Genomic DNA, 57671 nt, shown 5'->3' with positions numbered 1-57671 from the left:
TCCAACAATAATCGAAAACAAAAGATTTGACATCATAAGCGCTCGCTATAAGAGACAGGAATATATCGAGTGAAACAGTTGTTAGGTGGCAAGCTAAGCCTAAGAAAATACAACGCTCAAATCGGTGAGACTTGTATCATGATCAAATATTTGAACAAGCTTACAGGGATTTGTATGTGTGATATACAACGTATCTTTTTAAAATTAATCAATTTCAAACAATTTGATTTTATTCAAATTAAAAAACAAAGCCAAAGCAAGCGGAAATAAAATGGAAAGAAATATATCATTAGACATTTTAAAATTAATTATGGCATGCATGATCGTTGGTCTTCACGCTAATTTCTTAGAGGATGTTACGGTACTAGGAAAAACTCTTACTGTTCAAGGATTATTTAGAGTCGCCGTTCCATCTTTTTTGATAATTAATGGTTATTATTTCTTTCAAGCATTATCAGAATGTCGGTTTAACTTATGGTTAAAAAAGGTTTTTATGCTGTATTTAGTTTGGATGTTGGTGTATTCCTTTTACTGGTTTTCTTTGCCAGATTACTCTTTAAAATCCATTGCTATTCTTGGTGCTAAGATGATTATGGGTTATCATCATTTATGGTACTTATCAGGTATGATTGGCGCAGCCATTATATTATTTTTATTACATAAATTATCATCACCTATGCTTCTGGTTTTTTCTTTTTTATCTTTCTCAACCGGTGTCGTGATACAGTATTTAGGTAACTATAATATATTCGAAGGAAGCTTTTTAGATAAATTTTTCAACCTAATTTGGTCTCATCGAAATGCTTTGTTCTTTTCATTCCCATTTATGTGCCTAGGCTTTTTGTTTAATAAACATTCTATTGTTAGCCGAATTAGTTTAAAGTGGGCTATATTTGGTTTAAGTATTGGCTTATTTCTATTACTCGCTGAATCTTACACTAACTATCTTAACATGAACGAATATGATGGTTTTGATAATTATTTCTCACTAATATTGGTTTGTCCGATGATCTTTGTTTTCATTTCTAAGATAGAAGTAAAAGGCAGAACAAAAGAAATAGCACTTTATTCATCTGCAATTTATTTTATACATTCTCTAATTTTGTCATTATTAAAAGGATTAACTTTGTTAGGAGAAACAAATTTAACATTGCTTACCATTTTCGCATCAATAATAGCTTCCTACTTTATTATAGAATTAAACAAAAAGATAAAAATTCTATTATAAGCCCAAAAATCGGAGAAGAACTCGCTCTTGTAGCTCATAGCATATTCAGGTGTCAACACCGATAGATCGAAGAAAAAATTACCGAAAGCCAATATTGCCTCCGGAGGTACCAAATACAAGAGTCCCAATATCATTGGGCAAAGGTGGAATATCAGCGCTTCACGCATACCTTCGGCTTGGGGGAATTATGAGGAAAGCCTCTATATACACAGAAAAAATACTAGGTTCTGAGACCACGAGCACAATAACTATAGACCATGTATGGTTGGAGCAAGAGTTCCTATAACACTGCTATTGGTATTTTGGGTATTGCCTACTTTATACAACGCATTTTTGACAATCAGAACCAGAAACCATCGAACGATGAAAGGCATTGCTCTTCGATGTTTCATGGCAATATTCGTTATATTACTTCATATTAGCGTTGATTTAAACTTTCAACCAACGGAAAATCTTGCTACGTTTTCCATGATTTTATGCTTCGCCTAAGCCAACCCTATTTTGCTAGCAGTCGGTCAACAGGCTCCCCAGAAAGTAAAAGTAATTGTTTCATATCATCAGGAAGATAAACTAGTGTTCAATCGTATTCTTATTGTTTGTACAGGCAATATCTGTCGCTCTCCTATCGCAGAGGCGTTACTGAAGTCAGCATTACCTAACCATGTCATCGAATCTGCCGGCATCCATGTTCTAAACAATAAATTGAGTGGCGCGAGTGCTCATCAATATTCTCAAGAGGTGTGTATTGAGCATGGTTTTAACCTATCACACCACTCCGCCAGACAGCTCAACTCCAATTTATGTGATCAATTTGACTTGATCTTAGTAATGTCACATGAACAAATTGAAGAGGTTGCAAGCATATCTCCCCGATCACGGGGTAAAACGATGTTATTTGGGCACTGGATTGGTCAAGGAGAGATTCAAGATCCGTTGAATCGTTCAAAATCAACATTTGACGCACTTTTTCTAACACTACAAAGTGCAACAAATTCTTGGAAACGAAGGCTTTTGTCACAATAATTTTATTTAATATTCTTTGGTAAAACGTAAAAAGCTAATCTACGGTTAATTCTGACATATTAAAACATGGATTATTTATGACTATTAAAAAGACAGCATTACTCGCATGTCTCACGTTACTTTACCCACAAATTACTTTTGCAAATTTTTCGATTATAGACTTTGGTGCGATTCCTAATGATGATATAGATGATAGTGCAGCATTCAATCATGCGCTCCAAACGCTTTCTGAAAATGAAACTCTCTATATACCTCCGGGTAACTACACGCTTTGCGATACCGTCTATATCATAGAAAAAAAAGGTATCTCTCTATTAGGTTCTAAAACAGCAAAGTTAAGTAAATGCCCAGGGTTTGATGGGGAATACTTGATGTATATAAAAAACTCCTCTGGATTGAGCATTTCCGGGATAAACTTTCAAGGGCTCGTGAATGGCGGAGATACGCCAAATTGGGGAAAGCAAGGCTTATATCTCGCAAGCATCACCAATAGTATTATCATTAATAATACCTTTGTGAATTTCGGCGATGCTGCACTCAGGGTAACGACACGTGCGAATAGTGATGCTATTGAATCTAGCAATATCACTGTAGTAGGCAACACATTCTCAAACTGTGCTCAAGTCACGACGACTCAGGCAACGAAAAACTCAAATGTAGCAGGTGCACACAACATCACTTTTAAATCAAATGAATTTGATAATTGCACGTTGAAGCTATCAGCTCGCAAGAAAACCACCGGAGCGGTCGTCTCGAGAAATTCGTTTAAAGACATCAGTGGAACAGCATTAGAAGCCAGTTACTACAGCAATATTTCTATTTCAAACAATAAGTTCGATAATATCCAAGGTTTTTTGATCAACATTTATCCAAATTCACGAGCACAAGAACAAGTGAAATGGAGCAACATATTAATTGATAATAATAATTTTAACAGCGCTACATTGGGTATTAGGTTACAAAGCTTTTCTGATTCTGAAACACCTAGTGAGGCAATTCAAAATATCACGGTCAGTAACAACCGGTTCGATAAAGTAACCTGTGAAGGAACGAACAATGCCAACTACAAAAAACTCATAAGAACCTACAGCAAACATCCGTCATTATCATTTGAAAATGTACGCATAAGCAACAATACCATGACCCCAGATCAAGGGTGTGATTATTTAAAAATTGATCACAGAGACAAAAACGTTGTGATTGACTAAAATTGAACAAACAAAAAGGCCCTAATCAGGGCCTTTTATATAAAAAACGGTCTATATAAAAACAACGCTACAAGGCGCCTTTAAATACATTCAACTCAAAATCAACTCGCTCACCTGAGCCTGTTTCAATAAATTGAGGTGTAATAACATATTCGCCATCTGGGTAAGCGGCATCAATTGTAAAGCCACGAACAATCATCTCTGTTTCATTCGGCTCAATTGTTTTAGTTACACGTGAATACACTGGAATATCAAAACCATTAGAAGCAACTGCGTTTACCCAAAACTCAACTTCAACAGGCTGAGAAGTGGTATTTTCAATATCCATCGAGATCAACGCGTAACCACCGCCAGGACCAAAATGATCAGCACTTAACAATTTTGACTGTATTGACAATCCACTTGTCTTCTTACCTCCATCAGAGTCGATACCTTTAGTAAACTGTGCAGACTGCTGGAATTTTTGACCGGTGTCAGTATTCACCCCTTCAACACTCACAACGTACACACCATCGCTCATGTAGTCACGCATCCAAATACCACGTTTGAAGTTTAAACTCGCTCCCTCTTCTACTTTGTCAGCATCAACCTCAAAATCAGAACTATTGGTGCTTACTACTGCTTTCGCAGGAAATGATAACCCTTGCGGCCCATCCACAGAAACCCAGTATTTAATATTCGCATCAGTCTCGCCAACATTTTTCATACCGACTTCAGCAACGAGGTAATCGCCTTCAGACGGGACTTCTTCTTTATTCAAGTTTAAAGATATATCTAACGCAAAGAACTGAGCTACATCTACATTATCCGCTGCATTTGCAGTAAAAGATGATGTGGAAAGTATAACCGTAGCAAGAAAAGACTTATAAGACAGATCCATTTGTAACTCCTAGTTTCATCCAAATAATATTTATGATAAACGCACTAATGGACTAACTTACTAGTAAAATTTAATGACAATAACATGCCAATGACTGAACCAGACATTTAGAACGACTTCTAGCGCACTTAGCAATTAATACTACATTAATTAAAATCTAATCCTTAAATCAAATGAGGGTAAATTTAAGACAATCTCGATTATAAGATAAATTCTCGAACATAAAATTAGTTACAATATAGTCAATTAAAGCTTAAGTTATTTATACCCATCAAAAACCGTAGTTTAATTTTATATATTCAATTTCAAGGCCATTAGCAGATAAAAATTCATGGTTATATAATGTCAATACATGTTTTTATTTATCGACTCATTTTTCAAAAAAGAGAATTATTACACGCTTCTTGTGATAATGTATTTCACTGTTTATCCGAGGGAGCTGCAAACAAACACTTCCAACGCTGTTGTAATGTTAAGTTTGGACGAGTCACTTCCTTGAGCATATCTCTCCATTCTGAGAATGTAACAGTGATAGGATTAAAACTATTTACAGGCTTTGATATCCCGTAACGAACGGTTTCAACTTCTAGCTCAAACGTACCAAACAACTTATCCCAAATAATCAATATTCCCGCATAATTCTTGTCTATATATTGCTTATTGAGGCCATGATGAACACGGTGATGCGACGGAGTATTGAAGACCCATTCAAATGGACCCAATGTTCGTATCGACTGAGTATGCACAAAAAACTGCAATCCGAGGTTTAAAAGTACAACAAACACCACCCACTTGGGTTCAAAACCAATAATTACTAACGGTAACCAAAATAGCCACATTCCAGCCAGTGGGTACATTAAGCTCTGCCTGAACGCAGTACTAAAATTCATCCGTTCAGAACTATGATGAACGACATGTGCCGCCCACATCCAGCGTATGCGATGACTTGCTCGGTGAAACCAATAATAAAAGAAATCTTGCAGTATCATTAAAATTAAAAATGTTGATATCGTCATATCAATATCGAACAGCCGCCAGTTAAACCACCAAAGGTATAACTGTGAAATAAATAGCCCTGCGATAATATCCGATGCCTGATGTAATGCAGCAAGAACAAAATTACATGCAACCTCTGGCCAATCGTATTGCGCGTTTGGGGGCAATCGTCCTCGCCTTTGCCTCATAAAGTACTCTGCTAACATACAGAAGATAAACACTGGAGCTAACAACATCAGGAGTAACTCCGGTGTTTGAAAAACGCGTTCCCATTCCATAACTTCAATTACCATTTCGCATAGTGATCTTCTGTTAGACCAACCACGCGATCCAAATGATGTTTCTTGCCATGGTCATCGATGATATAGCCAGAAAAGTGACCAATGTATTGTCTAAAGTTGCTCTTTAAGAACCATAGATTCTTTTTCTCCGATCTCTGATTTAAAGGGCTAAAAGTCAACTTCACTCGTAGATCTTGAGATTTAATCTGCCAACTAGCATTGGGCGCTTGCCGGGAAAATTTAAACGCGACAGGAGGTAATAAGTGCCTTTCTCCATCCACCCAAAATACATTCTCACAGAACCCTGTCTCGTTGACTCCTGCCGCAAGGTTCAAGCCTATCTTTCGTTCATTACTTATATGATTGATACTTGCCCAACGCCAGCTTGTTTCTCGCCTCATATAACCGGCTGAAAAATCGTATCCTCCAGTCGCTAGACTGATGTTTTGCGGAACCCCATTAACGAACAACTCCCCTTTTATCCCAAGTGCATTATGTTTTTGGGTATATGTCCATCCTGAATATCCAGTCGGTGTACACAACATTAAAGGCAGACTATTTTTAGAGGGCATTAACTGAATGTCGGCCTCAAGTAATTCTGTTGAAACTTTTATACGCCAATGGCTTTCATGAACTGAAAACTGAACAGTATGATTGGCAAGTTGTGCCAAACTTGACCAACTTGATGGTTGTGTTGAGTACCCGATATTTAGCGGCCTCAACCATTGTTGCTGCATCAGCTCATTGCGTTTAATATCAAATACGTAGCAAAAACCAGAAGCCAGATAGCGAATGTCAGCAATCGCAACACCAATGACATAGTCAGGCGTAGTAACAGAAACAAATTGGAACTGCTTATAGGCGAAGTGTTTACGCCATTTTGAAACTGGCCTATCCATTTCATTAGTGTAATGAAATGCGTCTAGTTGAAGCCCTTTCGGTATCGCGTTCAAATGCCCAAACTCAGGCAGGCCATCATTTTGAATAAATGAGTTGTCAAAACAATTTGATTCTTTTACTTCCATGTTGAAGTGCTCTTTGACCAAATCTAACTAATTTTCACTTTAACATTATATTAACAATACAAGTTTGCGCTGAAGCACAACAAGTTACTTTATAGAATTAGTCACAGAAGAGTTTTGTGAACTAGATCGTTAAATTGATTCATCAATTCACAATCTTTAGAGTGATGTTTCAAATCCTTTGCGCTAGAAAACGGTGTTCTAAGTTAATCAATCAAAATTTTGGTCTCGATTTCCGTCTTAACGGAATTTGCGATAAAACAATGTTCATGAGCGAGATGATGCATTTTCTCTAACCGTTTCTTACTGGGCTGCTTGTCGTCAGAAAAACGTACTTTTGGATGGAGAATAACTTTAGAAATCCAACTTTTCTTATCTTGCCTCTCACTTAACAATCCCTCCGCTCTATCTGTGTATGACTCCACGACAAAACGTTGTTTGGCAGCAATAGAAAGAAACGTCAACATATGGCAACTAGATAACGCAGCAACGTAGGCTTCCTCTGGGTCAACATTCTCCGATACAGAAAGAGGAATTGGCACAACGGAAGGCGATGGTGACGCTGGAACTATTAATCCGCCATCAAACTCCCATGTGTGTGCACGGCTATATTGATTGTCAGTAAATAATTCGAATTCCATTCTTTGCCAACGTATAGACGCTGTGTGTTTACTCATACCCTTTCCGTTTTTTGTGTAATGCAAGAAGCCAGACAAAAAGAACCTTAAATCAGCCTGTTGCGATGAATAAAATGCAACATCATTCATCACCAATAGTTGTCGAAAGGACAAACAAAGTCAATTGGCTAACGTAGTGAAAAGCTATACTATTCCGCTCCTTTTTTAATCAAATCTCTAGAGAATAGAACAACCAGTGTTACGTCTCCCATATTTCTTGATATTGTTTTTTTTCCTATCTTTCAACGCCTTAAGTAGCGAATTTCTGACAGTCGAAGAAAAACAGTATCTCGAATCGCAAAAAACAATAAAAGTGGGCGTACTCGATGGGAACTGGCTCCCCTATTGGGGAGATATCGAATCTAAAAAGGGAATAAATATTGAATACGCAGAAACCATGCTCGACGAGATTGGTGTACAAGCGGAATACGTCCCTTTCAAAAATCTTGATGCGTTATTTTCAGCATTAGAAGTTGGCGACATTGACCTATCAGTGGGCTTTGTTGCGACTAAAAACCGAGCAAAACGCTTCCTCTATTCGAAACCCATCTTCCAGACACTACGTCTTTTTTGGCTAAGGGATGAAAACTTAGCATCAAAACCTTTGGGTGATCTAAAATGGGTCTGCGTAAGAAACTCCAGCACCTGTGAACAAATCGAGTCGTTGGGCTTTAAGCACATTCACACCGTTAATAGCACACCAATGTTGGCAGAGTCGCTCAAATCAGGAGCAACCGATGCAGCTATCGTCGGGCTTTCGTCAATTAACTCCTATGGATTTAAAACGGCAAATGGGGAGTTAAACGGTAAAGTGCTGTACGACAAAAACCTAAAACCAGGTAACGTCACTATTTTTACGCCTAAACATGCTCCAGAGTTAATGAATATCATTAACAAATACATCGAATATTCAAAAGTCTCTAAGAGTAGCCGTGAGAACATCGAAGTTAATATCAACGTACTGCACAATGAATTAATGATTAAGCTTTTGGAAGAGCATCGCGGACGTAAAAATATTCGCTACACCATCAGCGACAATTCATACCCTATGTCTTACCTCGATCCTCAAACGGGAGAGCTAAAAGGCTATGTACATGATTTAATGAAGCTTCTTGAACAAAAAAGTCTGCTTACGTTTGAATACATTGATGCGCAAGGTAAAGACGTGGACGTAATGCTTAAAGAAGGCTTTGTCGATCTCTTGCCTGCTAGAAATATTGCAGCAACAGACCATAGTCATTTCAGAGTCTCCCGTCCTCTCAGCCATTTAAAATTTGGATACATAGAATCACTGAACGATAACGCAAAAAACCGAGTTGCGATACTGGATCGATCAGGTAACTTCTATGCGCATTTTCTGGCGAATGAAAATTACAGCTCAGCTCCCGTTTACCGTGAATTTGATGCTTTAATGGATGCATTTAAACGTGGTGAAATATCGCATGCGTTTGTCAATGAAGCCTTGATCGACAATTTATTTTACCAAGGGCAAGGGAGTGAATTTAAACCAACTAGTGCTCCTCAAGATATCGACTTGAGAATCCCTCTCGGTATGGAAGTTAGAAAAGACTCCGATCTATTGCTTAAGTTAATCAACACTGTGCTTAGTATCACTACAGAAGCAGAACTTGAGCAATTAAGAGCACAACATGACAAAGTCAACGTACAGTATGGTATAGAAAAAGGTACCGTGATTATTTGGGCTCTGGGGGGGACCTGTATTCTACTCATTGCACTTATTATCTATATTCTGCGTACATCCCATCTTACGCGGACGATTAGACGTAAAGAATACGAGACTCAACTTCGCCAGAAACAAAACCGCTGGTTGACTTCTGTCCTAGATCAGATTCCAAACATGATCTTGATCTCTGACGCTGAAAATAAACAAGTGCTTGCAAACAAGCCTTTTCTCAACCTTTTATCGCGCTGTAACAAAGATACAAGCATCTCTGAAGCAGAACGGGCTCACATTCTAAGCTTGATTCGAAATGACAAACACAGTGATGTGATGGAAACATCGTCCGTTTGCCAGTTGGGCGACCAACATTTTCAAGTCAGAAAGCAAACCTTACTTAACCCAATTGAAAGCGCACAATATAATTTAACCGTTTTCGACGACATCACGGAAATAAAGACTCAACAAGAAGCACTGAATGAATCTAACCACAAAGCTATTCAAGCTATTGAGGCCAGAAACCACTTCTTAGCCGTGGTCAGTCATGAATTAAGAACACCAATTGCCGCGATTCTCGGATTGATGGAATTATTGGAACCTGAACTTGAAAGGGATCAAAACAGAGAGTTATTGCGTAACGCAATGTTGTCGGCTGAACGCTTAAAATTGCATGTGAACGACATTCTCGATTTCTCTAAAATCGAAGCAAACCAGATTCAACTCGATGTACAATCAGGCAATATATATCAAGAATTAGCACCTATTTTACGCAGTTTTGAGAAGATTGCTGAGCAACGAGGGCTTCAGTTTATCGCTAATTGGCAGCCTACGCCTTATGCATTTGTTGAGTTAGATTGGCTGCGTATCAACCAAGTGATGAACAACTTAATCAGTAATGCCGTGAAGTTTACTGAAAACGGGCAAATCACTGTCGACATTCACGTTCGCCAACATGAGTTGCAGCTAGCGGTCACAGATAGCGGCTGCGGTATGACTGAACAGCAGCTCGAATCGCTATTTTTACCTTTTGTACAAGGTGACAAAAGTGTTAGTCGCAGATTTGGTGGCACTGGCTTAGGCATGTCTATTGTCAAAAGTTTGGTAGAAATCATGTCGGGTACGATCGAAGTTCAAAGTCAGTTAGGAAAAGGATCAAGTGTTAACGTCCGTATTCCTCTTGTTAGTCAGTTACTTGAACTAACAGGCCTTGGGCCTATCTCTACACCAGACAAGCAGATACAGCGTTGGTTAAATGCATGGCAAGTGACCTCTGACGAATGTGAACTAAAAGATCATATTATTGCTTCAGAACTCCATTACTCAAACACGTATCCGGATTACATCTATCAGCAGTTAGAAATTAACGCTGCGATGCATGATTTGATCGAGGATAATATTGAGCTTAACAAAAGCAGCCTAGTAATGGTTGTTGATGATGATGCAATTAACCGCCTACTCTTTATGAGGCAATTTGAAAAAATCGGCGTGCGTTGCACTGTTTTCAATAGTGCTCAACAAGCGATGAACTGGCTAGAACAAACATACAAAAGTGATCAAGCTCTACCCGTTAGTCTTATCATTTCAGATTGTCATATGCCAGAATTGAGTGGTTACCAATTTGCTCAACAATTAAGTAAAGATGCTCGTTTCTCTACAATTCCGATTGTGGGTTGCACCGCCGAAAATTCCAAGAACGTCATCGAAAAAGCGAAGACATCCGGCATGGAGCAAATTTTATTTAAACCCTATACACTCGAAGGATTACGAGAATTATGCGAACAGTACCTGTCAGTAGAATTGCAGGCAGTTAGCGATGGGGATTGGCTCAGTGCATATACCGATGACGAAAAACGAGAAATGGCTGTCGTCGTTTGTGAATCATTGAATGCAGACATAGCGTTGATCGAATCGAATGAAGAAAGCTTGAAATCAATAGCACATCGAATCAAAGGCTCTGCTGCTGTACTAAATTTAGTGTCATTAAAAAAGAAAGCACTACAATGTGAAAAATTATTCAACACACCGCAAGAGCAACAAGCGAAAGATGCTCTACTGATAGAATTAAGAACAATCGTCGCCAATACATCTGTATGGCTACAAGTGAGTGAGAACGGTTAAATGAATATCCTGATTGTTGAAGATGATCGTTTACAAGCCGCAAATCTAAAGATTTTACTGAGTCGTCATATTAAAGGCACGATTTCCACTATACACAGTGGTTCACAAGTCGCACAGGCATGCAAAGAGAATGAGATTGATCTCATGTTTTGCGATATTAATCTACCTGGAATCAATGGCGTAGATTTACTCTCGACGCTACCAGAAGAAAACCGCCCTAAAGGAGTGGTCGTTCTAAGCGCTATGAATCAAGATGTTGTCGACATCACTTACAGTATGTGTCTATCGGCGGGCTACTATTTTGCTAGGGGATTAGCAAAACCCATCTCTAGTGAGCAACTTCAGCAAGTCTTGACCGATTTTGACAAACAAACGAAACAAACCAAAACCGGCTACATCAATGAACCTTTAAGTAAAGGCGACATAGAACGCGCATTTACTAACGGGTGGTTCGTTAACCATTATCAACCTCAATATAAAGTAAGTACCAATGAACTCATTGGCGTTGAGGCACTGGTTCGCTGTCAGCACCCTGATAGAGGTTTACTCAGCCCAGCATCATTTTTAAGCGTGCTAAACCAAGAAAATCAACAAGATAGATTGTTCTGGGTTGTTTTAGAAAATGCACTAAAAGACATGACATTACTAAAAGGTGATTTGCAGCTTTCAATCAATATGAATCAAAAATCGCTGAAAGTGCCAATGAGTGAACGCTTCTTCGAACTGTGTAAAGCGTACCAATTTGCACCAGAATATATTACGTTAGAGCTCACGGAAGACGAGGTGTATGACTCCGGCGTCACATCGTTAGCAAACCTTGCAAATCTCCGTCTAAAAGGCGTTGGTTTAGCGATCGATGATTTTGGTACTGGTTATTCATCTTTGAGCCAACTAGCCGTATTGCCTTTTACGGAGCTAAAGATCGATCAGCAATTTATTGGTAATGCCTTGTTAAACTTCAAGAGTCAACAACTTACCATTTCAAGTTTACAATTGGCCAAGTCACTCGGTCTTCGTTCTGTGGCTGAGGGTGTGGAAGATGAAGATACGTTAGCCTACTTACGTCAGATTGGCGTTGATTTGTACCAAGGCTATGTTGCTTCTAAACCTGTTCCAATCGAAGAACTCAAAGCATTACTACAATAACGCTCGCTCGTCCCTAGACGAAACATTACGGAATTTACTACAGCAAATCATGACCACAAAATCATTATCTGAATACAATGTTTTGATTGTTGATGACGCTCCAATAGTCGTTCTAACATTGCGTAACATGCTGACTAAGCTAGGCTTTTCAGACAAACGCATTTATACAGCGCGTCTCGCAAAGTTGGCCATTCCAATCGCACACAATGAACGCATCGATTTGATCATTTGTGACTACAATTTCGGTCGAGGGATGAATGGTAAGCAACTGTTCGAAGAGCTAAAGTACTTAAAACTCATCAGGCCCGATACTATCTTTATCCTCGTGACGGGAGAAAGCTCTGCGTCTATTGTGCGTGCAATTATAGAGCTAAAGCCTGATGAATATTTACTCAAGCCTTTTAACTCAATCAAGTTAAAAGAACGGATCTCGACCGCCATTCGTCGTAAAAACGCGCTTTTGGCGATCTACGAGGCAGAACTTCAAAACGATTCGCAAGCGGGATTGATGGCTTGTGACGATCTTACTCCATTCCATCCAGAGTATTTCTTTATTATCGAAAAGTTTCGCGCAGACTTTCTGACTCGTTTGCAGCTGCATAAACAAGCAAAATTGGTCTACGAAAATGTTCTGGAGCGCAAAGAAGTGAACTGGGCGAAAATCGGCCTCGCAAATACTCTCGTTTCACTCGGTGACACCGAACAGGCGCATGAACTGGTTAGAGAATTACTTGAAAATTCACCTAATAACGTCGAAGTTCGTGATTGCGCAGCGAATGTCAACATGCTCAATCGCGAAATACCGGGAGCCATTAAACACTTAGCTTTGGCAAACAAGTTGGTTGAGGGTAACTCAGAACGCGAGCTGGTCATCGTAAACTTGTGCTTAGCGGAAAACGATTACTTTTCAGCATTACAGCACTACCACGCTTACATGGAAATCAATAAGGACACTTATCGAAACAACATGTACGCAAAACTGAATCTCATTCGTATTCTGTTGTACTGCACCCGCAAGTTAGAGGGTAGACAAGATCTACTTGCCCAAGCCAAAAGCCTGTATAAAGCGATACTGAATGGCCCAACGGATCACTCGGTTAAAGACGAACTCGATCTCATTGCCGCACACATTGCAATTGAAGAAAACCAATACGTTGCCGCTTTTAAAGTATTGAGCGATTTGTATAAAAGAAAACCGTTTAATCACTTTTATGCGCAATTCCATCTTGCATGGTTGCTGCATGAAATGAATTTTGAAACTGAGTTTTCGCAAGCCGTGACATGGTGTTTCGAGGGGCTAGGAACAGATTCAAGTGACATCATTTTATCGAGCAAAATAACGTTAGGTCGAGCATTAGAAAAAGAAAATACCGAACGCCAGAAGTGGATGGAAGAGCAATACAAAAAAATCAGAGCTAGCGAGGACGATTATCAATCCTTACTTGATGCACTGATCGAACTTCGCTCAAGATGTCCTCTACTGCGTACGGTTTGTATTAATATCATTAAAGTATTAACACGGGCTTGGCCAAGCAATATGAGTGCAGTTGAAGTAGAAGTCCTGATTAAAAAATGTGATAGCATCATCAGACAGCTGGTATTAAGTGATGACTTAAAAAAGTCAGGTTACGACAAATTCCTATTTCGAGCGCAAGACCGATGTTCTCAAATGGCCATTGTAAACTCGGCTGATGTTAATACTGCCAAATCTGAGCCTGAATTGCAGACGAACTCTTAAAAAGCTTAACGCGCAGGGTCAAACATAACGCTTCAAACAGAAAGCAAGGGCTATCCGCCTCGTTGACTCTGCGTTTAGGCAACACCACCAGTCGCACTAGAACGAGCCACTTGTGGCATTGCTTGTAGATAATACCTAAGTGAAGATACGGAGCATCAGCCTAAAAGGCGATGTATCCACGTCACTTCACCAAAAGCAATCAGATCATAGATAGTAAAAAATACCGCGCTGATAATCGCCAACTTAACCAACCTGATAGCAATAAATGTCATTGTCTCATTCTCATTTCTAACAGGGCTTTCACCCCTGATTACGTTATTTGTCGTAGTTTACTGTTTTTATCAGGAACCTCAATTAAACCTATACTTACTCGTTCTAAGATCTGCTCTCAAAACATTCGAAGCCTCAAATAATAGAAACCTCCGAGCATAAAATGGAAAGCTCGCTAAAACAGTCGACTTTGAAGCAATCCACCTTGAAGCAATCCAGCAGAAGCAATAACCCTGAAACAATTAACCTCGAAGCAATTAACCTCGAAGCAATAGGCCTTGTCGAAGAGGTAAATGTTGCAATCCTGCATCTTGAAGCCACTTGGGTATATACTTTAAGTGTCCGTTCAACGAATCCCAGTGATCACACAAGGAGGACGGAATGAAGCGCGCCCTGTTTTGGTTTCTACCGCTCGTCTTATTCGCGAGCCAAGCTTTCGCCAACAGTATCTGGATTATCCCAATTAAAGGGGCGATTGGCCCTGCAACGAGCGACTATTTAGTCCGTGAGATAGAGGAAGCACAACTCAACGGCGTCAGTGTGATCATTTTAAAAATGGATACGCCGGGTGGCCTCGACAGCGCGATGCGTGACATCATACATTCAATCACGACCTCCTCCGTTCCTATTGCCACTTGGGTTGGTCCATCTGGCTCGAGAGCAGCAAGTGCCGGAACCTACATTTTGCTTGCGAGTCACATCGCGGCTATGGCCGAAGCCACTAACTTAGGTGCTGCGACACCTGTAGCGCTTGGTGGTACACCCTCCCCGCCGTCAAGCGATGACGGGGAAGATCCAACAAAACCAAATGATGACAATGGCAAAGAAGAAAATAATTACTCTGACAAAGTGCCCGCCAAAACAGCAATGGAGAAAAAAGTCATCAATGACGCAAGAGCCTACATCAAGGGGCTTGCTCGCCTTCACGGCAGAAATGCAGAATGGGCAGAAAAAGCAGTAAGTGAAGCGGCGAGTCTAGATGCCACTGAAGCACTCGAACTGAATGTCATTGATTACATCGTCAATTCACCAGAAGAGCTTATCTCTACCATACACAACAAGACGGTTAAGGTTAACAATCAAGATGTGACATTGTCACTCGAAAATCCAATTTGGATTGAGCGTACTCCGGATTGGCGCGCAGAGTTACTGGCAGTTATCACAAATCCTAATGTCGCCTACATTCTCATGCTTATCGGGATTTATGGACTATTACTTGAGTTTTATAACCCCGGAGTCGGCCTACCAGGCATTCTAGGCGGGATCTGTTTACTGTTAGCGATGTACGCCTTGCAGATGATGCCCGTTAACTACGTTGGCCTAGGGCTTTTATTGCTCGGTATTGCGCTGATGATCGCGGAAGCATTCAACCCAAGTTTTGGCATACTAGGGCTTGGAGGCGTCGTTGCATTTGTACTTGGCTCCGTATTTCTTATGGATAGTGATTTACCGGGTTTCCAAATCGCGATACCGCTTATCGTTGGTATTGCTCTATTTTCAGTCACGCTTATCATCATCACCGTTGGCTTACTGGTACGCATCCGAAAACGCAAAGCAACGACGGGTATTGAGGCCTACCCTGGCCGCCTTGCTATTGTAAGTGACGATTTTGTAGACGGAACGGGACGAGTTCAATTAGACGGTGCGTTATGGCATGCCACAACGGATGAAATCACCCACCTAAAACAAGGTGACCAAGTTACCATTCTCAACGTAAAAGGCCTAACTTTAAAGGTGAAGCCAAATGATCGCCCTAAAGGATAGGAGGCGCATATGATGCTCTATACGATTGCTGTTGTTCTGGTTTTACTCTTCGCACTCGCAACCCAAATGTTCAAAGTACTGCGTGAGTATGAGCGTGGTGTGGTGTTCTTTCTCGGTCGGTTTCAAGAAGTAAAAGGGCCCGGTTTGATCATCCTAATTCCATTTATTCAGCAAATGGTGAGAGTCGATCTACGTACTATTGTATTAGATGTACCAACTCAGGACTTGATTACTCGTGATAACGTCTCAGTTCGTGTTAACGCGGTGGTGTATTTTAGAGTGGTCAATCCAGAAATGGCGATAAATAACATCGAAAGCTATAGCGACGCCACCAGCCAATTAGCTCAAACGACCCTGCGTTCCGTATTGGGTCAACACGAACTCGATGAGCTTCTGTCCGAGCGTGAGCGACTCAATAAAGACCTACAAGCCATACTGGATCAACAAACCGATGACTGGGGCATTAAAATTGCCACCGTTGAAGTCAAACACGTCGACCTTAATGACAGTATGGTCCGAGCACTTGCCCGCCAAGCGGAAGCAGAGCGAAATCGCCGAGCGAAAGTTATCCATGCAACTGGTGAGCTCGAAGCATCTAGCAAATTAAAAGAAGCCGCTGATACGCTTAATGAAGCACCAAATGCCTTGCAACTTCGTTATATGCAAACATTAACGGAGATAACCACAGACAAAACTTCAACGATCGTTTTTCCTTTACCAATTAATCTGGTCGAAGCAGTCACTGACATTGCAAAAGCAGTCAAAGAGAAACCTGAAGATACTCCTAAGTAATCTCGAGATCCTTTAATTTCGAACGACCTTAATTTCGAGATTACTTAGAGGTCAACTTCCGTTCACATCAGTTGACCAAAATCCTCTCACTACTGGGCCGCTTATTGCTGCTCCGTTTATATTTTCTTGTGTGGACATTCTTAACTATTCTCATCAACTTTGCTGAAACAACGTATTTTCAATAAAAAGTTGAAAGTGATTTAAACGAAACACGTATTATCAATTCGATAAAAGTCGATATTATGGACTCACTTTCGAGGTACGCATGGTTGTCGATGCTAAGCGCATCCTCATTTGTCTAATAATATTAAGAGGATATGAACGTGTCTCATCAAATCATTACAGACCTAAACAACCGTTACACAGCAAAAAAATACGACGAAGAGAAACGTATCTCTCAAGAAGATATGGCAATCATCAAAGAAGCCATTCGCCTATCTGCGTCTTCTATCAACTCTCAGCCTTGGAAATTCATCGTAATTGAGAGTGACGAAGCGAAACAGCGTTTCCACGACACGTTTGCTAACATGCACCAGTTCAACCAACCGCACGCTAAAGCAGCATCTCACACTATTCTGCTAGCGTACGATCCAAAATTCACGAAAGAGAAATTCGCGAAGCGCGTTGATGCTGAAGTAACTTCTGGCCACCTACCAGCAGACATGTACGACATGTTCATGGGTGCTTACGCATTTGCTGAAGCAAACACAGATGAGAACGGCTACAACGGCGGTTGGACGAAAGCGCAAGTTTACATCGCGCTTGGTAACTTACTGCACACGCTAGCGCGTCTAGGTATCGACTCTACTCCGATGGAAGGTGTTGACCCAACACTGATCGGCGAAGAGTTTAAAGCAGAGCTAGACGGTCACGTATGTGAAGTTGCACTAGCAATCGGCTACCACAAAGACGGCGAAGACTACAACCACGGTCTACCAAAAGCACGTCTACACATGGATGACGTAATTACTACTCTTTAAAGAGTATCGTCTCCTCGCTCCTTGGTTCCTAGCCTAGAGCTTGGATATCTAAATCATTGTTCAAATTGAAAGAGCCGTACTTCTTAGTGTCTTAGTCTAAGAGTACGGCTCTTTTTTTGTTTTGCTGAGGGGGACTCAACAAACGTTAAACAACAAACGTTTTGAGATAAGAAGAAGCTACGCCACTTGCTTGGACCTAAAGTTACCAAGCAGCGCATCGTACAACTCGTTATCACTCAATACGCCCACTAACTTGTTCTCTTCTACTAGCAAGATAGGTTGATTACTGCGTTGCTTCAGTTCAATCGCTTCACGCATGCTGATATCTGGATTGGCTTGAACGACCGTGCTTTCGCCGATGTCATCGAGTGTGGTTGAATCGCTTTCCCAATTCACCAATGACTTATCGGAATCCACCAGCGTTAAGCCTTTCGGCTCTTGCTCGACCCAAATCTGCTTATCTGCACACACCAATACGCGGTCGTTCTGCTGCTTAAGCTCGTTGCTAGCCTGCATCAGTGAACGACCTTTCAATACGTTGAGCGGATTAGTGTGAGCCACAAAGTCCGCCACATAGTCGTTTTCTGGCGCAAGGATGATTTGCTCAGGCTTGCCGTGTTGAATCAGTTTGCCCGACTCCATAATGGCAATGTTGTTACCGATTTTTAGCGCTTCATCTAAGTCATGGCTCACAAACAAAATCGTCTTGTTGAGCTTTTCTTGCAGTTGAATCAATTCATCTTGAAGCTGAGCGCGAATCAGTGGATCGAGCGCAGAAAACGGTTCATCCATTAGTAGGATGTCGGTATCCATAGCAAAGGCGCGAGCCAAGCCAACACGTTGCTGCATACCACCAGAAAGCTCATGCGGGAACTTACTCTCCCACTCGCTCAGCCCAACCATTTCTAATTGTTCACGCGCTTTTTTGCGACGTTCCGCTTTGCCAATGCCCTGCATCTCAAGACCAAACGCCACGTTATCCAATACGGTCAACCACGGCATAAGCGCAAACTTTTGGAACACCATCGACACGCGATGAGTACGCAGGTTACGTAAAGTCTGTTCGTCGCAGTTGGCAAGCTCTACCATGTCGTCGCCATCTTTGATTTTGAGTGAGCCACGAGAGATCTCATTCAAACCATTAACGGCACGAAGCAAACTTGATTTACCCGAACCGGAAAGCCCCATCAGTACACAGATCTCACCTTGTTTGACGCTCATTGAGACCTTATCAACACCAACCACTTGTCCGGTTTGATCAATGATCTCTTGGCGAGACTTGCCTTGGTCGAGTAACGCCAATGCTTGCTCTTGCTGCTGACCAAACACAACGTCGAGGTTTTCAATCGTAATTGCATCCATGTTATGCCTCCTTTTGGTTTGGTGCTTTGCACAAGCGGTCGAGAATAATCGCGACCAAAACAATCGCTAAACCCGCTTCAAAGCCTTGAGAAATGTTCACGGTGTTCAATGCTCGTACGACTGGTTTACCCAAACCATCTGCACCGACTAGCGCCGCAATCACCACCATAGAAAGTGACAACATGATGCACTGGGTCACACCCGCCATAATGCTTGGTAGAGCCGCTGGGAGTTCGACTTTGAATAGCAATTTCATGCGGCTTGCACCAAACGCTTTACCCGCTTCAATCAACTCTTCTGGCACTTTGGTGATACCAAGGTAAGTCAGACGAATCGGCGCGGCGATGGCAAAGATAATGGTAGAAATCAGCCCCGGTACGATACCTAAACCAAACAGAACCAATGTTGGGATCAGGTACACAAACGTTGGTACGGTCTGCATTAAATCAAGTATCGGGCGCAATAAGGTATACAACCATGGGCGATGCGCCGCCATGATGCCCAGCGGCACGCCAATTAATACGGAAATCGTTGTCGCAGCGAAGACGAGAACAAAGGTTTCCAGCATTTCTTGCCAGTAGCCGAGGTTAAGGATAGTCAGCAGCGCCAGCACGATAAACACAACTAAAGGAATGTTGCGGTGTAGGAACCACGCAATCGCTGCGGTCATGATGATTGGTGCTGCCGGTGGCATCCATTTGAAAATATCCACCACGAATAGAATGATGGTTTCAAGAAAAATAGAGATAGCATCAAAGAAACCCGACGCGTTCATGGTTAACCAATCCACGCCCGTTTCCATCCATTCGCCCAACGGAAGTTTGTTGTCCGTAATAAAATTCACAATAAAACCTTTGTGTTAATAGGCGGGCATCGCTGCCCACCTTTTCCTAGAGAGAGGAATGATTAAGCGTTTGTTTTTAGGTAAGAAGTAATCGCTTGTTTTGCGTCTTTGCCGTCCAGCGTCTTGACGCCTTCTAGCCACGCTTCAAATTGTTGTGGGTTAGCATTCAACCACTCTTGTGCTGCTTTCGCTGGCTTCTGTTTTTGGTTAAGAATCGCTTCCATCAACTGGTTTTCCATCTCTAGGCTGAACTCTAGATTCTTAAGCAGTTGACCCACATTTTGACACTCAGATAGGTAGTCTTGGCGCACGTTGGTGTAAACATTTGCACCGCCGTAGTTAGGACCAAAGAAGTCGTCACCACCCGATAGGTATTCCATCTCCACATTGCTGTTCATTGGGTGCGGAGCCCAACCTAGGTAAACGATCCATTGGTTACGACGCACGGCACGAGACACTTGAGACACCATGCCCGCTTCGCTTGATTCCACTAGGCTGAAGTCTTTCAAGCCAAATGCATCGCTGTCGATCATATCTTGGATAAGGCGGTTACCATCGTTACCCGGTTCAATGCCGTAGATGCGGTCTTTAAATTTGTCGGCATGTTTTGCCAAGTCAGCAAAGCTTTTCACGCCTGCGTCATATACGTACTTTGGCACAGCTAGTGTGTATTTCGCGCCCTCTAGGTTTGCGCGAACGGTTTCCACTGTGCCTGCTTCACGGTATTTGGCAATATCGCCTTCCATGGTTGGCATCCAGTTACCTAGGAATACGTCAATGTCGCCATTTGCCATTGAAGAGTACGTCACAGGTACAGACAGCAGATCGGTCTTGGTTTTGTAGCCCAAGCCTTTGAGCAGTTCAGAGGTAACCGCTGTGGTTGCAGTAATGTCTGTCCAGCCTACATCGGCAAATCGAACAGTTTCACATTGGTTAGCGTAAGCACCTGTCGCTACTACACTCAGCGCGATAGATGAAAAGATTTTTGTCATCGTAGACATGTTTAAATTCCTTGTAATGATTACTGACTTTTCTTTGAGTTATTAAGCGATGGAAGAAATCGAGCTTAAGTCTCTTTTCGGCGGACGCATTCTTTGCGTCTCTTGCCAGTTCGGAGCAATCCAAACCGGTGTGTCATTCGATTCTTCGAGTACGTTCCCCAAGATCATGTCTGCGGCACGCTCTGCGACCATGATGGTTGGGGCGTTTAAGTTGCCATTCGGAATCGTTGGGAAGATGGATGAATCCACTACGCGCAAGCCTTCAATGCCGCGCACTTGGCAGGCTTCATTCAGAACTGCCATTGGGTCATCGTTCGAGCCCATTTTGCAGCTACACGATGGGTGGTAAGCACTTTCTACATTTTGCTTCACCCATTCATCAATCGCTTCATCGCTGCTGATGTTCAGACCCGGTTGAATCTCTTCACCACGGAACGCATCCATTGCAGGTTGATTGAGGATTTCACGCGTTAGACGAATACAGTCTCGCCAATCCTGCTTATCTTGTTTCGTCGAGATGTAGTTGAACTCGATTTTTGGCTTGTCATTTGGGTTGGCAGAAACCACTTCAACGCTGCCGCGGCTCTCTGGCTTGTTTGGACCAACATGCACTTGGAAGCCGTGACCATCAAATGCCGCGCGTCCGTCATAACGCATTGCTGCTGGTAGGAAGTGATATTGAATGTTTGGCGATTTCAAGCCTTCACGAGAACGTATGAACGCACACGATTCAAAGTGGTTGGTCGCCCCCAGACCTTTGCGCGTTAGAATCCATTCCGTACCAATCAAACCTTTGCTGATCAAACCTAGCTTGCTGTTAAGCGTGATCGGCTGTTTGCAGTGATACTGGAAATACACTTCAAGGTGGTCTTGCAAGTTCTTACCCACACCTTCAAGTGCGTGTTTCACTTCGATGCCCGCTTTTTCAAGCACAGTCTTAGGACCAATACCCGAAAGTTGCAGCAGTTGTACCGAGCCGATAGAACCTGCGCTCGACACCACTTCTTTGCTAGCAAGGCACTGTTTGATCTTGCCGGATTGCTCGAACTCAATTCCAACCGCTTTTTTACCTTCAAGCAAAATACGGTGAGCCGTTACGCCTTTCTTCAAGGTAAAGTTACTGCGTTTTTTTGCACGGCTTAAGTAAGCGTTAGAGGTAGAAGCGCGCACGCCTTTATCTACCGTCATGTGCATCGGACCGAAGCCCTCCTGCTGATAACCGTTGTAATCTTGTGTTTCTGGGTAGCCCGCATCTTTGCCCGCATCGATAAACGCTTGGTAAAGTGGGTTCAACTTCATGTCGTTGCCGTTACACGTCCCAACAGGACCACTGTCGCCACGGTATTGGTCTGCGCCGCCTGTCCACGTTTCCGCTTTACGGAAGTACGGCAAACACGCTTGGTAGTTCCAGCCTTTCGCGCCTTCTGCTTCCCATTCGTCAAAGTCACATGCATGACCACGAACGTAAACCATGCCGTTGATCGAAGAGCTTCCGCCTAACACTTTGCCGCGTGGACAATGCAGTTGGCGTCCGTCCAATCCATCTTCCGCTACAGTTTCAAACTGCCATGCGTACTTTTCAGTGTTCATTGGGTATGACAGCGCCGTTGGCATTTGAATGAAGATGCTCTTGTCTGAGCCACCCGCTTCTAGCAGCAATACTTGGTGCTGACCGCTTTCACTCAGGCGATCCGCCAAAACACAGCCTGCCGAGCCAGCACCGACGATGATGTAATCGTAGTGTTGTTGCATTACAAGTCCTCCTGACTGATTAGACGTAAGGGCTGTCGAAATCACCCAAATGCACTAGCACGCTCTTGGTTTGGGTGTAATGCTTAAGGGTTTCAACGCCGTTTTCACGTCCAATGCCAGACAGTTTGTAACCGCCAACGGGCATTTCAGCTGGGGAATCGCCCCACGTATTAATCCAACAAATGCCTGCTTGAATTTGATGAATGACGCGGTGTGCACGAGAGAGGTTTTGCGTAAACACGCCAGCCGCAAGCCCGTAATCTGTGTTGTTAGCACGTGCAATCACTTCGTCTTCGTCACTGAACTTAAGCACTGACATTACGGGACCAAAAATCTCTTGCTGCACATGCGGCATGTCGTCTTCGCAATCAATGAAAACCGTTGGCACAACAAAATTACCACTCGCCAAACCGTTCTCTGTGACTTTGTAGCCACCAGTCAGCAACGTTGCTTTGCTTGCTTTCGCTTGCTCAATTGCGGAAAGAACTTTTGATTCGTGTTCTTTGGAAATTAGCGCGCCAATTTGAGTTTGCTCATCAAGCGGATCGCCAACCACCAGCAGTTCGGTACGTTTCTTAAGTTGAGCGACAAACTCATCATAAATACCTTCATGAACGAACACGCGCGTACCGTGCGTACAAACCTCACCTTGGGTGTAGAAGTTCGCGACCATTGCAGCAGAAACCGCATCGTCTAGCTTGGCATCATCAAAAATGATCATTGGCGATTTGCCGCCAAGTTCCATAGTGACTTGCTTCAGCGTATTGGCGCTGTCACCCATCACGACTTTGCCCGTACCGGATTCACCCGTGAAAGAGACTTTAGCGATGTCTGGATGTGCGGTGAGCATTTGCCCTACTCGGTAATCACCTTGAATAACGTTGAACACGCCATCTGGCAATCCCGCTTCGCTGTAGATTTCTGCTAGTTTGAGTGCGGTTAACGGAGTTTCTTCTGATGGTTTAAAGATCATCGCATTACCCGCAGCAAGCGCAGGGGCAGATTTCCACATCGCGATTTGAATTGGGTAGTTCCACGCACCAATGCCTGCACAAATACCCAGAGGTTCGCGGCGAGTGTAGAAAAACTGGGATTCATTCAGCGGTTGCTGTTCGCCATGCATGCTAGGCGCAAGACCTGCGTAGTATTCGATCACATCAGCGCCCGTTGCAATGTCTACGCAATTCGCTTCTTGGATTGGTTTGCCCGTATCCGCGACTTCTAATGCTGCCAGCTCGTCGTTTCTTTCACGGAGTAGCGCCACCGCTTTAAGCAGGATACGACTGCGTTCTGTCGCCGTCATGGCAGACCAAATCGCAAAACCGCGCTTGGCGGATTCAATTGCCGCTTGCATATCTTGCTGGTTAGCCTGCTTCACATTCGCAAGCGGCTCACCATTGGCAGGATTGTATGTAGTGAAGTGTTCTTCTGAGCATCCTAGGTGCATGGCACCATCGATGTAGTGTGCTTTCATATCCATTTGAAGATTTGACTCTTTATTTTTGTTTTGAGTAGAACGTGTGTTGTTTGTCGAGATAGTCGTTGATGATGACGCGTGCTTTCTCGGCATCGATGCCTTGCGGGTTGAGCGTTCCGCGCAGCCAAATGCCATCAATCAGTGACGCAATACCATGCGCTACAAGCTCTGCTTGGTCTTGATCCAGCAAAGCTTTTAATTCTTTTTTTAGATGAGAAAGGAGTCGTCGTTCATTCACTCGTTGCAGACGTTTGAGCTGTGCGTCATGCATGGAGTACGACCAGAACGCCAACCAAGTTTTTGCCACTTGGTTCTCGGCTTGGAAACCCACAAAGTTGCCGTCGATGATGGCGTTAATACGTTGATGATGCGCATCAGCTGGCAGCTGGCTTAAGTTCTCTTTGATGGTGGCAGAAAGCTGGCGCAGGATTTCACGCATGGTCTCTTCTAACAGGCCGTGCTTACCACCGAAATAGTGATTAATGATCCCCGTTGATACCCCTGCTTCTTTGCTGATCAACGAGATACTCGCGGCGTGCAAACCAACTCTGTCGATGACCGACATCGTCGCTTTGACTAGCTGCGGTTTTCTGATTTCAGGCATCCCAACCTTGGGCATTTTGCATCCTTGTTATTTTTAATTGAACGGTTAGTTAAATATAAAATGCCTTAAATTTAGTTCGAACTCAAATTAATTTTCTGTATTCTAGAATCAAAACCGTCAGATATTATGCTTAACGGATGTTATTTTGGTCCTCTCAAACTCCATAACTTCATGAAAAAAGAAGCTGAATTATAAATAAAAATTAAACAAAAACAGATAAATAGTTAAATTCCGTCATTTCAAAACACTATTTAGCAGCATTGTTTTGCGCGCCATACATACAACAAGACAATAGTTACTGCTAAAAGTGTATTGCTGCACAACATGACTTAATAGTGTGTGAGTCCATGAGTTCTGCTAGCAGTTTCCATCTCTTAATCAATCTGGCCAAGCGTGCCGTTTTTTGTATAAAGGTTGTGATGCAAATGTCGCTTAATGGCAATTTTTCCTTATCACCTCCCTGTATTGTGTTCCTAAGATTTGTTGAATTAGGAACGAAAATGAAAGCACGTAATGCCCTTTTGATTTTGTTAACAAGCACAATCGGTTTTAACGCCTATGCCATCACAGATGCCAGTAAAGTTGGCGCAAATGCAGGGGCGATGAGTTATTGTTACGACCACGTTGCGTCGGGCAAAGATAAGTCAAAATATCGCTTACTAAAATTAAAAACCTACGAAGAATATGACCATTTAGATAGCGGTGATCGAGCGAAAGCACTCATCATGAAGAAAGCAGCAGAAGACGGTGAATATTTAGGTGATAAGTTGGATAAATCCCGTTGTAACAGCCTAAGAAAAATGCTTTTTGTTAAGTACTAAGTCGTTATATTAACTAACATTTCCTTACTTACCTCTCTACCAAGCCATCACATTTAGTGATGGCTTTTTTTGCTTTAAAACTCACGCTACTCACCTCAACAGGTAGTCCGCCTGGATTCAATACACGTGACAGCACTGAACACACGTATCACTTCAATACATTCCCACAACAAATGGCAACGTCATTTCAATCATATTCAATTTGTATGTTTTCTAGAGACATTGGCGCCAAATGGTAAGTCTGCAATACCACAAATTCCTACTATGTATCCACAGACGCAAGGTATGCATAAAGAGACAGGAGTCTTCCACTTAATCAATATGAGAAGAGATGAAAATGACTTACTCCGATTTCAAACATACTGACTTGCATACTTGCTTAATCGTCGCTGGCGAACTCTTGGTAACGATCAGCAAATTCGCATTCAAAACCATCAAAGTATTGTTCAAAGGCTGTCGCTGGTTAACCGTTAAAACTTATCGTTATGTAATGGCATGAATGTTGAGAGATAGGACTTCCTAACGTATTTCTGTATATGATTACCAACAAAAACCGCGCTATCAAAAGCGCGGTTTTTCTATTAATACCAATATAATAGTTGCGATTACATTAGTGCTCGTTCAATGTTGTAAGCATCAATAATCTTATCGGCTGATTGATCAATGTCTTCTTCCGATGTGTGATAATTAAGTACCGAGAACAACATGGTTTTTAGGCCTTTGTAACCCGATGTTGATGGGTATAAGAAACCCTCTTGTTGTAAACGATGCACAACACGCGCCGTGAGTTCGTTACGGTATTCATCGTCGCCAATACCGAATTGAGCAGAAAAGCGATTGGACACCACATCATTAAGAATCGTAATCCCTTCTACTTGTGCTAACTTATCCGCCATGCGTTTTGCTAATGCTACGCAATTATCTAAATGCGCAACAATGCCCTCTTTACCTAATGACTTAAACGCAGCATACACAGGTAGACCTCGAGCGCGACGTGATGCAGCAATACCAAAATTGATCGCATTTCGATCGGGTTTTTCCATCGCATCATTCAAGTAGTCACCCATATTACTACCGCCCATCGCAGTGGTAATTTTTGCAGGATCTTTAACAATCACCATGCCGCAATCGTAAGGCATGTTAAACCACTTATGACCATCGGTATCGATTGAATCTGCTCGTTCAATACCTTTCAATAGATGTTTCTGGCTATCACTCGCCGCAGCCCAAAGACCAATTGCACCATCAACGTGAAGCCACGCATTTTCATGAGCAGCAACCGCATCTGCAATTTCATCAAACGGGTCAAATGCACCTGAATCAATACAACCTGCTTGTGCACACACTAACGTAGGGCCATTACAATCAGATAGGACTCGATTAAGCTCTGACGGGATCAAACGCAGGTTTTTGTCAGTCGGCACTTTGTAGATACAATCCACGCCAAGCCCAATCATAGAAAGGGCGCGCTTAATGGTTGAGTGAATTTGATCACTCACCACCACATTAATTCGCGGTGCGCCATACAAACCTTTTGTCGCTACATCCCAATCTGCTTTTTCAAGCAGTGAATTTCGTGCAGTGATGAGAGAGGTATAAATCGCTTCTTGTGCCCCGGAGGTAAAGCCAACTGCTGATCCTTCCGTGAGACCAAGTAGCTCAACCATCCATTCTGCTGCTGTTTCTTCTGCAACCGCCATTGCCGGGCTAGACACATAATATGGAACATTCTGGTCCCATGCGCTTACTAACCAATCTGCCGCTAGCGATGCTGGGAACGTGCCGCCAATCGCATAGCCAAAAAAGCGAGGGCCACCTGATGCAATCAAGCCTGCATCCAATGCATTCACCATATCATCAATGACTTTTTCTGGTTCACTCGCCCCACTTGGTAGCGCACCGCCAATTAACTCTCTTAGCTGCTGAGAGGTCGTTTCTTTATCGACTGGGCGCTCACCTAGTGACTCTAGATAAGCCGTCGCGTGCTCTAGTGAGCGTTCTAGTAAAGGTCGGTAGTCTTTGAAATGATGAGACATAATGTTTCTCTCTGTTGTCGGAAGTTAGATCTAATATACCGTCTATAAGCAAAATTAATTGCCATTTCACGACAGATAAACTTAGTGTTCTTCGGGCTTTTTTACGCATAAAAAAACGGCACTCAAAGAGTACCGTTAATAACCAAAGTCACGATTTATAGTGTGTTTTTATATACCACACCATCTTTCATGATGAGTTTCTGTGTTTCCGTGTTCGCGACACACTCAACGCCTGCTAGTGGGTTACCATCAACAATCAACAGGTCAGCATAAGCCCCCTCAACGATTTGTCCCAATTTACCTTCTTGGTAAGGGTGTTGATACGTTGACATTTCAAATAGACGACCACAATTCGATGTCACCATGCGCAGAGCGGTAATCGTGTCGAACGTAGTTTCAATGGCACCCAGTTCATTCAATTGTGTTGCATGAACGTTTGTTTCACCCACACAATCGGTACCAAATGCCAAATTTTGAATATCGTACTTTTTGATTAACTCTGCAGACTTGAACATCGCCTTACCTACGCGCTCCGTTTTACGGTAAGTTTCTTCATTCGGCAGTGGGATCTTACGTTCTGCAATCAAAGACGAAGTAAAGTAAGATGGAATCACCCAAATTCCTTTTTCTTTGATCGTTTTAGCAATATCGTCATCCATGATGGTCGCGTGCTCGAATGACATCACGCCAGCCTCAGCGGCTCTTCGCATCGCATCTGCTGTATGAATATGCGCAGCCACGTAAGTACCGTAATCACTAGCTGCTTCAACTGCCGCTTTCATCTCATCCAATGTGTATTGCAATGTATCGAGTGGGTCAAAGGTTGAAGATGCACCGCCACCTGCCATGATCTTGATCTGAGAAGCCCCCATAAAGAGTTGCTCGCGAACCGCTTTCAATACTTCAGCACGACCATCGGCCACTTTCATCGCACCCAATTTCATCATCGGTGAGTCTTCATGTCCGTTTGCTAAACGTTCTTGAGCTTGGTTTTGACGGTAATCTGAATGGCCGCTGGTTTGCGAAATTGCCGCCATTGATGGAAGAATACGAGGTCCTTTTGCATAGCCATTATCGATACTTTTCTTCAAACCAAGCGTATTACCCGCAACGTCACGAACGGTCGTAAATCCACGCATCAGCATCTCTTCAGAAATTTTTGCTGAGCGAATCGCGACTTCTTCACGAGTCATGGTATCAACCACATTAAATGGCGCAGATAACGTGATGTGTACATGCGCATCAATCAATCCTGGCATAACCGTACCGCCGTTAGCATCAATGATTTCGTCCGCGATGGCTGGGTCAATGTCACCAATTTGAGTAATCAGATTGTCTTCAATGAGAACCGATACGTTCTCAATCAATTTGTCGTCAGTGCCATTAAAAACATTTGCGTTGATGATGAGTTTTTTCATTTCGCTTTCCTCGGTAAGGTTGTTTCGCTTAACTGATGGAGCCAGTTTAGCCAGAGCCTTGCTGATTTAATTGCCATTTTGCGACACTGTGATCATCTGGGCTAAAAACTCACTTTTGTTTTATCCGGCATGCTTTTGTTGACGACTTTCCAGGAAATACGCCATGAACACCATATAAGCAACAACCAAAATAAGCTGAAAGATTCGTGCAAAGAATTTGTCGTCTAACCCTCCCGTTGTCATCGACGTCCCCATCAACACAGTAAAACCCGTGAATGCCGTGGCAAAAATTGGCGCTTTTTCCGGATATACATAAATGAACGTTCCGAAGAGTGAGATGACCAGTAACATCACCAGCATGTAGAAATACATATTAGGAACCAGTGACATAATAAAGAAAACGATAAACGCCACTATGCCGCCGATTAGGTTGCTGATAACAAAAAACAGCGTCGTTTTCTTGGCTTTTTCACCCGTTGTCATAAAGGCAAGTAAGGCAACAAACGCAACCGTCAATAAAACATGAGACAGTTGGAAGAAGAAAAATAAACAAAGGAGCGGAAAAGAAATCACTAATGCTCTCAGTGAAGCTTGCCACCGAACGTCATCAGGTAGCGGTGAGGGTGGAAAACCCTGAAATTCTGAACGCTCTTCAGGGAAGTACACATGAGACAATGCATACAAGGCGACCGCTAATGTGCCCGAGAAAGCAAATCCACCAGCCACATCCAGTGCCGCTTGCTTATCAATGATGGTCAGTGCAGGAATCAACACCAACTCAATGATTAAAAACGTTGCAAACATGGTCCACTTAGCGTCTGTAAATAGGTAGTAACCCCACATCAAACCAGCAGACAGCACCAACAAAAATGGCACTTTGTAATTTGGCAATCCAGTAGACACTAACAGACCAATCACCCCGGTCGATAACAAGGCGAACAACAGTTGCTTCACATGCATCATGTGAAAACTTGGTTTATCAACAATAAACTTCGCAGTAAACAAGGGGGCACAAAATGCCAGAGGCCAATTAAACCAAACCGCCAAAAACGTCGCGAACCCCACCGCTAAAATATACCGCAAAACTCGCTTTTCTTGAGTGGGCGTCATTTTATCGAACATAAGAGAACCAACTTACCAAGTGAATCCAAACGTTACCTAGCCAATTGAAAACCTTATTCCCTCCTGTATAAACAATCACATCCGCTTGACCACCAATTCTCATCATGTTCAAGGCGCTAGGATCCGTTATTTGGACAATCACCGGCATACGTTGCGTATCACGCAGCCAGCCATTTTGGTTTTGAACACTGGCTAACGTACCTGGCTGGTGATTAGCACCCCAAGCAACACCAAGATCAACCGAACTCACAACCCCGTCAAAGGTTTCGCCTGGTGCAAAATCCAATGCAACGTCGACTCTGTCACCTGCTTGAATGCGCCCCATACTGTTTTCTCGGAAGAACGCTTCTATCCACAAACTGTCTTTTTCAACGAATGTCATTAACGGTCTTCCCTCTGCCGCATACGCACCGGCTGATAAATTGAAGTTGGTTACCGCACCATCGGATGGCGCACGAATCACGGTTCTCTCCAAATCCAACTGTGCTTTCTGTAACGTTAATAATGCGGCTTGAATCTGCGCGTTTTCTTCCCCTGTTGCGCCTACCTGAGTTTTTGCTTTCTCAAGGTTTGCTCTTGCGTTAAGCACATCAGCGTCCGCTTTCTCTATTGCAGCGCGAGTTTGATCGGCATCTGATTTTGACACCACACCTTTTTCGGCCATAACCAAAACGCGTTGCCCTTGACGCTTAGCATTTTCCTGCGAGACAAGTGCCGTCGTTAACTGCGCTTGAGCAGACAAAACATTTGCCATCTGTCCCCCAACCTGCTGACCAGCAAGCTCCAGCTGCATTTCTGCTTGTTTGACGGCAATTTCATAATCTTCGGAAGCAATCTTAATTAACACGTCGCCTTTCTGAACTTGGCTGTTTGGTTGTACATGGATGCTCGCGACTTGGCCTGAGACCTGAGGAATTAAAGAAACGATATTGCCCTCAACACGTACATTATCCGTTGAGGGAACAACGCGATCTGCAGCAATGTAAATGACAATAGAAGCCAAAACCAAAAGAAATACCGCATTAGTAAATAGCCTGACTTTGTTCACTCTGGGTTGAAGTTGTTCACTATTCGTCGATTTCTTTTTATCCGATTCATTATTTGTCGAACTTTTGTTTATCGAAACATTGTTGGTTTCACTATTTTGTTGCGCCATCGTCCACCCCATTTCATTGTCGGCTACCTTGCTTTACCTGTGCTTCCGCACATCAGATAGCGTTGTTTAGGATGGAAAATACCTCGCTGTTACACTGCATAATTGCCATTTAGCGACAATCAAAAATAAACTCGAGAGAAAAACTTGCAACCCGTTACTACACTTTGAGGACACTCACTCAGTTAGGAAGCAAAACATGAGCGATAAGAGCACTCATTCCAAGTGTCCGGTAATGCATGGCGCGAATACCAACCAACAATCTGCGGAGTTCAATTGGTGGCCTAAAACTCTCAATCTTGACATCCTTCATCAGCATGACAAAAAGACCGATCCAATGGATTCTGGCTTCAATTATGCGGAAGCGTTTAGCTCTCTCGACCTCAACGAGGTAAAAAAAGATCTGATCGCTCTGATGACCGATAGCCAAGATTGGTGGCCAGCAGATTGGGGACATTATGGTGGCTTAATGATTCGTATGGCATGGCATTCCGCAGGAACATATCGCATTGCCGATGGACGAGGTGGGGCCAGTCGCGCGAATCAACGCTTTGCACCAATCAATAGTTGGCCCGACAATGGCAACCTTGATAAAGCACGTCGCCTACTCTGGCCAATCAAAAAGAAATACGGTAACAAAATCTCATGGGCAGATTTGATCATCCTTGCTGGCAATATGGCCTATGAATCGATGGGCTTTAAAACCTTTGGTTTCGCAGGCGGACGAGAAGACATTTGGCATCCAGAAAAAGACATTTATTGGGGAGCCGAAAAAGAGTGGCTTCAACCAAGCGGCGGAGAGAATAATCGCTATTCTGGCGAGCGCGATCTAGAAAACCCGCTTGCAGCCGTAATGATGGGCTTGATTTACGTGAATCCTGAGGGGGTAGACGGCAAACCCGATCCCATTAAAACAGCGCATGATATGCGAATCACCTTTGCACGCATGGCAATGAATGACGAAGAGACCGTCGCCCTAACCGCTGGCGGGCACACCGTCGGCAAAGCGCATGGTAACGGGGATGCATCTGTACTTGGCCCTGAACCCGAGGGAGCAGAAATCGAAGACCAAGGTTTTGGCTGGCTAAACAAAACGTCACGTGGTATCGGCCGCGATACGGTTACGAGTGGCGTAGAGGGAGCATGGACAACCAACCCAACAAAATGGGACAACGGTTACTTTCATTTGCTCTTTACTTACGATTGGTGGGTGACAAAAAGCCCAGCTGGCGCTGCACAATGGGAGCCGGTAAACATCAAAGAAGAAGACATGCCTGTTGATGTAGAAGACCCAACTATTCGCCGCAACCCTATGATGACTGATGCGGATATGGCCCTTAAGTTCGATCCTGAGTATCGAAAAATTGCAGAACGTTTTCGCGACGACCCTAAGTACTTCGAAGACACTTTCGCTCGCGCATGGTTTAAGCTCACTCATCGCGATTTAGGTCCGAAATCTCGTTATTTAGGCCATGATGTCCCAACAGAAGATCTCATATGGCAAGACCCGGTTCCGCCCGCTTCTTATCATCTGACCGAAGAGAACATCGACGCACTTAAACTCGATATTCTTAATAGTAACCTCTCTATAAGCGATCTAGTGTCAACAGCATGGGACAGTGCTCGCACGTATCGAGGGTCTGATCGTCGAGGCGGTGCAAATGGCGCTCGTATCCGTCTGGCACCTCAAAAAGACTGGATAGGTAACGAGCCAGAAAGGCTAAGTAGCGTTTTAGCAACACTCGAGACTATCCGTTCTGCTCATCACTCTCCGATTAGCATGGCAGATTTAATCGTATTAGCGGGTAGCGTTGGTATCGAGAAAGCTGCGTCTAACGCTGGCTTAAACATTACAGTACCATTTAGCCAAGGACGCGGTGATGCCAGCGACGAAATGACAGATGCAGATTCATTTGATGTACTCGAACCTATTCATGATGGTTTCCGTAATTGGCTAAAATCGGATTACGTCGTCAGCGCTGAAGAACTCTTGCTAGAGCGAAGCCAATTAATGCAACTGACTGCCGTCGAAATGACGGTACTGATTGGTGGTATGCGTGTGATGGGAACAAACTATGGTAACACTTCACACGGCGTGTTAACGGACAATGTGGGTGCGTTAACGAACGATTTTTTCGTTAACCTCACTGACATGAATTACTCATGGCACCCAACGGGCGACAATGAATACGACATCCGTGACCGACAATCTGGACAAACAAAATGGACAGCCACACGGGTAGATTTGGTATTGGGTTCCAACTCCATATTGCGCTCATACGCTGAAGTTTACGCTCAAGATGACAGCAAAGAGAAGTTCGTAAAAGACTTTGTTGCCGCTTGGGTAAAAGTGATGAATGCAGATCGTTTTGATTTATAGTTCATACTGAAATTAAACTCACCCAATAAAAAAGCAGCGCTACCTATTGCGCTGCTTTTTTCATTTAAACTCAGGTGCTTTATATACCCAAAGCACTAGCATTCTCGCTATTACTTTACATGTCACGCTGTTACTTGACAAAGGAGGCGACGCGTTGACCAAATTGTTTGGCGGTTTCCAGATCCCCTGCACATGGTGCTTCATCTGGTGAAGCATCCGCAGGACTTTGTGCAAGTACCCCAGAAAACCCGCCAAGATAATTGATATCGTTACGCTGTGCATCTTTTGTATTGGCAGGCAATACACCCGTGCCAATCCAGACCATACCATGTTGCATCGCCAACGTAATTAGGTATGAGATGGTCATGCCTTTATCGCCATTCATTGATGCTGAATTAGTAAAACCTGCGGCGAACTTGTCTTTCCAATCCATATTAAACCAGCGCTTACTTGACGCATCGGCAAACTTTTTAAACTGCCATGAGACCATGCCCATGTACGTCGGCGAGCCAAATACAATGGCACCCGCCTCATCTAACTGTTTCCATTGTTCTTCTGTAAGTTCTCCGTTTTCGTCAATCTTCACCAAAACGGCATTTGCGCCCTCAGCAACTGCGTGGGCTTGCTTATCTGTATGCCCATAACCACTATGATAAACGACTGCAACCGACATGTTTGTTCCCTCATCAATATGAATGACTCAAACTACAGTGTAGACTCGTTTATGTACCTCACAAGCGCTCTCAGTGAAAAACAACTAAGTTAAACAAGATTGACGAGATGTTGTACTACAGCTTTTCCTCAAGGAATGTTTCTTGCCACCATATACACTTCATCCGCGGAATAGAGATTTGAAATCGTCGCTTCAATCTCCGCTCCTAACGTCTTTTTATACAAATCTTGGGCAAAGTTATCTGCTCTCGTGGTGACAACGACATGCTTTAACACGGCATTTTTCTTGGCAAGTTCACCTTTCACCATAGGCAACGTTTCTGTAATCAATTTGCGTGCAATACCCTGCCCTTGGTGGTCTGGGTGCACCGCAAGTTGTTCTAGCTCCAATACAACTTCAGGGCGAAAACCGCTTCTTTGCGTCCAAATAATGTATCCAACCACTTGATTATCGCGCTGCGCTACATAAATGATATTGCGAGGAAAAGCCTTAAATATACACTCTAGCCACTCACGAGAATGCCCTTGACGAACAAAAGCGAATTTATGTACTAACGCTGCCTGTTCTAGGTCATCTTGCGTCATTAAACGAACGTCCAAGTTTATCTCCTACTTAAAACAATAAACCTAGCGCGAATTGGACTGCTATTTCTAATTTAAATCAATGTGTTATTCGAAATATTGAGAAGTCAATTAGCAATCTTTCTACGCAAAGCAAAGTGAACATGAAATCAAAGCAAAATAAGGTAAAAACAGTGCTGTCACACATGCTTGTTTTAGTTTCGTTACTTTGACCATCCCCAAAAATCCGGGCAAAAAATGAGTCGCGAATAGCGGCTCTCAATTATTCGGATTGTTGAAACAGCCTGAATTGATCTCTTTGACACTCGACGCTCTTTGATGAAACGTCGTACCTACCATCACCTGTTTTACCGTCTCATCTGAAATTAACGCATCCAATGTTGCTTCCGCCATCTGTTTGTAATCAACGCTGACCGATGATAACGGTGGTTGTTGATATTCATTAAATGGGAGATTATCGAAGCCCACGATACCAACCTTGTCAAAGTAGTGACTATCAAGCTCACGTATCAGGCCATAAGCGATAATATCGGAAGCGCAAAGTAGCGCATCAATGTTGGCCTTTACTGGGGTGGTGCAATGATCGGCCGACTCATCGGTACAGCACTATTTAGTACGGTGAACGCTCGCCTAGTATTAATCATCAATGCGCTTACTGCCGTTGCGGTAACAGCGTTTGTGGCTGTTAATCCTGGGGTATCGAGCGCTTATTTGCTCATTGCGGTTGGTTTGCTCAACTCAATAATGTATCCGGTGATCTTTTCACTCGCCGTTGATAATCTCGGCAGTTATACCGAGAAAGCATCTGGATTTTTGGTCATGGCAGGGCTTGGTGGCGCAACTATCCCGTTGTTGCAAACTGCGTTGTCAAGCGCAGCAACGTTAAATGTCTCTTTTCTGCTTCCCGCCGCGTGTTACGGGTTTATTTTGCTTTTTGCCACGTCACTTTATCGACCTGAATATCCAGTTACAGAGAAACTTACCAACGGCTAAAAAGCAACTTCGCAAAGCGTCTGCTGACTTATGAAGGTTCTTGCCAAGAATGAGTTAAAACCAACCTTAAAATGAACTTAGTTCATTGTTGGCTACTAATGATTCTTCTAGAACCGCTAGTGTGGCACTTGAGGGCGTTGATTTATAAACAAAAAAGAGCCGCTAATAGCGGCTCTCAATTATTCGAATTTTCTGTAGAAACAACCATAAGTTGATAATTTTATGAATAGCGCATTTCAACTAAATTGCTTCAGTAAGAAAATTACTTTCAGCATTGCCACGCAAACACCTCATCACACTTGTCTAAAACCAGCGCTAAGAATTTTTTGGACAAAAGCTACTTATAGGTTCAGTTCTTCTATGTGTCTTCGGATAATGTCTAGTAATGCAAATAGCTAGAGATCGTCATCGCTCAAATCTAACTAAGTAACTCAACTCAGCGTATCACTACACTGCAAATCAATGAATAAGTTGAAGAATTAAAGAACTATCACTATCATCTTTGCCATTCTTTATAATATTTTCAGTGAGTTAGAAAAGGAATTAGCGAATGAGAAACGTTGTTAGTGACGATAAAATCAAAGACTTTCGAGACTTGGTTAACTCAAACTCTAGCTTTGTATATCAAATCTACAAAGATAAAGGTGGTAAGAACCTTTTTAACCTCGTTTGCTCTGCTATGGATTGGATCTCTGTCTCTGTTCGGCACTTAGAAAATGCGCCTGAGTTTGACAAGAACATAGATAGTAAATGTATGCAGGTCTACTCTCTGATCTCTTCAATAGACCTCATTTTCGAGTCAATAAAACAACTCCATCGAGTGTTTATGACTGATAAGAAAGATCCGTTTTATGGTGAACAGAAATGCTTTAAAGGTCGCCTCTTCGCTGATGAAGATGATAATAGTTATTTTAAAACTATCAGGGCGTGTTTCGGTGCTCACCCCGTAAATCTTAATCAAGAAAATTCAAAGCGTTTCGCAAGTTGGCCATTTCCAAGTCATTTCAACACTGGCGATTTGAGTGTTCATTTGTACAGTCGAGATGTGGGTAAAGAAGACCTAACGTTAAACCTTGATATCAATGAGCTGTTGGAATTTCTCAAAATTCGATATGAGTATCTTGATGTTATCGCTGATAGGATTGAAACGCTGTTTGTTGAGTATCAACACAAACTTACAAAAGAAAAGATTGAGACTAAATCAGATCCTTTAGAACAACTCTACGTTCTTCGCACTGAGTCAGAAAAACGATTAGATAACGATTACTATAACGGGGAGATTAACGACCTGATTATGATTTTTGAAGCGAAAGTAACCGACGTTGACCTTGCACCATTGGCTGATAAGTATAAAGAATCCCTCCTACCTCTGATTGAAGAAATTAAGACGAATCTTCAAGAAATGAACATCGTTGACCTAGAAAACGATAGTGAACTGAGAATAAGATCTGACCTTGATAAAGAGTTACGCTATGAACTTGGTAAGTTCTATACTTGGGTTCACGGTGACAGATACGATCCGCTACTCGAGTACTATTTTGAAAGGTTTAACGCTTCGACTGACGGTAAGTTCAAGTTCACAAAAACTGATGACATCAAACTAACTTTTCTTAAAGCAAAGCTCATGTTAACTGAATAGTGTGAACAAATAGCGCCAGCTCTTGGTCTTTTGCTGTTCATTACTTTTTGTATATCAAACTTACCTAGACATCATTGTTTGAACTTTGGGTCGTAACTCATTTCGGGGCAGAACTTTGCTAGTGATAAACACTACTGAGAAACCTCTGGATAAACCTGAGCTAGCAACTATGTTTAGCTATAAATGGATAAATTGATGCCGGCACACAATGGGGAAAGTATGTGCTAGCTGTGTTCATGCTGGCACGTCTCTGGAGATGACTTTGTGGAACAAAGCCGATAACCTGAGGTAGCAATGAAGACTCAAATAAAACTCGCTTAAATCTATAAACACTCATGCGGTTTGTGTGACTTTTTGATTGCAAAAACAGTGAAAGCGATACTTAATGACGGGGCTAAAAAACCTATTGGTGCAATTCTGCCACCAATTGTAAACAAAGAAGTAAAAATGTACACAAACATGAAATTTAAGGAGCCTTATGGGCTACTCCTTGTTCTACTCCTAAGCATTGGAGTCACCACTATTGGTGTCATTACACGAGAGCAATTGTTCGTTACCGACATCGCAATGCTGTATTTATTAATTAATATAATTTCAGGGGCAATACTCAAACCAAAAGCCGCATACACCGTTTGCTTTCTCAATATCGTCACTTTCCATTACTTTATTCTTCCAGACTTTAATTCGTTCAAGTTCGAAGAAGTGAACTACGTTGCCACCTACTTTGTATTAGCTGCAAGCGGTATTTTTGCCATTCGACTTACCCAGTCGCAAAGACGCCAAATTTTTAACAATGAACAGTTAAAAAACAAACTGAAAATCCACTATAAATTCGCAAGAAAACTATCTGCGATAGTGACTTCTGAACAAATTGCTTGGGAAGCAACCACTTATCTAAAGAAAAAGCACGGCATTGAGAGTGCTATTTTCGTCAACACCCCGCAGCGATTATTATTAGCAAAAAGCCAAAAATTCAGTGATGAATGGCTAGACGATATAACACACGATACACTGCCAACTAACCTTGCCTCTTTAGAGTTAAAAAACGGCGAAGCAACCATTGGTGCTATCGTGCTACCTAACTCAAAGTCAAAAAAAGTGAATACCTGGTTTCTTTCATTAGTTAGCATGTCACTTGCGCGAGCGTCAGCGATGCAGGCATTAACAGAAGCAGAAGCCACCAATAAAATTGAAAAGATCAGAACGACTCTACTCGCTTCCGTTTCGCATGATTTAAAAACGCCGCTTGGTACCATTATAGGAACTGCGACTACTTTATCTGACCCAACGCTCAATGTTTCTCCAGATGTGCGCGATGAACTACTGCACTCAATCGCGTCTGAAGGTGAACGACTAAACCAAAGCTTGAATAAGCTACTCGACATCACTCGCTATACCTCTGGAACTTTTGAACTAAGTAAAGAGTGGGCAGAACCAGAAGAGTTAATAGGCAGCGCGCTACAGCGACTAAAAAATCAACTATCAAATCATAATTTAGTTCTTAGTGGCGAGCCTATGTTAATCGAAATAGATGGACTTCTTATTGAACAGGTCATTTCAAATCTGGTCGAGAACTCAACTAAATACAGCCCAGAAAATAGCGACATTTTTCTTAAATACCAATATGTTAATGGCGAATTTGTCATGGTAGTGTCCAATCAAGGCGAGCCCATACCAGAGTACGAACTGACACGTATCTTTGAGCGATTTTACCGGTTAGAAAACAACCATATAGATGGCACAGGGCTTGGATTGGCAATTTGTCATGTTATTGTATCCGCTCATGGCGGCACGATATCAGCACAAAACAATTCAGAGCTAGGCATATGTTTTGAAGTCAGGATCCCTTGCCGCATCTATGATTTGGAAGATTGTATAATCGATGAATAGTGAAATTAAGATCCTGGTAATTGAAGATGAATTACCTATTAGCCGTTTTTTAAATGTACTGATGGGTGGACACGATTACCAAGTCCAAACAGCTGAAAACGCTAAGCTTGGACAACAACTTGCTGCAAATTGGTCTCCACACCTGATATTACTTGACCTTGGTTTACCAGACATGGATGGCATTGATCTCGTCAAAGAACTCAGAAGTTGGACGAATACACCAATCATCGTTATTTCAGCAAGAAATAAAGAATCAGATAAAGTGGCAGCACTGGATGCTGGTGCAAATGATTATCTCACAAAACCTTTCGGCAGTGATGAACTGCTTGCACGTGTTCGCGTGGCCTTAAGAATGTTTGCACGAGAAACGCTAACCACGCCAACTCGGTTTAGCTTTGGCAATACCACCGTAGATCTAGGCTTGAAAATGGTTAAGCGCAACAACGAGCAAATTAAACTCACGAAAACCGAATACAACATACTTAAATATTTATGTGTAAACGCAGGCAAGGTAGTTACTCATAAGCAAATTCTCAAAGAAGTCTGGGGAAACAACTACACTGAATATGCCCACTATGTCCGTATTCATGTAGCGCAACTGCGGCGTAAAGTGGAAGAAAACCCCGCACAACCCCTTCACATTTTAACTGAAACCGGTATCGGTTATCGTTTAGTAGACGTAACCGAAGAATAATCCCCCTCCCCCTTAAAAACCGCTTAGTAAAGCGGTTTTTTTGTCGCATTTTCTGAATTCTTTATAGAATCTTTACACTGCTGTTCCACTTCTATTCAGCAACTTTAAATTTTTTTTCTTACTCTAAAAGCATTGTTTTAGTGTGGCTTATGCATCACTGCAGGTTGATGGCCAAGAAGCCTCGGCCCTTATATCAATCAAAGGAGATAGAATATGGGTGGAATTAGTCTCGGTAAATTACTTGTTGTTGCAGTAGTGATCGCGTTGTTATTTGGAACCAAGCGTTTAAGAAGCCTTGGTGACGACTTGGGGCATGCAATAAAAGGCTTTAAAAACTCTTTGAATTCAGAGGATAAAGACAACACCACAGCTTTGACCCATGAGGATCATAGTCAGAAAAGTTAACGAAACACACCGCTTACCTTTCATTTTCTATTTTTCATTGTTTATTTTTAAGTTTGCAAGTGTTCGTATGCGAATTACGCATACTTGCCTTTTTCTATCTATCCATCGCAGGGCCTCAATCCTTAAGATTTGATGCAGGTAATATCATGCACCATCCCATTACAGTCGATGCCCAAGTATCGTTTTTAGTCTCACTACTGGTCCTGTTTACAGGTTACTTTATCAACCGCCATGTGACTTTTCTAAAACGTCACAGTATTCCTACACCAATCATAGGTGGTCTTGTCGCATCTGGATTAGTAACGGTTTTACATTACTCAGGTATATCTCTTGTATTTGACCTGCCGTATCAAAATACATTTATGCTGCTTTTCTTTGCATCGCTGGGTCTTTCAGCCAATTGGACTCAATTAAGACTCGGTGGCGTAAAAGTTGCGTATTTTATGGGTCTTGCGACCATTTTCATCATTGGACAAAATGCCGTCGGTGTGCAACTTAGCCGATTTCTGGGTATTGACCCTTTATTTGGTTTAGTCGCAGGTTCAATAACACTTTCGGGCGGACACGGCACTGGCGCTGCATGGGCTCCTATTCTCGAAACCAACTACGGTTTAAGCAATGCGATGGAGGTCGCGATGGCGTGCGCGACGTTTGGGCTTATCGCAGGTGGGCTCATTGGAGGACCAATTGCACAGAGGCTAATCAAAAAACATGACCTAGTAGCAACAATTAACGTTAACCCTCGCCATCCAATTCCTAGCAGTAAAGCGCAAGTGATAAAGAAAGCGAGTTTATTTGAGAATCTAACGCCGAATTCACTTACCCACACACTGTTTTCGCTGTTTATCTGCGTCGTTGGCGCTTTAGCTCTGGATGAATGGGTACGCGAATCTAATATAATTTCCGTGGTAATTCCCAACTTTGTCTATGCTCTGGTTCTTGGTGTCTTGATCGCTAACATATCCGTATCTAACAACCTATGCAGGCTTCACCATAGCATGGTTACGTTTGCCGGTGATATATCGCTGAAATTATTCCTCGCGATGGCCTTACTCAACCTCCAACTGTGGGATTTAGTCGATCTTGCGCTGCCAATTTTAGTCATACTCTTGATTCAAACGGTCTTTCAAACAGTGTTTGCATGTTGGGTTACATTCCGAGCAATGGGCAAAGATTACGATGCGGCGGTCATGGCGAGCGGACATTGTGGTTTTGGAATGGGTTCAACCGCAACCGCAGTCATGAATATGAATGCTATTGTGAGCCGTTTTTCACCTTCACCTCAAGCTTTCATTGTCGTTCCTATCGTCGGAGCTTTTTTCATCGATATTATCAATCTGCTTACTCTACAAATGTATTTATCGTTCGTGAGCTAATTCGCGGGCTTTTTGGAAATTTCATTTTGAACACATAGGATAAATCATGCCGTATTTTGATTTTTCAAATTCTGCGCTTTCCTTACTGCCTGCCGTCATCGCGATATTACTGGCCGTCACGACTCGCCAAGTATTGTTTTCGTTAGGCATAGGCATCATATCTGGAGCGCTATTACTTACCGGCTTATCGATAGCAAATAGCCTGAACTACACGATAAAAACGATCGTTGACATATTTTGGTCTCAAAATGGCTTTAATGCCGACAATATCAACATGGTATTGTTTATGCTTTTACTCGGTATCCTAATTAGTCAAATGACGCTATCCGGTGCAACAATCGCATTCGCAAACTGGGCCGTAGAAAAATGTAAAAGTAGAAGAAGAGCTAAATCGCTGACTGCACTGCTCGTCTTTATCTTTTTTATTGATGATTTCTTCCATTGCATTTCCGTTGGCTCAATTTGTCGCCCTGTCACTGACAAGTTCCGCATCTCTAGAGCAAAGTTAGCTTATTTACTCGACTCAACTGCAGCGCCAGTCTGCGTTCTTATGCCCATATCTTCTTGGGGTGCATACATCATCGCAGTAATAGCAGGTATCTTTAGTGCCCATGCCATCACCGACATGAGTGCTATCGAAGCTTTCATCAAAATGATCCCTATGAACCTTTATGCGGCACTGACTCTTGCGATGGTACTTTTTATCGTCGTATCGCAAACTGATATCGGCTTGATGAAGAAGCAGGAAGTCCAAGCTCTAAAAGGCAAACTATGGGACGACGCCCACGGAGCACCGGCAAGTTTCGACGTTGCCTCAGATAAGCATGGTAATGGTACGTTAGTCGATCTTATTTTACCTATGCTAGTACTTGTAATATCAACTATATTTTTTATGTTCGATACTGGCAAAACATCATTGTTGGAAGATGGACAATCTATTTCTCTACTCTCGACCTTAGAGCACGCTAACTTAGGGAAATCTCTGGTTTATGCGGCGCTACTCAGCGTTGTCGTATCAGCACTCCTTTCTTTGCGTCTCAAGCTTGAAATAAAAAGCCGCCTTACATGCATCACTTCTGGATGTGCTGCCATGTTATCCCCGATCATTATTTTAATTTTTGCTTGGTCGATATCAGCGGTAATACGTGATATGCAAACTGGTATTTACCTTGCACAATTAGTGGATGGCAAACTATCACCTGCATTGCTACCTGCAACTCTATTTCTATTGTCTTGTTTAATGGCTTTCGCGACAGGCACGAGTTGGGGAACCTTTGGCATTATGCTTCCTTTGGCAGGAGATATTGCTGTTGCAAGTGACGTGAATTTAATGTTGCCAATGCTTGGCGCAGTGCTTGCTGGCGCAGTATTCGGTGATCATAGTTCACCAATATCAAGTACCAGTATATTGTCCGCTCGAGGAGCAGGTTGTCACCACATGGATCACGTAGCTACGCAGTTGCCTTATGCCATCATTGCGGCTTGTGGAGCGGTCATAGGTTACTTGGTAATGGGGTTCTCACACTCTGTTGCTCTTGGGGTGACCGCGACGGCATGTTGGTTCATTGGCTATTGTGCCTATTCTCTTCGATATGGTCGAATAGTTGACCAGTTAGAAATTCAAAAATAGGTTCGCAACTAATCTTCAGGTTTATCTAACCACTTACCATTTTTATACCCAAGCTATCATCTGCTTGGGTATACTCAATTCTCATTTCTCTTATCCCTTTCAATAATAAACAAACCAGCACTTAAACCGTCAATTATATCACCACTCATAAAGCGTTATTCTTGTATAACCAAGTGACTTCAAGATGCAGGATTCGAAGCCTATGCACGGGACCAGTTCAATGCTCAAGCTCCAAGAAAACGGCGCTGTGGAATAGTGCGCTATTTCCAAGCCGTTTGACGCTGAAATTGACATCGTGATTGGCTCCCAAAGGGCCTATTTGTAATAAACATGGTCTTGGCTCTCAGCCTTTGTCAGCCATTCTTGATTTAAAGTCACTAAATCAAGAATGGTTTCCGCTCCTGAGAACCCTGTATGTTCGATAAAAACAAGTCATTCTCGCTGAACCAAGCACCTTGAGGTTACTTGGGTTTACACTTCAAGCCATCTTCATCTTTAACAAAGATACTCATCATGAATAAACACATATCAAACTTTGAGTGAATATGTAGAGTCGTTATTTAGGACAAAAGCTAAGAGACTGGCTTTATTCTTTGCATGAAAAAGGGCGACCTAATTGGTCGCCCTGATAACTTTATACTTTATCTACTTTACTAATTATAACCATTTTATCTATGGCATATCGTCCACAAGGTCGGGTTTCGTTTGGTAATGCTCGGGGCTCAATCCAAGCAGTTCTTGTACCGTCGATGCAATCGTTACAGACGACCAAGTACCTGTTAATACACCAGCAAACATGGTCATTGAGAAACCATAAAGTGCCTCGCCACCCAATACCAACAAACAACCGATAATAAACAGTGTAGTACCTGCAGTGACCAAGGTGCGGGCAAACGTTGCCCTAACGGCCAGATCGGTGTTTGCATAAATACTCATATCAGGCTTTGCTCTTAGTACATCGCGTAATCTGTCTGCAATGACAATAGAATCATTCAAAGAATAACCAATGACAGCCAACAAACCAGCCACCACATTTAGGTCAATTTTAATACCTAAGAAAGCCAACAATCCAAATGTAAGTATCGTATCGTGTATTAAAGATGCTATTGCTGCTAGCGCCAAACGCCATTCAAAGCGAATAGCCAAATACCCCATGATTGAAAGCGACGCTGCCAATAGTGCCAAGCCACCTTGATTAAATAGCTCTTCACCCACTTGCGGCCCAACGACAGAAGCTTGCACTAAAGTCACTGGTAGTGAAAATTGCTCACTGACCGTCGATACAATTTGGTACGGATCCGTCATAATGCTGTTTGCTGGCATCACTAATTGCCAAAGACCGGGTTCTGCACCGTTACGTATAATCAACGTATCTTTTAATGAGCCATGAATCATCATCTGAAGATCAGAAGCATTTAATAGCGTCTGAATTTGAACGTCAATTATCGTACCACCGGTAAAATCAATACTCATCGATAGACCATTTTGGTACACACTTAAAATACTGGCAAAGACCAATATTAATGACGAAACAAGCCCAATGTAACGCCAACGTGTTAACGCATATTTAAACATGGTGAGTCCTTAAATTTTTACCATTCGACGGGTATCTCGGCCCCAAATTGGGTTGATTAATGCACGTGTCACCCAAATTCCGCAGACCATACTAGAAATAAGACCTAAGATAAGAGTGGTCGCAAAACCTTGTAGCGGCCCAGAACCAATACCGTACAAACATAGTGCGGAGATTAATGTGGTAATATTTGCATCAAAGATGGTCACAAATGCTGAGCGATATCCAAAATCAATTGAAACCGCAAGTGAAGCGCCTTCACGCAGTCGATCTCTTATTCTTTCAAAGATCAAAACGTTCGTGTCTACTGCCATCCCGACAGTCAGTACAAGCCCTGCAATACCCGGCAATGTTAAAACTGCACCAGGCAAAAGAACGAGAAAGCCCACTTGCATGACTAAGTTGGCAGACAGCCCAACAATCGCAACCCAACCGAAGCGGCGATACCAAGTAATAAGAAAAACAGCCATCCCAGCAAAGCCAAGCGCTAAAGCACTAATGCCTGCTTGAATATTTTGCTCACCAAGAGTGGGACCTATCGCACGTTCTTCGACGATTTGAACCGGAGCGGTCAGAGCTCCCGAACGCAGTAACAACGCTAATTCATTGGCACCTGAACTGCTATCAATACCCGTAATTCTAAAACTATTCCCTAGCGTGCTTTGTATCGTTGCAACATTAATAACTTCATCTTTTGGAATTAGCTTACCGTCTGGGTTTAACACATATTCCGTGTAAACAGTTGCCATCTGTTGTCCAATATTGTTGCGACTGAAACGCGACATTTTGTCACCACCGCTGGCATCCAACTTAATGCTGACTTGTGGCCGTCCCATTTCATCGGCACCACTGCGGGCATCAACAATATGTTCCCCTGACAGCACGGGTTGACGCAGCAGGTTCACAACTCGCCCCTGCTGATCCAAGATCGATAATGGTCCTTCCTCCCTCTCTTCATAAAACGATAACGAAGCCGTCGCACCTATCACTGATTTCGCTTGTTTAGGATCGTACAGTCCCGGTAGTTCGATACGAATGTGATCGCGACCTTGTCTTTGGACACTTGCCTCTGCAATCCCTAACTCACTAATGCGATCACGTAAAATAGTAATATTTTGGCTCATAGCCGAACGGACCAGAATTAGGCGTTCATCTTCTGTTAGCGTGAGAAGCGCCCCAGATTCGTCAGCACGAATCTGCCAATTGCTCCATTGCCTTGCGGCTTCAGATGACAACAGTTTCTGGATAGCAGAGTCAGTGCCAACAAGCTTAATCTGAGCATCTGTTAGCTTTCTTACTTTTACATCGCGAACTCTATCTTCACGAAGTAATTTCCTGATTTCACTGACCATTGCATCAGTATGCTTGTTAAACACACCATCAAGGTCAACAAATAGCAGCAATTGGACTCCACCACGAAGATCAAGCCCCAATTTGACAGGCTCTGCGCCAATGGTTTTGAACCATTTCGGAGCAGTAGATTGATACTGTACTGTGACTTCAGCATCATCACCGAGTGCGCGATCAAGAGCTTGCTTTGCGCGTTGTTGTGCTTCGATGGTATCAAACGATATGATTTTCACGTCATCTTGTTGATCGATATCTAAGGCAACAATACCTTTGATATCTAAGATATTTTTGATGTCATCTGCAACAATTTGAGATCCTGCTTGAGCCCTAATACCAACAGCGGGAACATCACCATATAGAGTAGGAATAGCTTGAAGTAATAAAGTGGCAAGCATAAGTAGCAAAAATGCGTACTTCCATTTGCTGAGACGGTTTAAATTGCCGCGATCTTTTATTTTGGCTGAAGATATTGCCATATTATTTTTTCTCATGATGTTCAGTTACCTGTAATCTAGGTAAGCGAACGAAATAGACCAAGCCAGTTAAGCCTGCAATTAATAAACTCATTATCGGCGTTACCAATAATCCCACGATAATAAATTACGCCAGTTCATCAGGTAGTAACGAAATCATATATCCGCCCACAATTAGCACTGACACCAACATCACGACACATTGAAACAAAAGAAAATGACGGGCCAACTACCAAGGGGAAGCAACATTGGGTGAGTGAGATTTTGTTCGATGTGAAAATTCGAATTTATTCCAATACATTCTCGTAATTTTAGGCACTAACATACAAAGAATAAGAGCGATAACAATTGATGCGTAAAGATCTTCTAGTCGATGCATACTCAACCATAGACGGCTAGCACCAACACCACTTGCCCAAATAACTGACATTACCGCGAGACAATAATATCTCTTAATTATCAAAACTGGAGCCCAGAAGATGGTCACAACCACTGCAAATAACATATGCCCTGACGGGAAAGAATAGTCTGACCCATCCAGCCACTCTTGCAAACGCCATTTATCTACGTTCAACGAAACATCATCAATGACCTTTAATTTTTCAGGATCTGAAAGTTGATAAAACTCCGTACTGGTCGATATTGAACCCACATTGACCAACTCTTCAACAAAAGGTCGAGGCGCTTCAAAAGTAGTCTTTAGTGTTGTTTTTATACCAAAAGCGCATGCCAGAACCACGATAAAGCTTGTTAGTATTAGCTTTTTTTGCGCAAACGAAAAACTTAGCAGAAAAGGAATTAAACAAAACACCAACGTAGTAACAATAAAGCCTTCAGCCCCTGCCGAAGAAGATACAATTCTAGCTACTATGCTGGATGCAATATGTGAAGCATCAATAATCCGTATATTCTGCATGCCAATTGAAAAAATAGAAGTCAAAAGAATTATCGCTAAAGTGCAGACAAGTTTATATTTTGTAATAAGCCTCATTAAATAGACCTCTCTCACTAGTTTTGGGGAATCAAACAATTTCTTATATGTTCTGATAATAAACAGGAAACAGGACTACAGGTGTAAAGATGGTATATAGCTTTTTTAAAACACATAGGTTCGCTGTAAATTTTCTATAAATTCCCATTCACTACAATAGAAATATTTACACTATCTATATGTCGACCTTTTTTTTCTATACAGAAATTTAGAATGCTCACCTCTATCCTATAGCGATTAACATCGTTCGTTTTGCGTCTTATTCATACCAAAGGCGCTAAGGTTAGTAAGTTTATGAAAGACATCATCGATGCCAATACCGCGGTCGCTAAGATTGCTCACTATCTCAGTGAAGTCATTGCCGTTTACCCCATTACTCCCAGTACCAGCATGGCAGAACAATGTGAAAAATGGTCCTCTCAAAGGAAATATAATTTCCTGAATGAATCACCGGAAGTGATCACAATGCAATCTGAAGCGGGAAGTATTGCGGTTTTACACGGCAGTGCTATGTGTGGTGCACTTTCAACCACATTTACGTCATCACAAGGGTTACTTTTGATGATTCCTACACTCTATAAGTTAGTAGGAGAACAAACCCCCAGCGTCATTCACGTCGCAGCGAGAAGCCTTGCCACACATGCTCTATCGATTTATTGCGACCATTCAGATGTAATGGCTACACGTCAAACCGGTTGCGTTATGCTCGCATCCAATAATGGGCAAGAGGCGCAAGATATGGCCTTAATCTCGCACATTGCAACATTAAAATGCAGCCTTCCGTTTATGCACTTTTTTGATGGGTTTATTACCTCTCATGCCTTGCGCAACATAACTTCCATCAAAAAAGATACCATCGAACGACTTTTTCCATATCAATCGCTTTACTCGTTTAGACAAAATGCTCTGCGCCCTGATAGCCCAACGCTTAGGGGAACCACTGCCGATCCAGACAGCTATTTCCAGTGCAGAGAAAGACAAAACCTCACCCATAATAGCGTGGAGACAACATTGCAGACGGTGATGGATGAGTTTGCTTCAGAAACGGGAAGAGAATATCAAATAACTCAATACTACGGTGATCCAAACGCAACGCACGTCATAATCGCCATCGGATCTGTGGTTGAGACTTTACGAGCGTACGTTGAACAAGCACAAAAGGATGAAATGAAAATTGGTATTCTGGCTATCCGCCTCTATCGGCCTTTTCCATCCAACTCGTTACTGAAATCGCTACCGAAAACCGTTACACAAATTGCTGTACTGGATAGAACCAAAGAACCAGGGGCAAGCGGTGAACCACTTTATCTTGATGTGCTCGAAACAATGCAACGCAATGTCTCGACATCAATAACGGTTCACCATGGCCGATATGGGTTATCAGGGAAAGCATTTTACCCCGAGGACGCCCACGCCATTTTTACTATGATGAAGAACCACACATCCCACAAAGCGAGAGAATTTGTCATAGGTATTAATGACGACCTCACCAAGTTAAATTTGCCATGTGTGGATAAAGTACTGCACGAAAAACCCATGACACGTATTCTAAGTTTTGGTTTTGGTGGCGATGGCAGTATTACTGCCAGTAAAAACCTATCAGTGGTATTAGGTCAGCAATCAAACATGTTCATTGACACACAGTTTGAATATGATTCCAAAAAGTCGGGGAATTTGACTACCACGCATATACGCTTTAGCCCAACACCAGTACAAGAACCTTATCCAATCAGACGTGCAAATATTATTTCTATTTCACATATTAATTTACTACGAGATATTTCTATCTCAGATAGAGTTCATCACGGTGCTGTAGTGATATTAAATACGTCACTGACCGGACAAGCGTTGTGGCATACTCTGCCAAGCGACTTACAAGTTGCCATTCAGGCATTTAATTTACACTTAATAACCATTGATGCAAACCGACTTGTGGCGGCTCATCACTTATCTGGAAAAACAAGTGTGGTGATGCATACCGCTATTCTTAGCCGATTAGTCGATGCTACCCAGGATTGGAAACAAGTTGTATCGAACCAGTTTGCTACCAACCATGGCAACACCTTGCAGCGCAATCTTGATTGTATAGACGAGTGTATGACTGCACTGAATCTTACTCCGTTCAGCATAGAAAATAAGCTTGAAAACAAAGTTAATCAGATTCAACCACGCGCAATGCCCAATTCATTAATTGGCGAATTATTAAAGGGAAGAGGCAATAAACTACCCGTTTCATGGTTTCCCGATAATGGCGTCTGGCCAACCAATACTGCTCGCTTAGAAAAACGTAATATCGCGGATCTACTGCCTGTCTGGAACTCCGATCTCTGCACACAATGTGGCTTCTGTGTCACTATCTGCCCTCATGCAGCTATTCGCGCAAAGACCATGCTTTCCGATCATACATATGCAACAGAACATGAAACCATAGCCGTTAAAAACCGCGAAGAGCCAAACCTCCGCTATGCGTTACAAGTATCACCTGATGACTGCACCGGCTGCCAGCTGTGTGTTGAGGCTTGTCCAGCCAAACAAAGAAACAACAAAGACATTCGTGCACTTAACATGGTCGAAAAATTGAATTGCTATGAGCAAGAAAAAATCAAATTTCAAGATTTTGAGGGCATCAAAGGTCACACGATTGATCAATTAAAAAGAATTGATGTTAAGTCTATCCAAACTGTAACGCCGTATTTTGAATACCCCAATGCCTGTGCTGGATGTGGTGAAACTGCCTACATAAAAGTGCTAACACAATTGTTTGGAAAACAACTACTGATTGCAAACGCAACGGGTTGCTCTTCCATTTTCGGTGGCAACCTACCAACTACACCCTACAGTCAAGACCCAAATGGGCGTGGTCCTGCATGGGCAAACAGTCTCTTTGAGGACAATGCAGAGTTTGGACTTGGGATGCGACTGGCCGTGAATGCGCTCAGTAAACGCGCCAAATCACTCATTCATGATCTTGACACATCGTTGTTAAGAACTGACCGCGAGCTAATCGGCTTGTCTGACTATGTAACCGAAAAGCAAGTTTGGATGATTGGTGGAGATGGCTGGGCATATGACATCGGTTTTAGTGGTATCGATCATGTCTTAAGAAGCAATCAAAACATAAATATCTTAGTACTCGATACACAATGTTACTCCAATACTGGAGGGCAAAAGTCGAAAGCAACCCCACAGGGTAAAACCGCCAAACTGTGTTCTATCCCGAATGATAAACCAGCTAAAGATCTACTTGAAATTTACAAACATGTACCAGGGTTATATTTAGCTAAAATAGCACTCAGTGCCAACATGAATCAGGCGATTAAAGCACTGAAAGCAGCAGGCGAGCATCAAGGGCCTTCTTTGGTCATTGCCTACTCTCCTTGTATCGAACATAAATATGACTTGAAACATAGCCTCGACAAAGTGAAAACACTGCTCAAAGAAGGTGATTGGTCATTAGAATCTAACTATTCAGATAACCTTAAACCAGACACAAATTAAATTATTTTGATACTAATTACCCAAGTCATATAAAATCTTGGGTAGTTATTTAACACATAAGTGAAAAATAACTATGAGTTTCATTGGCATTCTGGTCGCGTTGTTTTTTATTTTGCTCGCCAACTTTATTGAAGGTGGCCATATCGAGGGTTGATTAATTTACCCGCATTCCTAATTGTCGTCGGCGGAACTTTAGGGTGCGTCATTGTTCAGTTTCCATTAAAGACATTAAAAAACGTTTTACTTTATTTTAAATGGCTGATCAATCCACCAATTTATGATTATTACAACACCTCAACACAGCTTATTCAACTCGCCGACATATCACGTCGTGATGGAATCTTAGCACTAGAAATGGCATTGGATAATATTGATGACCCATTTGTTAAAGAGTCATTGTTAATGGTAATTGACGGTCTAGACAAAAATGCGATTGATGAAATTCTTGATAATACAATTTCAAAACAAGAAGTTGAGATTACTCATGTAGCAAAAGTTTATGATGCCGCCGGCGGCTATAGTCCAACAATGGGCATAATCGGCGCGGTATTAGGCCTAATCCATGCAATGGGATTGCTCGATAAACCCGACCAATTGGGGCATGGGATCGCTGTCGCCTTTGTCGCCACTATTTATGGTGTTGCGTTTTCAAATATCTTTTTCCTACCTATCGGTAGTCGCTACAAACTTTTCGCACAAGAATCAGCTGAATACCGTCGCATGATCGCTGATGGTATCTACGCCATCGCAAATGGCAGCAACCTATTCGAAGTCAAAAGCAGACTTAATAGTCACTCCCACCACTGACACTAGACAGGAGCATATGATGATGAGACGAAAAAGACATCACCACGCGGAGGAACATGACAACCATGAACGTTGGCTTATTTCATTTGCTGACTATATGACGCTATTATTTGCGTTGTTTGTTGTGCTCTATGCCTTAGCTTCGACAGAAAAAGGACAATCAGATAAAGTCATTCAAGGCATTGTTCAATCATTACAACAACAAGGCTTAATCTCTTCACATAATAATTCACCCATTTTTGATGGCGGTGTTGGCATTACAGGCAGTAACTCAACCATAGACCTTGTTCTGGCAGAAAAACTAGATAACGAAACATTCAACACTAGTTCAAATATTGGGTCTTCGATCATTCAACTAAGTCGTACTCCAACCCCAACAAAATCCTCAGCCGACGTTTATCAATATATTAGCGAAGCACTAAGAAAAGAACTGGATTCAGGAGAGATCGAAATTGAACAGCTCGGGCAACAACTCAATATAAAGATTAAATCTTCCATTGCTTTTGCACAAAATTCTCATTTTTTACAACCTAAGTTCTCTCCGCTTGTCAAAAATATTGCGAAAGCGATTGAGGACTTACCCGGAATGATTATGGTGACTGGCTACTCTGACAACTCAATTCCCGATCCCCAGTTATATCGAAATAATATCGAGCTTTCAGCTCTAAGAGCCGTATCTATCGCTAGTACTTTAATGCAGAACCCACGAATTGAGCCAAATCGAATAAAAGCCAGTGGTGCTGGTCAATTAAAAGTTTTAGACCATTCAAATGCTGGTAATCAGCGTGTAGCTGAAATATCAATACTACAAGGTAGTGCCTTGAATGTAACACATTCACTCTAAAGACCTATTTTGTCGCCACTAATATTAATTAACCTAAAATGATTACTATGAAATGAACAAAAAACTTAGCTATTTATTTATCACGATAGTAATGACATCACCTTTATTGTTCACCATATATTATGTGGATTCACAATTGAGAACGCTATCCCCGTACAGGGTAGAATTAAAAACAGATGGTACAACACTAAAGTCTGTCGAAAAGAGTCAACTTCCGAGTATTTGCTATAGTCCACCTCGATACTCAGAAAACTGACCATTGTGGGGTAATCCGGAAATTTTATAGTTTCTATATAGGCTCAACACTTATCTTTACAACCATTTTCAACAAAAACCACTAATCTTTACGAATTCAATGTGCCAGTAAACTTCAATATTTTTCACTTTCGGCTTACTGGCAACGTCAAATCTTCGTTTTGTCGATAAATGAGTAGTTCTATATGAATTCTAAATGTTCAACGATCTCGAGTCCTCGATCGATTAATAAATTTACTTATCAGGACTTTACATGGTGTTTATCACTGTTCGGCACCGCTGTCGGTGCAGGCGTTCTCTTCCTTCCAATTAAAGCAGGCGCGGGTGGTTTCTGGCCTTTAGTATTCTTGGCTTTGCTCTCAGCTCCCATGATTTGGTTCGCCCACATGTCATTGGCTCGCTTCGTATTGTCTGCAAAAAAAGCCAATGCCGATATCACCGATACCGTTGAAGAGCATTTTGGCAAAACTGGGGCTAACTTGATTACTTTCGCCTATTTTTTTGCTATCTACCCAATTGTGCTAATCTACGGTGTCGGTATCACTAATACCGTAGACTCTTTTCTCGTTCACCAAGTAGGTATGGCATCATTACCTCGCCCTCTACTTGCGGGTCTGCTAATTGGAGCCATGACATTAGGCGTCATTTTTGGCAAAGATCTCATGCTAAAGGTAACATCAGCTCTTGTTTACCCGTTGGTTTTCGTACTTTTAGCGCTTTCTGTATTCCTAATTCCTGAGTGGAATACATCAATGATGCAAGTAAAACCCGACTTTTCAACACTGCCAAGTGTCATTTGGTTGGCTATCCCACTAATTGTATTTTCATTCAATCACAGCCCGATAATTTCTCAATTTGCCAAAGAACAACGTATCAAGTTCGGTGACCAAGCAGTGAAAAAGACGGATACCATTACCTGCGGTACGGCTATGATGCTAATGGGTTTCGTCATGTTTTTTGTATTCTCTGTTGTTCTATCTTTGTCACCAGAACATCTTGCTATGGCTGAAAAACAGAACATATCTGTCTTATCTTACCTAGCCAACATGCATCAATCTCCATGGATTTCTTACATGGGACCACTGATTGCTTTCTGTGCGATTGTTTCAAGCTACTTTGGTCACTATCTAGGTGCACACGAGGGTCTAGTCGCGCTTATTAAGACACGATTGAGTGTGTCAGAAAATAAAATCAATAATGGTGTGACGATATTCATTGTGGTAACAACTTGGATTGCCGCTGTAATTAACCCAAGTATTCTAAGTATGATTGAAACTATGGGTGCACCAATGATCGCTGCGATTTTGTTCTTGCTCCCAGTCTATGCAATGCAAAAAGTACCTGCTATGGCAAAGTTGAAAACCGCATTGCCAATACAAATCTTCACTGCTGTTTGTGGTATTGCCTCTATCACTTCCGTTATATATAGCGCGCTATAACGTTAATCGAACGCATGATACAACTACAAAAAGAGCCGCTAATAGCGGCTCTCAATTATTCGAATTTTCCGAAAAGTAATCGACTTACTCTTTACCGAATACGTTGTTCTCTTGCTCTTGTACGCGGATGAACGTTGTGCGTTTTGTTAGCTCTTTAAGCTTTGCTGCACCTACGTATGTACACGTTGAACGTACGCCACCAAGGATGTCTTGGATAGTACCGTGAACGGTGCCACGGTATGGCAATAGTACGGTTTTACCTTCAGCTGCACGGTAGCCAGCAACACCACCAGAGTGCTTGTCCATCGCGCTCTTAGAAGACATGCCGTAGAACTTCATGAACTGTTCGCCATCTTTCTCGATGATCTCACCGCCTGACTCTTCGTGACCAGCTAGCATACCGCCAAGCATCACGAAATCAGCGCCGCCGCCGAATGCTTTTGCCACATCACCAGCACATGAACAGCCACCATCACCGATGATCACGCCACCTAGACCATGCGCCGCATCACCACACTCAATGATTGCAGAAAGTTGAGGGTAACCCACACCTGTTTTAACGCGCGTTGTACAAACCGAACCTGGGCCGATGCCCACTTTAACAATGTCTGCACCTGCTAGAATTAGCTCTTCACACATGTCGCCTGTAACAACGTTACCCGCAGAAATCACTTTATCTGGGAATGCTGCACGTACGCGCTGTACGTACTCGACTAAGTGCTCTGAGTAGCCGTTCGCGATGTCGATGCAGATGAAGATAAACTCATCAGAAATCGCCATGATGTCTTTAGTTTTTTGGAAGTCTGCATCAGACGTACCAGTAGACACCATTACGTTATTTAGTGTTGTTTTATCCGCAGATTTCGCAAACTCTGCCCAGTCTTCAACTGTGTAGTGTTTGTGAACCGCTGTCATTACACCGTGCTCTGCTAATGCTTTCGCCATTGCAAAGCTACCAACCGAATCCATGTTAGCCGCAATTACTGGAACGCCAGACCATTGACGACCACTGTGCTTGAATGTAAAATCGCGGGTTAAATTTACTTGAGAACGACTTTTAAGGGTAGAACGTTTCGGGCGAAACAGTACATCTTTGAAGCCTAACTTAAGTTCTTGTTCGATACGCATTGTGTAATTCCTTGATTCATAAAGTATGTGTCATTTCAGAGTGCGTAGTGGCATCGTTGGCAGACGAGTTCACTGTTCTTCGGACACAAAAAAACCGGAGCGTTGGCAGACGCTCCGGTTTTCAGCATTATAGGCTCCGATTTCTTTCCTACAAGTCTGATATTTGATTTTTTTTTGTGATACCATCTTGTAAAGTGCATATCAAAAATCAGCGCATTTCCTCTTCGCTTTAATCTTCACTCTATAATTCAACAAGTTATCAAACCTATCCAGTTAATCCATTGCGCAAACCTTTGCGTCAATATGGCAGTCTAATAGCGTTTCACACCTCATTAATGAGCAAAAAATAAACAAACGCATTAAAAACAGCGATATTTCCATGATAAATCACCGAAACAATTTAGTGATAAACGTCACATTTTCACTAACGAAACTAATGAAGCACACGCCAAACGAAAGAAACAAATCACTATCTCGACATGTTTAGTGCATGGCCTTTCGCAAAGTGGCGACGACATCACTCGCTAATAACCCTTGCTGGCCAAATTCTTGGGTATTGAGATCGGCAGCATGACTGTGGATCACGACCCCTAAACGAGCGGCCAACGCAATCGGGATACCTTTTGCAAGCAATGCCCCTATCACCCCACACAAAACATCCCCCATGCCTCCACTCGCCATTCCTGGGTTCCCTGCCAAGCAAACATACATACGCGATCCATCATAAATCAGCGTACCCGCACCTTTAAGCACAACAACGCCGCCGTAGCGTTCGTGAAGTTGTCTTGCTGCAGCATACCTATCTCTTTCAATCTCTTTGGTTGTCACTCCCAAAAGGCGAGCAGCCTCTCCAGGGTGTGGCGTGATTATGCGTTGATCGTCTTGCACAAAGTCGGTTTCCCCTTGATAGCTCAACGTTGCGAGAATATTGAGCCCATCAGCATCCACAACCTTTGGTTTATACTGCTGAGAAAGTACTTTGTAGCTTTTAAATGCCCAATCATCGTTTCCAAAGCCTGGACCAAAAATTAGCGCATCAGTCCATCGAATTCGCCGAGTAAAGACATTGTCTGATTGGTACAGTTCTTCGAGATCGAGACTATCACTCATGACTTCTGGGCAAGCGGTTTGCAAAGATAAGAGAGAGTTCTTGTGAGTGATAGCCGCCGTCAGCCCTGCACCACACCGAGTCGCGGCGGAGGCACACAGGCGAATCGAGCCCGACATCCCCCGGTTCCCACCAACACAAAGTAGCTTGCCATTGTCCCCTTTATGCGCCGTCTCTTTTTGCTTGGGTAACAATCGCTTAATGGTTTGATGATCAATGCCTAGCGCGCTTTCTTGTTCAATCGATCCAAACTCAACATGCACGCCCAACCCACAAAAGTGAAGCTCCCCGACATAATGTCTTGCCTGACCAGTACAGAGCCCTTGTTTTACGCCAATGAATGTAACCGTGTGATCCGCTTGAATGGCATCACCTAATACCGAACCCGTATTGGCATGAAGGCCCGATGGGATATCAATCGCGATAACCGGACAATGTATCTGATTGATCTGTTCGATGTAACGGCAAATATCTGAGCGTACCTCGCCATTTAAACCTGTACCAAATATGGCATCGATAATGACATCGGCTTCTAGAAGTGCGGTATGCCAAT

General features: G+C 42.6%; 45 protein-coding genes and 1 pseudogene (2 of these 46 cut by a window edge). 24 read left to right on the top strand and 22 right to left on the bottom strand.

The window, feature by feature from the left end; all coding sequences use genetic code 11:
• The 4 genes and pseudogenes from VA249_RS24130 to VA249_RS16640 all read left to right on the top strand — a co-directional run.
• Nucleotides 1–195 (top strand): annotated as a pseudogene (locus VA249_RS24130) (IS5 family transposase); its annotated part reaches 414 nt to the left of the window's first position; the annotation flags it as partial.
• A gap of 76 nt (nucleotides 196–271) precedes the next feature.
• Entirely contained in the window at nucleotides 272–1228 is a 957-nt protein-coding gene (locus tag VA249_RS16650) for an acyltransferase family protein (protein WP_221071764.1), read from the top strand.
• Nucleotides 1229–1801: 573 nt separating this feature from the next.
• Nucleotides 1802–2251 carry a low molecular weight protein-tyrosine-phosphatase gene (locus VA249_RS16645; RefSeq protein WP_221071763.1) on the top strand — a complete coding sequence of 150 codons (450 nt, stop codon included), beginning with the start codon at nucleotides 1802–1804 and terminating at the stop codon, nucleotides 2249–2251.
• 77 nt (nucleotides 2252–2328) lie between these two features.
• Nucleotides 2329–3459: a glycosyl hydrolase family 28-related protein gene (locus VA249_RS16640; RefSeq protein ID WP_221071762.1), complete on the top strand. Its 1131-nt coding sequence runs from the start codon at nucleotides 2329–2331 to the stop codon at nucleotides 3457–3459.
• A 67-nt stretch (nucleotides 3460–3526) separates the two neighbouring features.
• Here VA249_RS16640 and VA249_RS16635 read toward each other — a convergent pair whose 3' ends face one another.
• The 4 genes from VA249_RS16635 to VA249_RS16620 all read right to left on the bottom strand — a co-directional run bounded on the left by VA249_RS16635 (nucleotide 3527) and on the right by VA249_RS16620 (nucleotide 7315).
• Nucleotides 3527–4339: an RbmA family biofilm matrix protein gene (locus VA249_RS16635; RefSeq protein ID WP_221071760.1), complete on the bottom strand. Its 813-nt coding sequence runs from the start codon at nucleotides 4337–4339 to the stop codon at nucleotides 3527–3529.
• A gap of 419 nt (nucleotides 4340–4758) precedes the next feature.
• Nucleotides 4759–5613 carry a sterol desaturase family protein gene (locus VA249_RS16630; RefSeq protein WP_221071758.1) on the bottom strand — a complete coding sequence of 285 codons (855 nt, stop codon included), beginning with the start codon at nucleotides 5611–5613 and terminating at the stop codon, nucleotides 4759–4761.
• Between the two features lie 8 nt (nucleotides 5614–5621).
• On the bottom strand, nucleotides 5622–6641 hold the full coding sequence (locus VA249_RS16625; RefSeq protein WP_221071757.1) for a DUF2804 domain-containing protein: 1020 nt from the start codon (nucleotides 6639–6641) through the stop codon (nucleotides 5622–5624).
• Nucleotides 6642–6844: 203 nt separating this feature from the next.
• Nucleotides 6845–7315: an OsmC family protein gene (locus VA249_RS16620; protein ID WP_221071755.1), complete on the bottom strand. Its 471-nt coding sequence runs from the start codon at nucleotides 7313–7315 to the stop codon at nucleotides 6845–6847.
• Nucleotides 7316–7628: 313 nt separating this feature from the next.
• Between VA249_RS16620 and VA249_RS16615 the strand changes: the two genes are divergently transcribed.
• The 6 genes from VA249_RS16615 to VA249_RS16590 all read left to right on the top strand — a co-directional run bounded on the left by VA249_RS16615 (nucleotide 7629) and on the right by VA249_RS16590 (nucleotide 17801).
• Complete coding sequence (locus VA249_RS16615; protein WP_225927147.1) at nucleotides 7629–11111, top strand: ATP-binding protein; 3483 nt, start codon at nucleotides 7629–7631, stop codon at nucleotides 11109–11111.
• The gene (locus tag VA249_RS16610) at nucleotides 11112–12257 is read left to right on the top strand and encodes an EAL domain-containing response regulator (RefSeq protein WP_221071750.1); all 1146 of its coding nucleotides are present in this window, start codon (nucleotides 11112–11114) and stop codon (nucleotides 12255–12257) included. It abuts the gene before it with no gap.
• Between the two features lie 49 nt (nucleotides 12258–12306).
• A complete protein-coding gene (locus VA249_RS16605) occupies nucleotides 12307–13995 on the top strand; it encodes a response regulator (protein ID WP_221071748.1) in 1689 nt (562 codons plus the stop codon).
• A gap of 651 nt (nucleotides 13996–14646) precedes the next feature.
• Nucleotides 14647–16029 (top strand): NfeD family protein, encoded by a 1383-nt coding sequence (locus VA249_RS16600; protein WP_221071739.1) that lies wholly within the window; start codon nucleotides 14647–14649, stop codon nucleotides 16027–16029.
• A 9-nt stretch (nucleotides 16030–16038) separates the two neighbouring features.
• Nucleotides 16039–16821, top strand: a complete 783-nt coding sequence (locus VA249_RS16595) for a slipin family protein (RefSeq protein ID WP_221071736.1) — start codon at nucleotides 16039–16041, stop codon at nucleotides 16819–16821.
• 323 nt (nucleotides 16822–17144) lie between these two features.
• On the top strand, nucleotides 17145–17801 hold the full coding sequence (locus VA249_RS16590; protein ID WP_005452292.1) for an NAD(P)H-dependent oxidoreductase: 657 nt from the start codon (nucleotides 17145–17147) through the stop codon (nucleotides 17799–17801).
• A 177-nt stretch (nucleotides 17802–17978) separates the two neighbouring features.
• Here VA249_RS16590 and choV read toward each other — a convergent pair whose 3' ends face one another.
• From choV to betI, 6 genes are all read right to left on the bottom strand, one after another.
• Nucleotides 17979–19163, bottom strand: coding sequence for a choline ABC transporter ATP-binding protein (gene choV / locus VA249_RS16585; protein WP_221071735.1), 1185 nt, complete (start codon nucleotides 19161–19163; stop codon nucleotides 17979–17981).
• A gap of 1 nt (nucleotide 19164) precedes the next feature.
• The gene (gene choW / locus VA249_RS16580) at nucleotides 19165–20007 is read right to left on the bottom strand and encodes a choline ABC transporter permease subunit (RefSeq protein ID WP_221071733.1); all 843 of its coding nucleotides are present in this window, start codon (nucleotides 20005–20007) and stop codon (nucleotides 19165–19167) included.
• 62 nt (nucleotides 20008–20069) lie between these two features.
• Nucleotides 20070–21008: a choline ABC transporter substrate-binding protein gene (locus VA249_RS16575; protein WP_038880762.1), complete on the bottom strand. Its 939-nt coding sequence runs from the start codon at nucleotides 21006–21008 to the stop codon at nucleotides 20070–20072.
• A 42-nt stretch (nucleotides 21009–21050) separates the two neighbouring features.
• The gene (gene betA, locus VA249_RS16570; RefSeq protein ID WP_221071731.1) at nucleotides 21051–22760 is read right to left on the bottom strand and encodes a choline dehydrogenase; all 1710 of its coding nucleotides are present in this window, start codon (nucleotides 22758–22760) and stop codon (nucleotides 21051–21053) included.
• A gap of 19 nt (nucleotides 22761–22779) precedes the next feature.
• On the bottom strand, nucleotides 22780–24240 hold the full coding sequence (betB, locus tag VA249_RS16565; protein WP_221071729.1) for a betaine-aldehyde dehydrogenase: 1461 nt from the start codon (nucleotides 24238–24240) through the stop codon (nucleotides 22780–22782).
• Nucleotides 24241–24256: 16 nt separating this feature from the next.
• Nucleotides 24257–24856 (bottom strand): transcriptional regulator BetI, encoded by a 600-nt coding sequence (gene betI / locus VA249_RS16560; RefSeq protein ID WP_221071727.1) that lies wholly within the window; start codon nucleotides 24854–24856, stop codon nucleotides 24257–24259.
• 485 nt (nucleotides 24857–25341) lie between these two features.
• On the opposite strand from betI, the gene VA249_RS16555 reads away from it, so the two are divergent.
• Nucleotides 25342–25662, top strand: coding sequence for a hypothetical protein (locus VA249_RS16555; protein ID WP_128812748.1), 321 nt, complete (start codon nucleotides 25342–25344; stop codon nucleotides 25660–25662).
• Between the two features lie 337 nt (nucleotides 25663–25999).
• On the top strand, nucleotides 26000–26161 hold the full coding sequence (locus tag VA249_RS16550) for a hypothetical protein (RefSeq protein WP_221071725.1): 162 nt from the start codon (nucleotides 26000–26002) through the stop codon (nucleotides 26159–26161).
• Nucleotides 26162–26267: 106 nt separating this feature from the next.
• Here VA249_RS16550 and VA249_RS16545 read toward each other — a convergent pair whose 3' ends face one another.
• From VA249_RS16545 to VA249_RS16530, 4 genes are all read right to left on the bottom strand, one after another.
• Complete coding sequence (locus VA249_RS16545; RefSeq protein WP_221071719.1) at nucleotides 26268–27698, bottom strand: pyridoxal phosphate-dependent decarboxylase family protein; 1431 nt, start codon at nucleotides 27696–27698, stop codon at nucleotides 26268–26270.
• Between the two features lie 155 nt (nucleotides 27699–27853).
• Entirely contained in the window at nucleotides 27854–29116 is a 1263-nt protein-coding gene (locus VA249_RS16540; protein WP_221071718.1) for a metal-dependent hydrolase family protein, read from the bottom strand.
• A gap of 120 nt (nucleotides 29117–29236) precedes the next feature.
• The gene (locus tag VA249_RS16535; protein WP_221071717.1) at nucleotides 29237–30238 is read right to left on the bottom strand and encodes a DUF2955 domain-containing protein; all 1002 of its coding nucleotides are present in this window, start codon (nucleotides 30236–30238) and stop codon (nucleotides 29237–29239) included.
• Nucleotides 30228–31394, bottom strand: a complete 1167-nt coding sequence (locus VA249_RS16530) for an HlyD family secretion protein (protein WP_221071716.1) — start codon at nucleotides 31392–31394, stop codon at nucleotides 30228–30230. The genes VA249_RS16535 and VA249_RS16530 overlap by 11 nt, the downstream gene beginning before the upstream one ends.
• A 196-nt stretch (nucleotides 31395–31590) precedes the next feature.
• Here VA249_RS16530 and katG point away from each other — a divergent pair, with 196 nt between their 5' ends.
• Nucleotides 31591–33771 (top strand): catalase/peroxidase HPI, encoded by a 2181-nt coding sequence (gene katG, locus VA249_RS16525; protein WP_221071715.1) that lies wholly within the window; start codon nucleotides 31591–31593, stop codon nucleotides 33769–33771.
• Between the two features lie 130 nt (nucleotides 33772–33901).
• Here katG and VA249_RS16520 read toward each other — a convergent pair whose 3' ends face one another.
• The 3 genes from VA249_RS16520 to VA249_RS16510 all read right to left on the bottom strand — a co-directional run bounded on the left by VA249_RS16520 (nucleotide 33902) and on the right by VA249_RS16510 (nucleotide 35535).
• The gene (locus VA249_RS16520) at nucleotides 33902–34444 is read right to left on the bottom strand and encodes a flavodoxin family protein (RefSeq protein ID WP_128812742.1); all 543 of its coding nucleotides are present in this window, start codon (nucleotides 34442–34444) and stop codon (nucleotides 33902–33904) included.
• Between the two features lie 128 nt (nucleotides 34445–34572).
• On the bottom strand, nucleotides 34573–35028 hold the full coding sequence (locus VA249_RS16515; RefSeq protein WP_221072209.1) for a GNAT family N-acetyltransferase: 456 nt from the start codon (nucleotides 35026–35028) through the stop codon (nucleotides 34573–34575).
• A 255-nt stretch (nucleotides 35029–35283) separates the two neighbouring features.
• Nucleotides 35284–35535, bottom strand: coding sequence for a substrate-binding domain-containing protein (locus tag VA249_RS16510; protein ID WP_242598085.1), 252 nt, complete (start codon nucleotides 35533–35535; stop codon nucleotides 35284–35286).
• Between the two features lie 69 nt (nucleotides 35536–35604).
• Here VA249_RS16510 and VA249_RS16505 point away from each other — a divergent pair, with 69 nt between their 5' ends.
• The 7 genes from VA249_RS16505 to VA249_RS16475 all read left to right on the top strand — a co-directional run bounded on the left by VA249_RS16505 (nucleotide 35605) and on the right by VA249_RS16475 (nucleotide 43652).
• A complete protein-coding gene (locus VA249_RS16505; protein WP_221071714.1) occupies nucleotides 35605–36018 on the top strand; it encodes an MFS transporter in 414 nt (137 codons plus the stop codon).
• Between the two features lie 550 nt (nucleotides 36019–36568).
• Entirely contained in the window at nucleotides 36569–37657 is a 1089-nt protein-coding gene (locus VA249_RS16500) for a hypothetical protein (RefSeq protein ID WP_221071712.1), read from the top strand.
• Between the two features lie 354 nt (nucleotides 37658–38011).
• Nucleotides 38012–39547 (top strand): sensor histidine kinase, encoded by a 1536-nt coding sequence (locus VA249_RS16495; RefSeq protein WP_225927146.1) that lies wholly within the window; start codon nucleotides 38012–38014, stop codon nucleotides 39545–39547.
• Nucleotides 39540–40241 (top strand): response regulator, encoded by a 702-nt coding sequence (locus VA249_RS16490; protein ID WP_221071711.1) that lies wholly within the window; start codon nucleotides 39540–39542, stop codon nucleotides 40239–40241. The genes VA249_RS16495 and VA249_RS16490 overlap by 8 nt, the downstream gene beginning before the upstream one ends.
• Before the next feature lie 213 nt (nucleotides 40242–40454).
• On the top strand, nucleotides 40455–40646 hold the full coding sequence (tatA, locus tag VA249_RS16485) for a twin-arginine translocase TatA/TatE family subunit (RefSeq protein WP_221071709.1): 192 nt from the start codon (nucleotides 40455–40457) through the stop codon (nucleotides 40644–40646).
• 146 nt (nucleotides 40647–40792) lie between these two features.
• On the top strand, nucleotides 40793–42022 hold the full coding sequence (gene gltS / locus VA249_RS16480; protein ID WP_221071707.1) for a sodium/glutamate symporter: 1230 nt from the start codon (nucleotides 40793–40795) through the stop codon (nucleotides 42020–42022).
• Nucleotides 42023–42068: 46 nt separating this feature from the next.
• On the top strand, nucleotides 42069–43652 hold the full coding sequence (locus tag VA249_RS16475; RefSeq protein WP_221071705.1) for a Na+/H+ antiporter NhaC family protein: 1584 nt from the start codon (nucleotides 42069–42071) through the stop codon (nucleotides 43650–43652).
• 672 nt (nucleotides 43653–44324) lie between these two features.
• Here the strand turns inward: VA249_RS16475 and secF are convergent.
• From secF to VA249_RS16460, 3 genes are all read right to left on the bottom strand, one after another.
• Nucleotides 44325–45227, bottom strand: a complete 903-nt coding sequence (secF, locus tag VA249_RS16470) for a protein translocase subunit SecF (protein WP_221071703.1) — start codon at nucleotides 45225–45227, stop codon at nucleotides 44325–44327.
• Between the two features lie 9 nt (nucleotides 45228–45236).
• Nucleotides 45237–47066 (bottom strand): protein translocase subunit SecD, encoded by a 1830-nt coding sequence (gene secD, locus VA249_RS16465; RefSeq protein WP_225927145.1) that lies wholly within the window; start codon nucleotides 47064–47066, stop codon nucleotides 45237–45239.
• Between the two features lie 211 nt (nucleotides 47067–47277).
• Nucleotides 47278–48039 (bottom strand): phosphatase PAP2 family protein, encoded by a 762-nt coding sequence (locus tag VA249_RS16460; RefSeq protein ID WP_221071701.1) that lies wholly within the window; start codon nucleotides 48037–48039, stop codon nucleotides 47278–47280.
• A 294-nt stretch (nucleotides 48040–48333) separates the two neighbouring features.
• Between VA249_RS16460 and nifJ the strand changes: the two genes are divergently transcribed.
• The 4 genes from nifJ to VA249_RS16440 all read left to right on the top strand — a co-directional run bounded on the left by nifJ (nucleotide 48334) and on the right by VA249_RS16440 (nucleotide 54882).
• Nucleotides 48334–51537 (top strand): pyruvate:ferredoxin (flavodoxin) oxidoreductase, encoded by a 3204-nt coding sequence (gene nifJ, locus VA249_RS16455; RefSeq protein ID WP_221071699.1) that lies wholly within the window; start codon nucleotides 48334–48336, stop codon nucleotides 51535–51537.
• Nucleotides 51538–51687: 150 nt separating this feature from the next.
• A complete protein-coding gene (locus VA249_RS16450) occupies nucleotides 51688–52344 on the top strand; it encodes a flagellar motor protein (RefSeq protein ID WP_221071697.1) in 657 nt (218 codons plus the stop codon).
• A 16-nt stretch (nucleotides 52345–52360) separates the two neighbouring features.
• Nucleotides 52361–53188, top strand: coding sequence for a flagellar motor protein MotB (locus VA249_RS16445; RefSeq protein WP_221071696.1), 828 nt, complete (start codon nucleotides 52361–52363; stop codon nucleotides 53186–53188).
• Between the two features lie 440 nt (nucleotides 53189–53628).
• Nucleotides 53629–54882: an aromatic amino acid transport family protein gene (locus VA249_RS16440; protein WP_221071695.1), complete on the top strand. Its 1254-nt coding sequence runs from the start codon at nucleotides 53629–53631 to the stop codon at nucleotides 54880–54882.
• Between the two features lie 84 nt (nucleotides 54883–54966).
• Here VA249_RS16440 and VA249_RS16435 read toward each other — a convergent pair whose 3' ends face one another.
• Both VA249_RS16435 and VA249_RS16430 read right to left on the bottom strand, forming a co-directional pair.
• Entirely contained in the window at nucleotides 54967–56010 is a 1044-nt protein-coding gene (locus tag VA249_RS16435; RefSeq protein WP_221071694.1) for a GMP reductase, read from the bottom strand.
• A 483-nt stretch (nucleotides 56011–56493) separates the two neighbouring features.
• Nucleotides 56494–57671, bottom strand: partial view of an NAD(P)H-hydrate dehydratase gene (locus tag VA249_RS16430; RefSeq protein ID WP_221071693.1) — the 3' portion only. Its footprint extends 346 nt past the window's final position; the window shows 1178 of its 1524 coding nt (coding positions 347–1524); its start codon lies off the right edge, out of view; its stop codon occupies nucleotides 56494–56496.

The sequence above is a fragment of the Vibrio alfacsensis genome (genome assembly GCF_019670485.1).
GTDB classification, from domain to species: Bacteria; Pseudomonadota; Gammaproteobacteria; order Enterobacterales; family Vibrionaceae; genus Vibrio; species Vibrio alfacsensis.
This window is presented reverse-complemented; position numbering and strand designations above follow the sequence as displayed.

Bases quoted from the DNA above. Each gene is read 5' to 3' on its own strand.
- VA249_RS16650 (WP_221071764.1), top strand. From the start codon at position 272: ATGGAAAGAAATATATCATTAGACATTTTAAAATTAATTATGGCATGC.
- VA249_RS16640 (WP_221071762.1), top strand. From the start codon at position 2,329: ATGACTATTAAAAAGACAGCATTACTCGCATGTCTCACGTTACTTTAC.
- VA249_RS16635 (WP_221071760.1), bottom strand. From the start codon at position 4,339: ATGGATCTGTCTTATAAGTCTTTTCTTGCTACGGTTATACTTTCCACA.
- VA249_RS16630 (WP_221071758.1), bottom strand. From the start codon at position 5,613: ATGGAATGGGAACGCGTTTTTCAAACACCGGAGTTACTCCTGATGTTG.
- VA249_RS16625 (WP_221071757.1), bottom strand. From the start codon at position 6,641: ATGGAAGTAAAAGAATCAAATTGTTTTGACAACTCATTTATTCAAAAT.
- VA249_RS16620 (WP_221071755.1), bottom strand. From the start codon at position 7,315: ATGAGTAAACACACAGCGTCTATACGTTGGCAAAGAATGGAATTCGAA.
- VA249_RS16610 (WP_221071750.1), top strand. From the start codon at position 11,112: ATGAATATCCTGATTGTTGAAGATGATCGTTTACAAGCCGCAAATCTA.
- VA249_RS16605 (WP_221071748.1), top strand. From the start codon at position 12,307: ATGACCACAAAATCATTATCTGAATACAATGTTTTGATTGTTGATGAC.
- VA249_RS16600 (WP_221071739.1), top strand. From the start codon at position 14,647: ATGAAGCGCGCCCTGTTTTGGTTTCTACCGCTCGTCTTATTCGCGAGC.
- VA249_RS16595 (WP_221071736.1), top strand. From the start codon at position 16,039: ATGATGCTCTATACGATTGCTGTTGTTCTGGTTTTACTCTTCGCACTC.
- choV (WP_221071735.1), bottom strand. From the start codon at position 19,163: ATGGATGCAATTACGATTGAAAACCTCGACGTTGTGTTTGGTCAGCAG.
- VA249_RS16575 (WP_038880762.1), bottom strand. From the start codon at position 21,008: ATGTCTACGATGACAAAAATCTTTTCATCTATCGCGCTGAGTGTAGTA.
- betA (WP_221071731.1), bottom strand. From the start codon at position 22,760: ATGCAACAACACTACGATTACATCATCGTCGGTGCTGGCTCGGCAGGC.
- betB (WP_221071729.1), bottom strand. From the start codon at position 24,240: ATGGATATGAAAGCACACTACATCGATGGTGCCATGCACCTAGGATGC.
- betI (WP_221071727.1), bottom strand. From the start codon at position 24,856: ATGCCCAAGGTTGGGATGCCTGAAATCAGAAAACCGCAGCTAGTCAAA.
- VA249_RS16555 (WP_128812748.1), top strand. From the start codon at position 25,342: ATGAAAGCACGTAATGCCCTTTTGATTTTGTTAACAAGCACAATCGGT.
- VA249_RS16550 (WP_221071725.1), top strand. From the start codon at position 26,000: ATGACTTACTCCGATTTCAAACATACTGACTTGCATACTTGCTTAATC.
- VA249_RS16545 (WP_221071719.1), bottom strand. From the start codon at position 27,698: ATGTCTCATCATTTCAAAGACTACCGACCTTTACTAGAACGCTCACTA.
- VA249_RS16540 (WP_221071718.1), bottom strand. From the start codon at position 29,116: ATGAAAAAACTCATCATCAACGCAAATGTTTTTAATGGCACTGACGAC.
- VA249_RS16535 (WP_221071717.1), bottom strand. From the start codon at position 30,238: ATGTTCGATAAAATGACGCCCACTCAAGAAAAGCGAGTTTTGCGGTAT.
- VA249_RS16530 (WP_221071716.1), bottom strand. From the start codon at position 31,394: ATGGCGCAACAAAATAGTGAAACCAACAATGTTTCGATAAACAAAAGT.
- katG (WP_221071715.1), top strand. From the start codon at position 31,591: ATGAGCGATAAGAGCACTCATTCCAAGTGTCCGGTAATGCATGGCGCG.
- VA249_RS16520 (WP_128812742.1), bottom strand. From the start codon at position 34,444: ATGTCGGTTGCAGTCGTTTATCATAGTGGTTATGGGCATACAGATAAG.
- VA249_RS16515 (WP_221072209.1), bottom strand. From the start codon at position 35,028: ATGACGCAAGATGACCTAGAACAGGCAGCGTTAGTACATAAATTCGCT.
- VA249_RS16505 (WP_221071714.1), top strand. From the start codon at position 35,605: ATGATCGGCCGACTCATCGGTACAGCACTATTTAGTACGGTGAACGCT.
- VA249_RS16500 (WP_221071712.1), top strand. From the start codon at position 36,569: ATGAGAAACGTTGTTAGTGACGATAAAATCAAAGACTTTCGAGACTTG.
- VA249_RS16490 (WP_221071711.1), top strand. From the start codon at position 39,540: ATGAATAGTGAAATTAAGATCCTGGTAATTGAAGATGAATTACCTATT.
- tatA (WP_221071709.1), top strand. From the start codon at position 40,455: ATGGGTGGAATTAGTCTCGGTAAATTACTTGTTGTTGCAGTAGTGATC.
- gltS (WP_221071707.1), top strand. From the start codon at position 40,793: ATGCACCATCCCATTACAGTCGATGCCCAAGTATCGTTTTTAGTCTCA.
- VA249_RS16475 (WP_221071705.1), top strand. From the start codon at position 42,069: ATGCCGTATTTTGATTTTTCAAATTCTGCGCTTTCCTTACTGCCTGCC.
- secF (WP_221071703.1), bottom strand. From the start codon at position 45,227: ATGTTTAAATATGCGTTAACACGTTGGCGTTACATTGGGCTTGTTTCG.
- secD (WP_225927145.1), bottom strand. From the start codon at position 47,066: ATGAGAAAAAATAATATGGCAATATCTTCAGCCAAAATAAAAGATCGC.
- VA249_RS16460 (WP_221071701.1), bottom strand. From the start codon at position 48,039: ATGAGGCTTATTACAAAATATAAACTTGTCTGCACTTTAGCGATAATT.
- nifJ (WP_221071699.1), top strand. From the start codon at position 48,334: ATGAAAGACATCATCGATGCCAATACCGCGGTCGCTAAGATTGCTCAC.
- VA249_RS16445 (WP_221071696.1), top strand. From the start codon at position 52,361: ATGATGATGAGACGAAAAAGACATCACCACGCGGAGGAACATGACAAC.
- VA249_RS16440 (WP_221071695.1), top strand. From the start codon at position 53,629: ATGAATTCTAAATGTTCAACGATCTCGAGTCCTCGATCGATTAATAAA.
- VA249_RS16435 (WP_221071694.1), bottom strand. From the start codon at position 56,010: ATGCGTATCGAACAAGAACTTAAGTTAGGCTTCAAAGATGTACTGTTT.